The organism is Micromonospora sp. PRAS1 (assembly GCF_059553435.1).
Map to the genome: position 1 here is coordinate 1 of NZ_JCANNB010000040.1, position 57,671 is coordinate 57,671.

A 57,671-nucleotide genomic window follows, 5' to 3' on the forward strand; every position below is an offset into this window, starting at 1 on the left:
AGGTGATGCCGGCGGTGGTCCAGCGGGGGCCGTGGCCGGCCAGTCGGGCGCGGAACGCATCCCAGTCATGTGTCCTCGGCGCGGACCAGCCCAGCTCGGCGATGGCCGGCAGCCGGGGGAACAGCATGAACTCGATCTCGGCGAGAGTGGTCACCGATTCGGTCCAGAGCGGCGCCTCGACACCGAGCACCGCGTCGGCCGGTACCCCGGTCAGGTGCGTACCCGGGTCCCAGTCGTACGCCCGGTGCACGTTGATCAGGCCGGCCCAGTCGTGCCCGAGCGGAGTGTCCGGGGCGTACTTCATGTCCAGGTAGGCGTGGTTGCCGGGGGAGAGGATCAGCTTGGCACCCCGGCGTACCGCCTCGGCGGTGACCGGGTCGTCGCCGTTGGTGCCCCACCACTGGAGGACGCGCCCGTCGGCGTGGGTGGCCGGGGCGATCTGGTGCCAGCCGATCATGCGTCGGCCCAGCCCGGCGACGATCCGCTGCACCCGCTCGACGAAGCGGACGTACTCCTCGGCGGGCACCTTGAACGCCTCGTCGCCGCCGATGTGCAGCCACCGGCCGGGAGTGAGGGCGGCGATTTCGCCGAGCACGTCGGCGACGAAGTCGTACGTCCGCTCGCTGGCCGGGTCGACGTAGCTGAACCCGACCTCGGTGCCGGTGTACGGCGGCGGTGCCACCCGGTCCGGCGCCAGCTCCGGGTACGCGACAAGCGCGGCGTTTGTGTGGCCGGGCAGGTCGATCTCGGGCACCACGGTGATGTGCCGGGCCGCCGCGTACGCCACGATCCGCTGGTAGTCGGCCCGGGTGTAGTGCCCGCCGGGGCCACCGCCGACCGCACCGGCCCCGCCGACCGTGGCCAGCCTCGGCCAGGAGTTGACCGCGATCCGCCAGCCCTGGTCGTCGGTGAGGTGCAGGTGCAGGTGGTTGAGCTTGTACCGGGCCAGGTGGTCGATGACCCGGAGCACCTCGGGTACGCCGAAGAAGTGCCGGGCGACGTCGAGCATCGCGCCCCGGTACGGGTAGCGCGGCCGGTCGACGATCGACCCGCCGGGCAGCACCCAGCGCGCAGCGACCGGGTTCGGGTTCTCGATCGCGGCCGGCAGGAGTTGCCGCAGCGTCTGCACCCCGTGGTGCAGGCCGGCGGCGGTGGCGGCGCGGATGCGTACCCCGTCGGTGGCGATGTCGAGCCGGTAGCCCTCGGCCCCGAGTTCGTCGTCGCCGGCCAGGTCGAGGGCGATGCCGCCGGCCGGCGTCGGCATCGCGGTGTCGGTGACCGGCAGCGGGTAGCCGGTGGCCGGGCGTAGCAGTGCGGCGAGCTGCTCGCCGACGGCAAGCGCGGCCGGGTCGGCGCTGACCCGGATCACCGTGTCGGCGCGGAGCAGGTGGTCGGCGGTGGGATCCGGGCTGACCCGCTCGGGGGCGGGCAGCACGTCGCCGAGCCGGACCGGGGCCGGCGGGGCGAGCCGCGCCGCCGCCTCCCGCTCCGCCGCCCCGGCCAGCTCGCCGGCGGTACGCCCCGGCGCCGCCAGCGCGGTCTCCGACCCCGGCGCCGCCAGCGCGGTCTCCGACCCCGGCGCCGCCAGCGCGGTCTCCGACGCCGGTGCCGCCGTGCTGGCGGCGGAGCCCGGTGCCACCAGCGCGGCGGCGGACTCCTGGGCCGCCGGGTCGGCGTCGGCGGGGCGGGACGGGTGACGCGGCTCCGGGACGGTGCTGGACGGCGAGGACACGGCGGCGGCTCCGAGGGGGTGTATTCGCGGCGGTAATGGCAAAAGCGCGTCGGTGACGCTGCGTGTCGTCAAGGGTACGGGAGGTCGCGGATTGCGTATTCGTGCGCGTGGAAACGTTCCCAGGAAATGTCATGAACGTCGATCCTCGGGATTGCTGTGCCTATTGTCACCGAATGGTCCCGGGTCGAGCGGAGTTCGCTTAACCTTCGCCCACCGATCTGCATCGCCCCCCGGATTGTCGGACGTCGGCTTCGGGGTATCAAAAAACTGAACCCTCGTTAAGTGTCAATCCGGGCGCGTGGGAGGCTCTGGTGACAGCGCACAGGACGGTCGAACACAAGTACGTCTACGACTTCGCCGAGGGCAACAAGGACCTCAAGGACCTCCTCGGCGGCAAGGGGGCGAACCTGGCCGAGATGACCAATCTCGGCCTGCCGGTCCCGCCCGGCTTCACGATCACCACCGAGGCGTGCAAGGCGTACCTGGCCACCGGCGAGGAGCCGGCAGGGCTGGCCGACCAGATCGCCGCGCACCTGGCGGCGCTGGAGCAGGAGATGGGTCGACGCCTGGGCGACCCAGACGACCCGCTGCTGGTCTCCGTGCGTTCCGGGGCGAAGTTCTCCATGCCCGGCATGATGGAGACCGTCCTGAACGTGGGACTCAACGACCGCAGCGTGGCCGGACTCGCCCGACAGGCCAGCGGCGACGCCGGCTCCGGCGGGGCGGACCGGTTCGCCTGGGACTCGTACCGGCGGCTGATCCAGATGTTCGGCAAGACCGTCTGCGACGTGCCGGGCGAGGAGTTCGAGCACGCCATCGACGAGGCCAAGCGGGTCAAGGGCACCACCAGCGACCTCGACCTGGACGCGGACGACCTGCGCGGGCTGGTCGACACGTACAAGAAGATCTTCAGCAAGCACACCGGGCGGGAGTTCCCGCAGGAGCCGCGCGAGCAGCTCGACCTGGCCATCCGCGCGGTCTTCGAGTCGTGGAACGCCGAGCGGGCGGTGATCTACCGCCGGCAGGAGCGGATCCCGGCCGACCTCGGCACCGCCGTGAACGTGGTGGCGATGGTCTTCGGCAACCTCGGCCCGGACTCCGGCACCGGGGTCGCCTTCACCCGCGACCCGGCCAGCGGCGCGCAGGGCATCTACGGCGACTACCTGGCCAACGCCCAGGGCGAGGACGTGGTCGCCGGCATCCGCAACACGGTGCCGTTGCAGGAGCTGGAGCGGATCGACAAGACCTCCTACGACGAACTGCTCAGCTACATGGCCCGCCTGGAGCAGCACTACCGGGACCTCTGCGACATCGAGTTCACAATCGAGCGCGGCAAGCTGTGGATGTTGCAGACGCGGGTCGGCAAGCGCACGGCCGCCGCCGCGTTCGTCATCGCCGGCCAGCTCGTCGACGAGGGGCTGATCGACCTCGACGAGGCCCTGCACCGGGTCAACGGCGCCCAGCTCGCCCAGCTGATGTTTCCCCGGTTCGCGCTCGACCACGACTTCCAGCCGGTCGCCACCGGCATCGGCGCCTCGCCCGGTGCGGCGGTCGGCAAGGTGGTGTTCACCTCGGCCCGCGCGGTCGAGCTGGCCGGCCAGGGCGAGGACGTCATCCTGGTCCGCCGGGAGACCAACCCGGACGACCTGAACGGCATGATCGCCGCCCGGGGCATCCTCACCTCGCGGGGCGGCAAGACCAGCCACGCCGCGGTGGTGGCCCGGGGGATGGGCAAGACCTGCGTCTCCGGCGCCGACGAGCTGGACATCGCCGTACCGCAGCGCAGGTTCAGCGTCGACGGGCGGACCGTCAACGAGGGCGACGTGGTCTCCATCGACGGCACCACGGGCAAGGTCTACCTCGGCGAGGTGCCGGTCATGCCGTCGGAGGTGGTGCGCTACTTCGAGGGCGAACTCGACCCCGAGACGATCGACGACCCGCTGGTACGGTCCGTACACCGGATCATGACGCACGCCGACGCCACCCGGCGGCTGGCGGTCCGGACCAACGCCGACACCGGCGCGGACGCGGCGCGGGCCCGGCGCTTCGGTGCCGAGGGCATCGGGCTGTGCCGCACCGAGCACATGTTCCTCGGCGACCGGCGTGAGCTGGTCGAGCGGCTGATCCTGGCCCGTGACCCGGCCGAACGGGAGAACGCCCTGGCCGCGCTGCTGCCGTTGCAGCGGGCGGACTTCATGGAGATCTTCCGGGAGATGGACGGGCAACCGGTCACCGTCCGGCTGATCGACCCGCCGCTGCACGAGTTCCTGCCGCCGCTGGAGCAGCTCGCCGTCGACGTCGCCGTGGCGCAGGAACGCGGCGAGGACGTGGCCAAGGAGGAGGCGCTGCTCGCCGCGGTCCGCCGGATGCACGAGGAGAACCCGATGCTGGGGCTGCGCGGCGTACGCCTCGGCCTGGTCATCCCCGGCCTCTTCGCGATGCAGGTCCGCGCGATCACCCAGGCCGCGGTGGAGTGCACCCGGCAGGGCGTACGCGCCTGCCCGGAGATCATGGTCCCGCTGGTCGGTGCCGTGCAGGAGCTGGAGACGGTACGCGCCGAGGCCGAGAAGATCATCGCCGAGGTGGTCGGCGGCAGCGAGGTCGAGGTGCTGATCGGCACCATGATCGAGGTGCCCCGGGCGGCGCTGACCGCCGGCCAGATCGCCGAGGCGGCGGAGTTCTTCTCCTTCGGCACCAACGACCTGACCCAGATGGGCTGGGGCTTCTCCCGCGACGACGTGGAGGGTGCCTTCTTCTGGCGCTACCTGGAACTGGGCATCTTCGGCATCTCACCGTTCGAGTCCATCGACGCCGACGGGATCGGCCGGCTGGTGCGCATCGCGACGGAGGAGGGGCGGGCGGCCCGTCCCGGGCTGAAGCTCGGCGTCTGTGGTGAGCACGGTGGTGATCCGGACTCGGTGCACTTCTTCCACTCGGTCGGGCTGGACTACGTCTCCTGCTCGCCGTTCCGGGTGCCGGTGGCCCGACTGGAGGCGGGGCGAGCCGCGGTGGTGACGGCCGGCTCGGACAGCCGCTGAGTGGGCGGGCCGGCGAACACCTCGTTCGTCGGCCCGGCTCAGATCGGGGGCCGTCGCCAAGTGATGTGCGGGTCCCGGCGTGGGCGTTGGACCGGCAGGGTGGACATCGGCGTGCGCACGGCCAGCGGGGCGTGCGGGTCCGGCGGGCGCAGTGCCGACGCGGGATGGCGTCGGGCGGCGAGCATCGGGCCAGCCCGGTCGGCCACCGCCCGTGCCTCCTCCCGCAACGCGGCGAGATCGGCCCCGGGGGTGGCGATCAGGGTCAGCAGGGCGTCCTGCCCGGCCGGATAGGTGACCACGCAACCGGCCGCGGTGTGCACCACCGACTCGTGGAACTCGCCCTGCCGGATGGTGGCCGCCATCCGGTGGCCGAGGCCGAAGCTGGCCGCCGCCAGCGCGGCCAGGTGGGCGGCGTCCGTGGCGGGCAGGTCGGTGGAGATCAGCAGACCGTCCGTGCCGGCGAGGAGCGTGCCGGCGACCTCGGGCCGCCGTTGGCGTAGCCCTCGCAACTCGGTGCCCATCATCGTTTCCGCGTCCACGTGCGTGTCTCTCCCCGCCGGTCGTGACTCCGTCTCAACAGGTGACTTTCCGCGATGGAAACGTTACCTGTCGGCGACAATCCGCGCGATCCCGTGACTGTCGGCAATCGGTCGACAACTCTCGACTGATCGGGGGATGCCGCCCCTCGGGGCGCACTTCGTCGTCGCGCCGTCCGGCCCGGCCGGGCGTAGCCTGATCTCGCCCGAGGACCGTCTTCACGAAGGGGTGGCCGGATGAGAGCGCGTACCGAGCTGTCGAAGCAGACTCCCGCCGTTGTCCGGACGGCGGTGCCGGCATGACCAGCGTCTGGCAGAGCCTGACCATCGACGCCCGGGACCCCGCCCGGTTGGCGCGCTGGTGGGCCGAGGCGCTGGGCTACCAGGTGGTCACCGAACGGCCGGACGAGGTGGAGATCCGGCAGTCCGCCGACCGGCTGCCCGGCATCGTCTTCGTGCCGGTGGACGGTGCTAAGGAGGGCAAGAACCGGCTCCATCTCGACCTGCGCCCGGCCGACCGGGAGGCGGAGGTGGAACGGCTTGTCGACATGGGTGCCCGGCACGTCGACGTGGGCCAGGACGGTGACGACTGGACTGTGCTCGCCGACCCGGAGGGCAACGAGTTCTGCGTACTGCGGCAGCGTGCGGATTGACCGCTGACGCGGCACGGCGGGTGGCCGAGCCGGTCAAGGACGCCGGCCACGGTCGTTCGCCGTACCAGCGGGACCGGGCCCGGGTGCTGCACTCGGCGGCCTTCCGCCGGCTCGCCGCGAAGACCCAGGTGCACACGGCGGGCACTGACGACTTCCTGCGTACCCGGCTCACCCACTCGCTTGAGGTGGCCCAGATCGCCCGGGAGATGGGCGCGCGGCTGGGCTGTGACCCCGACGTGGTGGACACCGCCGGGCTGGCGCACGACCTCGGGCACCCGCCGTTCGGGCACAACGGCGAAACCGCCCTGGACGCGGCCGCGGCGGCCTGCGGCGGGTTCGAGGGCAACGCGCAGACGCTGCGCGTACTGACCCGCCTGGAGGCCAAGGTGTACGGCCCGGACGGCGAATCCGCCGGGCTGAACCTCACCCGTGCCTCGCTCGACGCGGTCGCCAAGTATCCGTGGCCCCGCCGGCCGGACCGGCGCAAGTTCGGGGTGTACGCCGACGACCTGCCCGTCTTCGCCTGGTTGCGGTCCGGCTCCCCGGCCGGCGACAGGTGCTGCCTGGAGGCGCAGGTAATGGACTGGGCCGACGACGTGGCGTACTCGGTGCACGACGTGGAGGACGCCATCCACGGCGGATACCTGACGCTGGAGCCGCTGCTCGCCGACGCCGACGAACGGGCCGGTCTCTGCGCCGACGTCGCCGCCGTCTACTCGATCGAGTCGCCCGACTACCTCGACGAGGTGCTTGTCGACCTGCTCGCCGATCCGGTGCTCGCCCCGCTGGCCCGCTACGACGGCAGCCACCGCGCCCAGGCCGCGCTCAAGGCCACCACGAGCGTGCTGACCGGACGTTTCGTGGCGACCGCGGTCGCCGCCACCACCGACCGGTTCGGTACCGGACCGCATCGGCGCTACGCCGCCGACCTCGTCGTACCCCGGCCGTTGCGCGCCCGGTGCGCGCTGCTCAAGGGCATTGCCCTGCGGTACGTGATGCGCCGCGCCGACGCCCAGGGCCGCTACGAACGGCAGCGGGAGATCCTCACCGACCTGATCCGGGTGCTGACCGAGCGGGCGCCGGAGGTGCTCGATCCGGTCTTCGCCCCGTTGTGGCGCGCCGCCCCGGACGACGCGGCCCGGCTGCGGGTGGTGGTCGACCAGGTGGCCTCGCTGACCGACCCGGCCGCGACGGCCTGGCACGCCCGCCTGCTGCCCTGATGGTTAGCCTGGGCTGATGACGGAGCGCCCGAAGACAGTCACCTCCGCCCGCGTGCTGCGCACCGAGCGGCCCACGCCGCACGTCGTCCGGTTGGTGCTCGGTGGCGAGGAACTGGCAGGTCTGCCGGTCGGTGAGTACACCGACCACTACATCAAGATCGTGTTTCCGGTCGCCGGGGTGAACTATCCGCGCCCGATGGACTATGCCGCGATCCGCCGCGAGTTGCCGCGCGAGCAGTGGCCGCGGTTGCGGGCGTACACGGTGCGGGGTTGGGACGCGGCGGCCGGCGAGATGACGGTCGACGTGGTGCACCACGGTGACGAGGGGCTGGCCGGCCCGTGGGCCGCCGGGTTGCGACCCGGCGACGAGGTCCTCTTCACCGGGCCCGGCGGGGCGTACGCGCCGAGCCCGGAGGCGGACTGGCACCTGCTGGTCGGCGACGAGAGCGCGCTGCCGGCGATCGCCGCCGCCCTGGCCCGGCTGCCGGTCGACGCGCCCGCGCACGTCTTCGTCGAGGTCGACGGTCCGGCCGACGAGCAGCCCCTGCCCAGTCCCGGCGTGGTCCGCCTGACCTGGCTGCACCGCGCCGGACGCCCGGTCGGCGAGGCGCTGGTGGCGGCGGTACGCGGGCTCGACTTCCCACCCGGCGCGGTGCACGCCTTCGTGCACGGCGAGGCGGGCTTCGTCCGCCAGTTGCGCCGGCTGCTGCGGGTGGAGCGGGGTGTGCCGCGCGAGTGGCTGTCGATCTCCGGCTACTGGCGCCTGGGCGTGGACGACGAGGGCTGGCGGGCCAGCAAGCCGGACTGGAACCGCCAGGTCGAGGCCGACGAACAGGGCAAGGTCTCCGCCCCGCTCCCTTGACGTCACCGCCCGGTTTCCTTGACGTCTCCGTCCGGTTTCCCTTGACCTGGCAGCCGATAACCGGCAACGTGGCACCCCATTACGTCCGACAGCCGCCGGAAGCGGCTGGTCGGGCGTGATTTGCCGGAACTTCGGGTCACGCGGGCACCGGGACAGGAGGATGGTCAGGGGTGACCATGAGCGAGCAGGTCGACGAGGAGCGGACCGCCGGCGCGAGCGAGAGATTCGACGGGGTGGTGCTCGGGCTGAGCGTCGGCGGGGTGCTCGCCGTGGTGGTCTGGGGGGTGCTGGCGCGCGAGTCGTTGGCCAGCGTCGGCGAGTCCGGACTGGCCTGGGTGATCGACACCTTCGGCTGGTTCTTCGTGGTGGCGGCGAACGCCTTCCTGGTGCTGGCGGTGGTGCTGGCGCTGTCCCGGTTCGGCCGGATCCGGCTCGGCCGGGACGACGACGAGCCGGAGTTCACCACGCTGGCCTGGATCGCCATGATGTTCAGCGCCGGCATGGGCATCGGGCTGGTCTTCTTCGCCGTCGCCGAGCCCATCCAGCACTACGCCACGCCGCCGCCGGCGACCGGCGTCGAGGCGCAGACCGGCCCGGCCGCCGCAGCGGCCATGCAGTACACGCTCTTCCACTGGACCCTGCACCCGTGGGCGATCTACGCGGTGGTGGCGCTGGCCCTGGCGTACTCGACGTTCCGCCGGGGCCGGCAGAACCGGATCTCCGCAGCGTTCCGGCCGGTGCTGGGCGACCACGCCGACGGCGCCGCCGGCCGGGTGATCGACCTGCTGGCCGTCTTCGCCACCGTCTTCGGGACGGCCACCAGCCTCGGTCTCGGTGCCCTCCAGGTGGCGGCCGGGCTGGACCTGGTCGCCGGCATACCGGACACCACCACCGTGGAGGTGGTGGTGATCGGTGCCCTCACCCTGGCCTTCGTGATCTCCGCCTTCTCCGGGCTGCACCGGGGCATCAAGTGGCTCTCCACCACAAACGTGGTGCTGGCCGTCGCGCTGATGTTCTTCGTCTTCGTGGTCGGCCCGACCATCTACACGCTTGAGGTGCTGCCCGCCTCGATCGGCGACTACCTGAGCAACCTGGTCTTCATGTCCACCCGCACCGGGGCGTTCTCGGACCACGCCTGGCTCGGCGGCTGGACGATCTTCTACTGGGCCTGGTGGATCTCCTGGGCGCCCTTCGTCGGCACCTTCATCGCCCGCATCTCCCGGGGCCGCACCGTCCGGCAGTTCCTGATCGGGGTGCTGCTGGTGCCCAGCGGCGCCAGCGCCGTGTGGTTCGCGATCATGGGCGGCAGCGCGCTGCGGGTGCAGGCCACCGGGGCCCGTGACCTGGTCGCGGACGCCGCGGCCGGCAGCGAGCAGGCGCTGTTCGGGCTGCTCAACGCCCTGCCGCTGGCGGCGCTGACAAGCGTGCTGGCCATGGTGCTCGTCGCGCTCTACTTCGTCACCAGCGCCGACTCCGCGTCGCTGGTGCTCGGCTCGCTGACCTCCCGAGGCGCGCTGCGACCGCACCGGGTGCTTGTGGTCCTCTGGGGCATCCTGATCGGTGCCGTCGCCGCGGTGCTGCTGCTCGCCGGTGGGCTCGACGCCCTCCAGCAGGCCACCATCATGATCGCGTTGCCGTTCGTGCTGGTGATGCTCGGTCTGGCCGCCGCGCTGGTCAAGGACATGGCCGAGGATCCGCTGCTCGCCGTGCCGGCGCGTACCCGCCGGCACGGTCTGGCCGAGGCGGTGCGCACCGCCCGGTCGTACGAGGAGGAGGACCCACCCCCGGTCCGGCGCTACCTGCGTCGCCGACCGCGCAGCTGACCGCGCAGCTGACCGCGCAGCTGGCCGCGCAGCTGGCCGCGCCCAAGTGTAAGGAAGGTGCCCTTCTTAACGCCTCGTGTATAGGAAGGGCCCCTTCTTAACATCAGTCGGTCGACGCGGCCTCAGAGGTACGTGACGCCGGTGAGCCGCGGCCCGGGCAACGTACTGATCGACATGTTCATCCATGCCGAGGCGCCGGACCGTTGTCCCGGTTGGCGCGAGACGGTGCTGAGCTACCTGGGCTTCCTGCGGGCTGCGGTCCCCGCCGATCCGGAGCACCCGCGCGCCCAGGAGATCGTCGGCACGCTCAGCCCCGCAGTGAGCAGTTCCGGCAGCTCTGGGCCCGCCACGACGTACGCGAGTCGGTCCACGGCAGCAAGGCGTTCACGCATCCACAGGTCGGCGAGCTGCGCCTGGACTGGGACGCCTGTACGCCGCCGGGACGTACCGGACCGATCCTGATCGCCTACACCGCCGCACCGGGCAGCGCCGACGCCGAGCGACTGGCCCTGCTCGCCTCGCGAGCGCGCCCGCTGACGGTGGGCGTTGTTGATCGGCTTTGTTAAGAAGGGGCCCTTCCTCTACCGGAGGCGTTAACAGGGGGCCCTTCCTTACCCGCGGGAGCGGGCAGGGCAGGATGTATGCGAGGGGGTGGCGGCATGGCGGGGCGGATCCGGGACGAGGACATCGCGCTGGTCCGGGAGCGTACCTCCATCGCCGAGGTCATCTCCGACACGGTGACGCTCAAGTCGGCCGGCGCCGGCAACCTCAAGGGGCTCTGCCCGTTCCACGACGAGAAGAGTCCCTCGTTCAACGTCTCGCCGGCCCGTAACGTCTGGTACTGCTTCGGCTGCGGGGCCGGCGGCGACGCCATCAAGTTCCTGATGGACGCCGAGCATCTCAGCTTCGTGGAGGCGGTGGAGCGGCTCGCCGACCGGGCCGGGTTGCAGCTGCGCTACGTCGAGGACGACAAGTCCGCGCCGCGCGGTAACCGGCCGCAGCAGGGGCAGCGGCAGCGGCTGGTCGCCGCGCACGCCGCCGCGGTGGAGTTCTACACCGCCCAGTTGACCACGGCCGGGGCGCGTACCGCCCGGGAGTTCCTCGCCCAGCGGGGCTTCGACCGGGCCGCCGCCGAGCGGTACGGCTGCGGGTTCGCCCCCGAGGGCTGGGATCCGCTCACCCGGCACCTGCGCCAGCGCGGCTTCAGCCACGACGAACTGGTCACCGCCGGGCTGTCCCGGCCGGCGCGCTCCGGCAGCCTGATCGACCGGTTCCGGCGCCGGCTGCTCTGGCCGATCCGCGACCTGACCGGCGACGTGATCGGCTTCGGCGCCCGGAAGCTCTTCGACGACGATGACGGCCCGAAGTACCTGAACACCCCCGAGACGCCGATCTACAAGAAGTCGCACGTGCTCTACGGCATCGACCAGGCCAAGCGGGAGATCGCCAAGCAGGGCCGGGTGGTGGTGGTCGAGGGCTACACCGACGTGATGGCCTGTCACCTGGCCGGCGTACCGACCGCCGTGGCGACCTGCGGCACCGCCTTCGGCGCCGACCACATCGGCGTATTGCGGCGGCTGCTGCTGGACACCGACGCGGTCGCGGGCGAGATCATCTTCACCTTCGACGGGGACGCCGCGGGGCAGAAGGCCGCGCTGCGCGCCTTCGAGGACGACCAGCGCTTCGTCGGGCGTACCTTCATCGCGGTCAGCCCGGACAACATGGACCCGTGCGAGCTGCGCCTGGCAAAGGGCGACCTGGCCGTCCGCGACCTGGTCGCCCGCCGCGAGCCGCTTGTCGACTTCGCGCTGCGGCACGTGATCAGCCGGTTCGACCTGGACACCGTCGACGGCCGGGTCGAGGCGATGCGCCGCGCCGCGCCGCTGGTGGCCAAGCTCAAGGACCAGGAGAAGCGCCCCGAGTACGTCCGCAAGCTCGCCGGTGACCTCGGGATGGAGATCGAGCCGGTGCAGCGGGCGGTGCTGGCCGCCGCCTCGGGCCGACCGGCGGACGGGCCGGCGCGGCCCGCCCGGGCCGAACCGACAGTGGACAGCCCGCAGTCGATGGTCGAGCGGGAGGCGCTCAAGCTGGCCCTCCAGGAACCGGTGCTGGCCGGGCCGATGTTCGACGCCGTCGAGGCGACCGACTACCGGCACCCGGTGCACGTGGTCGTCCGGGCCGCGATCACGGCGGCCGGTGGGGCGGCGGCGGCCACCGGTGGCGCGGTGTGGATCGAGGCGGTCCGCGACGCCTGCGCCGACCTCGCGGCCCAGGCCCTGGTCGGCGAGCTGGCGGTGGAGCCGCTGCGGATCGACGGCGACCCGGATCCCCGGTACGTCTCGGTCACCATGGCCCGGTTGCAGTGGGGCTCGGTGACCGCCCGGATCCGCGAGCTGAAGTCGCGGATCCAGCGGATCAATCCGGTCAACAACAAGGACGAGTACTTCGCCACCTTCGGCGAGTTGCTCTCGCTGGAGCAGCACGCCCGAGCCCTGCGCGAGCAGGCAGCGGGAGGATTGTAGAAACATGGGACTGTTCCGCCGCCGGCCCAAGCTGCCCTCGGCCGCCCGCCCCCCGCTGGACCGCGACGAGCGGGTGCTGGCCTGGGCCGCCGCCGGCAACGGCGAGGGCGACGGGGTGGTGGTCGCCAGCAACCTCGGGCTCTGGCTGCCCGGCCGGGGCCACCGGCTCGGCTGGCACGAGATCGTCAAGGCCGTCTGGTCCGGCCGGGAGTTGCGCGTCACCCCGGGTGAACGGGTGACCGAGCGCGACGGCTACCTGGTGATCGCCGACCGCCCGGCCGAGAGCTACCTGCTGCTCGATCCGGGCGAACTGCCGCACCAGGTACGCACCCGGGTCACCAGGTCCGTCGCGTACACCCAGCATCATGCCCTGCCTGGCGGGTCCGGCCGGATCGTCGGTCGGCGGGTGCCCGGCGCGGACGGTCTCACCTGGATGGTCCACTACGACCCCGGCACCCCCGGCGACGACGAGGACGTGGTTAACGAAACGGGCCGCCTGGTGGCGGCGGCCCGCACCGCGACGACGCCCTCGGACCTGTGACCCGCCGCTCGCCGCGGTAGCCCCGGGCCGCCCGGCGGACCGGAAACTCGGTGGGAAGTGTCGGACCGGCTGTCTAGGGTCCGGGGGTGACCATGGCACAACCACTCATCCAGGCGCGGGGGCTGGTCAAGCGGTTCGGCGACTTCACCGCCGTCGACGGCATCGACGTGGCGGTCAGTCCCGGTGAGGCGTTCGGCTTCCTCGGCCCCAACGGCGCCGGCAAGTCGTCCACCATGCGGATGATCGGCTGCATCTCGCCGCCCAGCTCCGGGGAGCTGCGCATCCTCGGCATGGATCCGGTGCGTGACGGCCCCGGCATCCGGGCCCGCCTCGGCGTCTGCCCCCAGCTCGACAACCTCGATCCCGAGCTGACCGTCCGGGAGAACCTCACCACGTACGCCCGCTACTTCGGCATCCCCCGCCGGGTGGCCCGGGCACGGGCCGCCGAGCTGCTGGATTTCGTGCAGCTCAGCGAGCGGGCGGAGAGCAAGGTCGAGCCCCTCTCCGGCGGCATGAAGCGCCGGCTCACCATCGCCCGCGCGCTGGTGAACGAGCCGGACATCGTGCTCCTCGACGAGCCGACCACCGGCCTCGACCCGCAGGCCCGGCACCTGGTCTGGGAACGGTTGTTCCGGCTCAAGCGGCAAGGCGTCACGCTGGTGCTCACCACGCACTACATGGACGAGGCCGAGCAGCTCTGCGACCGCCTGGTTGTGATGGACGGCGGGCGGATCGTCGCCGAGGGGTCACCGCGCGCGCTCATCGAGCGGCACGCCACCCGCGAGGTGGTCGAGCTGCGCTTCGCCGGCGACTCGCAGGAGGCGTTCGCCGGCAAGCTGGACGCCCTTGCGGAACGGGTCGAGGTGCTGCCCGACCGGATTCTGGTCTACGTGCCCGACGGTGACGCGGCGGTGGCCGAGGTGGCCGCGCTCGGCCTGCGCCCGGCCAACGTGCTGGTCCGGCGCAGCAGCCTGGAGGACGTCTTCCTGCACCTCACCGGCCGCACCCTCGTCGACTGACCCAGGACTGGAAAGGGTGCTGCCATGGCACAGCTGACCCGGGACCGACCCACCCTGCCGCGGGTGCCGGCCCTGACGGTGCTCGAATACCACCTGGTGGGTTACCGGCGCACCTGGCGGTCCGGTGTCTTCTCGTCTTTCCTGCTGCCCACGCTTACCGTGCTCGGGTTCGGCGTCGGCGTCGGCTCCTACATCGACCAGGGCGTCGGTGGCGTCTCCTACCTGGAATGGATCGTCGGTGGGCTGCTCGCGTCGACGGCGTTGCAGGTGGCGGTCGCGGAGTCGACGTGGCCGGTGTTCGGTAACCTCCAGTGGCAGAAGATCTACTACGGGCAGCGTTCGTCGCCGCTGCGAGTGGGCGACATCCTCGCCGGTCACCTGTCGTTCGTACTGTTCCGGGTGCTGACCTCGATCACCGCGTTCCTGCTGGTGACCGGCGCGCTGGGGGCGCTGCGGTCGCCGTGGGCGGTGCTGGCCGTGCCGGTGGTGGCGCTGCTCGCGCTTGCCGTCGCCGCACCCACCTTCGCGTACGCCGCGTCGGTCGACTCGGACAGTTGGCTGGCGATGCTGTTCCGCTTCGCGGTGATCCCGATGACCCTCTTCGCCGGGGTGTTCTTCCCGGTCGAGTCGCTGCCGCTGGTGCTGCGCTGGCTCGCGTACGCCACGCCGCTCTGGCACGCCGTGGATCTGTGCCGGGCGGCGGTGCTCGGCGTGGCCCCGCACTGGTCGGTCGCCGGCCACCTGGGCTACCTCACCGCCTGGACGGTCGTGGGCTGGCTGCTCGCCCGGCGCGCCTTCGCCCGCAAGCTCGTCGTCTAGGAGGGGTTCATGGTCAACCTGGTGCTGCCCCGGCTGGTCGACGTCGCCGCCGCGTCGCGGCGATCCGCGTCGGTGACCGGGCGCAATGTCGCGGCCCTGCGGTCCGTCTACTGGCTGCTGCTCATCTCCGGCTTCGTCGAGCCGCTGCTCTACCTGCTGTCGATCGGCGTCGGGGTGGGTGCGCTGATCGGCGACCTGACGTTGCCCGGCGGTGCGGTCGTCACGTACGCGGCCTTCGTCGCCCCGGCCATGCTCGCCTCGTCGGCGATGACCGGTGCGCTCGCGGAGACCACATTCAACTTCTTCGGAAAAATGAAGTACATGAAGCTGTACGACGGGGTGATCGCCACCCCGGTACGGCCGTTCGAGATCGCCCTCGGCGAGTTGGCCTGGGCGATGCTGCGGGGCAGCGCGTACTCTGCCGCGTTCCTGGTGGTGATGGTGGTGATGGACCTGACCACGCCCGCCCGCGCGCTCGCCGCGTTTCCGGCGGCGGTGCTTGTCGGCTTCGCGTTCGGCGCGCTCGGCATGGCGATCTCCACATTCATGCGCAGCTGGCAGGAATTCGACCTGATCAACTCGGCCCAGTTCGCGCTCTTCCTCTTCTCCGGCACCTTCGTACCCGCCGAGGCGTACCCGGCCCTGCTGCGCTGGCTGGTCGAGGTGACCCCGCTCTACCGGGCGGTGCACCTGATCCGCGGGCTGACCGTCGGCACGGCCGACCGGGGAATGCTGCTCGACGTGGCCTACCTGCTCCTGATGCTGGCGGTCGGCCTACTGATCGCCTCACGCCGAATGACCCGCCTCCTCTACCGCTAGCCCCCCCACCACCCCACCCCACCGCGTTGATCATGAGGTTAGCGGCACTTTGAAGATCAACTGCTGCCGCTAACCTCATGGTCAACCGGGTTGGGGAGGGGTCAGCTGCCCTGGTAGTAGCGGGCGGCGCCGGGGTGCAGGGGAATCGGGTCGGTGGAGGAGGCACTCTGGCGGTCGAAGTTGCGGGCCTCGGGGTGGGCCGCCGCCAGGTCGGCCTGGTAGGTGAAGAGCAGCCGGGTCAGGTCGTACGCCAGCTGGTCGGGCATGTCCGCGCTGACCAGGATCACGTTGGCCACGGTCACGGTCGGGGTGGCGGCGGCCGTGTCGTAGGTTTTCCGGGGCAGCTCGGCGGTGGTGTAGACGGATCCGTGGGTGGCGCTGAGCGGCTCGATCAGGTTGGCGACCGGCAGCAGGGCGAACCGGTTCCGGGCACCATTGAGCAGGTCGGCGATGCCCGGCGTGGGCAGCCCGCCGGAGAAGAACATCGCGTCCAGGGTGCCGGCCCGCATCCGGGTCACCGTCTCCGGCAGCGACAACCGGGTCCGGCGTACGTCCCGCTCCGGATCGAGTCCGGCGGCGGTGAGCAGCCGGCCCGCGATGACGTCCGTACCGGACTTGGGTGAACCGGTGGAGACCCGCTTGCCGCGCAGCGCCGCCAGGTCGGTGATTCCGGCGTCGACCCGGACGATCACGTGGGTGTAGTTGCTGTAGACCCGGGCCAGGGCCCGGACCGGCTGGGGTCGACCGGCGAAGGCCCCGCGTCCGGCGGTGGCGTCCGCAGCCGTGTCGGCCAGGCTGAAGGCGATCTCCATGTCGCCCTCGACCAGCCGGGTGATGTTCTCCCCGGAGGCACCTGTCGGTTCGGCGCGCGCCTCGTAGCCGGGCAGGTGGCGGCTGATGACGTCGGCGTATCCGCCGCCGAGCTGGTAGTAGACGCCTGTGGTGTTGCCGGTGGCCAGGAAGATCCGACCGTCGTGCCACGGGCTCGGCTGCGGAGTCTCCTCGGTGCTGCCGCAACCGGCGGTCAGCCCGACCAGCAACCCGACCGTGAGCAGTGCCGCCCCCAGCCGCCGTCGCCCGCTTATGCCGGCCCTCCGTCGGCGCTGCGGGCCGCCATGAGGCAGCATCCGACTGCGGTCCGCGCTCATGCCCGGACCGCCGGTTCCAGGGCCTCGGCGACCCGCTGGACCAGGGTGGCCGTCTCGTAGCCGATCTGGCCCAGGTCGCAGCCGGAGGCGGCCAGCACCCCGAGCAGGGCCCGGTCGCCGACCGCCATCACCAGCAGCACACCGCCGTCCATGTCGACGATCTGCTGCCGGACCCGGCCGGCGGACATCAGTCGTGCGGCGCCGACGGTCAGGCTGGCCAGGCCGCTGATCACGGCGGCGAGCTGGTCCGCTTGGTCGGTGGAGAGGTGGGGTGAGGCAGCCAGCCGCAGTCCGTCTCCGGAAACGGCGAGGGCGTGCGACACGTCCGGGACCTGCTCGGCGAAGTTCGCCAGGAGCCAGTCGAGTCCGGGGCTGACGTTGGTCATCATTCGGGCCTCCCGGTCGGTTTCGTCTGGTTACGTCGCATCGCGGAGGCGACCCCGGCGGAGAGGGCGGACAGCCGGGCCCGCACCACCTCGGGGTCGAGCAGGTCGCTGGCGGCCTGCTGGGTCGGCAGGTCCTGCAGTTCGGCCTGCAAGCCATCGCCGCGGATCCGTCGGGGCAGGCCGGTGGTGGTCGTCCCGGGCGGCCGGGCACCGGGTGCCCACGCCGGCTGACCGGCCGCACCGTTCGCCGCCGTCGGCCCGTTTCCGGTGACTGGCCCGTTTCCGGTGACTGGCCCGTTCCCGGTGACCGGCCCGTTCCCGGCCGTCGGCCCATGGCCGGTGACCGGCCGGTTCCCCGGCCCGTTGGCGGTAACTGGTCCGTTCGCCGGCCCGTTGGCGGTAGCTGGCCCGTTGGCGGTGGCTGGTCCGTTTCCCGGCCCGTTGGCCGTCGAGGTCCAGGTGCCGGGCCCGTTGGCCGTCGCGGCTCCGTTGGCCGTCCAGGCCGGCGGCCGGTCCGGTGCCGGACCGGACCAGCTGGCCCCGGCGGTGCTGTTGCGTACCACCGGGAGGGTCATCGTCGGGGCCTGGTGCACGCTGAACCGGTCCGGCGCGGTGGTCACCAGGTCCGCTCTGGGCGGTGTCGGCACGGGCTCGCCGGCCCGCGGCCGGAACCAGGCACCGGCGGTCGACGGGGCGGACCGGGGACCGATGGTGGGTCGGCCGTTGATCTCCTCGGCCCGGGTGAGCAACGCCTCCGGCACGTCCACCTGGGCCACCATGCCGCCACCGGTGCTGTGCAGCCGTACCTGGATGCTGTGCCGGGCGGCCAGGTGCGCCACCACGTGCAGCCCCATGCTGCCGGCCGCCGCGCTGGAGAGCATGGCGGGTGCCCGCAGCCGTTCGTTGATCTCGGCGAGCCGGTTGTTGCCGACGCCGATGCCCTGGTCGTGCACGCGTACGGTGAGCCCGTCGACGGTACGTCGGCCGTCCACGTGCACAGGTGCCTGGGGCGGTGAGTACGCGGTCGCGTTCTCCAGCAGCTCGGCAAGCAGGTGGACCAGGTTGCCCACCGCCGACCCGTGCACCGCGACGGTGGGTACGTCGATCTCGACCCGGGCGTACTCCTCGATCTCGGAGGCGGCACCGCGTACGACGTCGGCCAGCAGGTGCGGCCCCTCGTGTGAGCGGCCCAGTTCACCACCGGCGAGGACCAGCAGGTTCTCCCCGTTACGCCGCATCCGGGCGGCGAGATGGTCGAGCGCGAAGAGCCGGTCGAGCGCGTCCGGGTCGGTCTCCTCCCGCTCGAACTCATCGAGCAGCCGCAGCTGCCGGGTGATCAGCGTCCGGATGCGGCGGGCCAGCGCCTCGACCATCCGGGTCACGTCCATCCGCAGTTCGGCCTGCTCACCGGCGAGCCGCAGCGCGGCCCGGTTCACGGTGTCGAACGCCTCGGCCACCTGGGCGATCTCGTCCCGCCCGCGACTGATCCCCGCGGTGAGCTGCGACGCTGGTCCCTCCGCCCGGCTGCTGTCGCCGGCCGAGATCGCGGTGATCCGTTCGGGCAGCTCCCGGTGTGCCATGGCGAGCGCGGCCACCCGTAGCCGGCGCAGCCGGCGGCTGGTGCGTACCGCCAGCAGGGCGGCGGCGGCCAGCGAGACCAGCGCGAGGGTGCCGGCGGAGCCGCCGGTGACCAGGGCCCGTTGCCGGGCCTCGGCAGCCAGCGTGACGGCGCGGCGGTCGAGTTCGGCGGAGAGTTCCCGGCCCAGCAGGTTGAGCCGGCGAATGGCGCCGCTCTGCGCCACGTACCAGGCGTCGCCGTCGGTGGCGAGCGCGGCCGGCTCGGCCTCGGCGTTCAACGCGCTGTCCCGCATCCGCCGGGCGGTGGAGACATCGGTGCCGGCGAGCAGGCGGGTGAGCGCAGCCGTGGCGGGTTCCCCGGCGATCCGGGAGAACTCGGCCTGCCGCTGCTCCTGCGCGCCGCGTAGCCGGCCGAGCCTGGCCAGCTCGCCCTCGGCCAGGCTGCCCCGGACGAAGATGGTCCGGAGCAGGTCACGTTCCAGCGAGGCCAGGTGCTCCTGGGCGGCGACCGCGGCCACCTCGCGGGCGCGGTTGGCCAGCTCGGGGTCGCGCAACTGGGCGGGGAGCGCGTCGGCGACGACAAGCAGCGACTCAGCCAGGGCCACGTAGACGCCGTCGGCGGTGTCGGCGCGCAGCGCGGCGACCCGTGCCTCGTCGAGTTGGTTGAGGTGTTCGGTCACGCCGTCCAGGGCCCGACCCAGCCCGGGCGCGGCGGTACGGGCGTCCGAGCTGGCGGAGCGGTAGCGTTCGGCGGCCGCGTCCACCCGGCGCCGCTGGGCGTCGACCAGCGGCCGGCCGGACGTCCCGCCGCGCTGCCGCAGCGCGGCCGTCTCACCGAGTTCCCGCTCCAGCTCGTGGACCAGGGAGACGGTGGCGGTGGCGGTGCCGGCCAGGGTACGGGCGCGCTGCGCGTCGGCGGAGGCGGAGAGCGCGTCGCTGGTCTGGATCGCGCCCAGCACGACCAGACCGGCGGTGGCGACCAGGATCGGTGCGAGTAGCTGGGTACGGACCGACCAGAGCCGGTCGGTGTGCCCGGTCGGACGGTTGTGCCGGCGTACGCGGGCCAGGGTGGACAGCGGCACGGGCTTCTCCCGGAGTCGGGGCGACCGGGCCGGGCGTCAGCACCCGGCCCGGTCACCTTTGGTCAGCTCGCGCCGAGGTCCTGTAGTGCCTTGACCGCGCCCCGGTGCAGGCCGACCGGGTCGGTCTTGCGGGCGCTGTCCAGGGCGATGCCGTTGGCCGCGGGATTCGCCTGGGCCAGCGCGTCCTTGCGCTGGAACACGGTCCGGGTGATGGCGCAGGCCACGTTGGCGTCGAGGTCCTTGCGGACGAGCAACACGTTCGGGACCACGATGGTCGGGGTGTCCCCGGCGGTGGTGTAGATGTCCTTGCCGATCGTGCCGGCCTGGTATGCGGGGTTCAGCTCGCTCATCTTGGGCAGCAGCGGCGTGATGTCGATGAACTTCACCTTGTCGCCGGCGGTGGTGAACAGGTCCGTGATTCCGCCGGTGGGCAGGCCGCCGGACCAGAAGAAGCCGTCCACGGTGCCGTCCTTGACGCCCTCGACGGTTTTGGTCAGGTCGAGCCGCTGGGCCTGGATGTCGGCGGCCGGGTCGAGGCCGGCGGCCTCCAGCAGCCGGTTGGCGATGACCTCGGTACCGGACTTGGGGGAGCCGGTGGAGATCTTCTTGCCCTTCATGTCGGCCACCGAGTTGATCCCCGCGTCGGCCCGGACGACCACCTGGGTGTAGTTGTCGTAGATCCGGGCCAGGGCCTCGACCGGCTGTGGTGCGGTGAAGCTGCCCTTGCCCTGCACCGCGTTGACCGCCGTGTCGAACAGGGAGAACGCCACGTCGTACTGGCCGCCGACGAGCTGTTCGATGTTCTGGACCGAGGCACCGGTCTCGGCCGCGGTGCCGGTCAGCCGGCCGCCGGTGCTGTCCGCGAGCTGACCGGCCAGTGCGTTGCCGACCACGTAGTAGACCCCTGTGGCGTTGCCGGTGGCGATGCCGACCCGGGTGTTCTCGGCCACCTCACAGGTGACGGCGCTCGCGGTGTCGTCCGTGGCCGCGGAGCCCTGACGGCCGCCGCAGCCAGCGGCTCCGGTCGCGACCAGGGTGAGTGCCCCCAGCCCCGCCGCGAACCGCACGTTGATCCGTCTCACTGTCGCTCCTTCCTGAGTCATGCCGGTGATCCGGCTCGCGTCCCGCCGGTGGGCCCGGCGGATCCGCGTCGTACGAGCACGCCCACCGCCATGACGCCGGCCAGCACGGCGCCGATCGCGACGGGCACGGGTTGCAGCCAGAGCAGCGCCAGCCCGGCGACCGCGCCGAGGATGCGTTCCGGCACCCCCGCCGGGCCGACGCCGGGCAGCCAGCCGCCGGCGGCGACGGCCAGCACCGCCACGCCGAGGGCGGTGACCGTGGTGGCGACCACGATCCGCTGGGGTCCGCCGATGCCGAGCAGGCCGAGTCCGGTCGGGGTGACCACGAAGGCGAGCGGGATCAGGTACGCCGGCAGCGCGTACCGCAGGGTGTGCCACATGGTCGGCACCACCCGCCCACCGGTCACCGCGGCGGCGGCTACCGCGGCCAGCGCGGTCGGCGGCGACACCTCGGACAGGACCGCGAAGTAGAAGACGAACATCGCTGCGGCCGGGGCGCTGACGCCGAGTCCGAGCAGGGCCGGCCCGATGATCACCCAACCGATCACGAAGGACGCGGTGACCGGTACGGCCAGGCCGAGCAGGGTGAGCGCGACGGCGGCGAGCAGGGCGGTTAGCGCGAGCACCACGGCCGGCTCGGAGCTGATCACGCCGGCCGCGTTGACAAGCAGCGCGGCGGCCTGCGGGCCGAGGCCGGTCTTCGTGGTGGTGGCGGTGATGATGCCCGCCGCCGCGCAGACCACGGTGACCGCGAGCACGCCGCGTACGCCGCCGGAGAGCGCGGTGAGCAGTCGGGCCGGGGTGAGGCGGTGCCGCCGGTCCAAGAAGGACAGAGCGACGGCGAGCAGGGTGGCCAGCACCACCGCGCGGGTGGCCGACACCCCGACGGCGAGCAGCCCGACGATGGCGAAGAGCGAGGCGAAGTGGTACCCGGAACGTGCCAGCAGCCGCCAGGCGGAACCGGCCGCGAGGGCCGCCGGCCGGACCCCGGAGCGCCGCGCGTCGATCTCCACCGAGAGCACGATGCCCAGGTAGTAGAGCACGGTCGGCACCATCGCCCAGCCGAGCACCCGCAGGTAGGACACGCCGAGGTACTCGGCGATGATGAAGGCCGCCGCGCCGAGCGTCGGCGGGGAGAGGATCGCGCCCACGCCGGCCGCGGCGAGCATCCCACCGGCCCGCTCCGCCGGGTAGCCGGCGCGGCGCAGGATCGGCCAGGTGACCGCGCCGATGCTCACCGTCGTCGCCGCCCCCGAGCCGGAGACGGTGCCGAGCAGGAAGCCGGAGGCCACAGCCGTACGGCCGGCAGCGGTGCGGGACCGCCGGAACGCCGCGGCGGAGAGGTCCACGAAGAACCGGCCCGCGCCGGAGAGGTCGAGCACCGCCCCGTAGATGGTGAAGAGCACGATGTACGTGGCCGCCACGTCCAGCGGGGTGCCGTAGAACCCGCTGTCGGAGTTGTAGAAGGCGTCCACGAGCTGCCCGAAGTCCAGCCCGGCGTGGGCCACCGCCCAGTGCTGCGGCAGCAGGCCACCGTAGTAGCCGTAGCCGAGGAAGACCAGGCAGACGGCGGGCAGGATCCAGCCGGTGGTGCGGCGGCACCCCTCCAGCAGCAGGAGCAGCAGGACGGTGCCCATCGCCACGTCCATGCCGACGAGCAGCCCCTGCCGGTCGAGGAAGGCGTCGTAGCCGCCACCCCCGCCGAACAGGTCGACCGGCAGCACCGGGTAGAGGCAGCAGGTCAGGGCGGTGGCGGCCAGGGTCCAGTCGACCCGGCTCGGTTCGGTCGGGCCCGGTGCGGTCACCTGCGCGTCGTCGGTGCCGGGCCGACGCAGGCGGGGCAGCCGCAGGTCGGCCGGGTAGGCGAGGAAGACAAGCGGGAGTACGCCGGCCAGGAAGTAGATCAGGTAGTACTTGCTGCCCTGGGCGAGTGGCTGGAACACCTGCCAGAGCGCGAGCAGGGCGATCGTCAGTGTCGCGGCGGTCAGGACGACGGCTACCGGGCCGGAGAGGGGCCGACCGGGCTTCTCCTCCTCGAACCGGGCCGCCAGTTCGCGGGGATCGACAGCCGTTTCCGGCGGCCGGTCGGCAGCGGCGTCCCGAACCGCCGGGCGGTCGCGGCGCGGGGGCGTCGTCGCGGTGTCCCGGTCGATCTCCGCCACGCCGGCGTGGGGGCGGTTCGCCTCGGGTCCGGAATCTTCGGTGAATCGGATAGCCGACACGATGGGGGACGATACGCGAATTGACTCCGCGTTGGGAACATTGTCGATCATCGTTTCCCTGAGTGACTTTCATTTTGTTTCAGTCACTCGCCGAGATGAATGATTCGGAATCCCTTTCGCGATTGGGGTGGACGTGCCGATCGGTCCCGCGCGGGCTGCGCGTGGCGCGCTGGCGGACCGTCCGTTTTTAGGGCTTTGATGGCGATCCGGTGGCCATTTTCGGCAAGGTAAAAAGTTGTTCTCATGGTTACTCTGTGTGCAACTGACCACGCAGAGTGTCGTGATGGTGGAGGCTCGGTCACGGGCCGGCGGGCCCGGAAGCCACGCCGGGAGGCCGGGGAAGGGGTGCCTCCGCGCATTCCCCGGCCTCGCCGGAATCGGCGGAACTCGGTCCGGCTGGGAACGCCGACCGACGCATTTCCCGCCGAATTCAGGCTGCTGCGCCGTCCGGGGGTTACCCGCGGCCGGTGTCCGGGCATGTGAACGGGCGATGGCAGCGAGCTTGAGGAGGGGCGATGGTCGCCGAGTCTTCCCGTCCGGACGGACGCGACCCCCAGCGGCGACCCGCCGACGGCGGGCCGGAGCGGGGCGAGCGGCCGGACTCCGGCCGCGCTGCGCCCACCCGCCCGACTCGACTGTCCGGGCATGAGTGGGTGGCGGCGCTGCGTCGAACGGTCCGGGAGTTCGGCGACGACGGGCTGACCGACTGGGCCGCGGCGCTCACCTACTACGGCGTGCTCTCGATCTTCCCCGGCCTGCTGGTCCTGGTCTCGTTGCTCGGCCTGCTCGGTCCCGGAGCCACCCAGGGCGTCCGGGACACGGTCGACCAGGCGGTGCCGGAGCAGAACATCCGCCAGATCCTCGGCGCCGCCCTCGACCAGGCCCAGCAGAACGGCGGGCTGGCCGGGATCGCCGCGATCGTCGGCCTGCTGGCCGCCTTCTGGTCGGCCTCCGGCTACGTGGCGGCCTTCATGCGCGCCGCCAACGTCATCTACGACGTCCCCGAGGGGCGGCCGATCTGGAAGACCCTGCCGATCCGGGTCGGGGTGACCGCGGTCATCGGCCTGCTGCTGCTGGCGAGTGCGGTGATCGTGGTCTTCACCGGCCGGTTCGCCGAGCACGTCGGCTCCGCCCTGGGGGTCGGCCGGACGGCGGTGACGGTCTGGGACGTCGCCAAGTGGCCCGTGCTGCTGCTCCTGGTCAGCCTGATGTTCGCGATCCTCTACTGGGCGTCGCCGAACGCGCGGCAGGGCTGCTTCCGTTGGGTGAGCCCGGGTGGCGTACTTGCGGTGCTGCTCTGGTTGCTGGTCTCCGGCGGCTTCGCGCTCTACGTGGCGAACTTCGGCTCGTACAACAAGACCTACGGCGCGCTCGCCGGCGTGATCATCTTCCTGGTCTGGCTCTGGTTGAGCAACGTGGCGATTCTGCTCGGCGCGGAACTCGACGCCGAACTGGCCCGTGGCCGGGCGCTCGCGGGCGGGCTGCGGCCGGCCGACCGCGAGCCCTACGTCGAGCTGCGTGATGATCGCAAATTGCGTTCGGACGATGACCCTGGGCAGCCGGGCTGACCTGCGGATCTGGCTACGGACGTCCCGCCGATAGCTTTTGCTAGATCCAACAAAAGTTGGGTCTGATTCGCTCTAAGGTCTGGACACCGTACGTCGGCGGCTCCTACTGTGTCGGACACCACTCATCGACATTGCGTCGATGTAAACGAGTCCGGTGAGAGGTGAGCCGTGCACACCGCCGATGCCCTGCACGTCCGGCTGCTGCGGCTGCTGCGCGACGAGGGCGCGCTGTCCCGGGCCGAGCTCGCCGACCGGCTCCAGATGCCCCGCCCCCGGTTGCTCGCCGAGCTGGAGCGGCTGGTCGCCCTCGGCTACGTCGCCGAGGCGGGCAAGGCGGCGTCCCGGGGTGGGCGCCGCTCCACCCTGGTCGAGCTGCGGCCGCAGCTGCGCTTCGCCGCCGTCGACCTGGGTGCCAGCTCCATCGACGTCGAGGTGGTCAACGGGCGGCTGGAGCCGATCGCCGCGTACGCGGAGGCGGCCGACATCAGGTCCGGTCCCAAGGCCATTCTCCACCGGGTCAACGAGTTGCTGCACAAGGCCCGGACCGACGGGGTCTACGAGCGGCTCGACGCGGTCGGCATCGGGGTGCCCGGTCCGGTCAGCTTCCGCGACGGCGTGCCGGTCTCCCCGCCGATCATGCCGGGCTGGGACCGCTTTCCCGTCCGGGAGCTGCTCACCCGGGAGCACGGCTGCCCGGCGGTGGTCGACAACGACGTGAACATCATGGCCATCGGCGAGCGGCACGGCGGGGTGGCGCACTCGGTGGACGACTTCCTGTTCGTCAAGATCGGCACCGGCATCGGCTGCGGCATCTACCTCAGCGGCGAGGTCTACCGGGGCACCGACGGTTGCGCCGGGGACGTCGGCCACATCCAGGTCGACCCGCACGGGCCGATCTGCTCGTGCGGCAACGCCGGTTGCCTGGAGGCGCTGTTCAGCGGCGCGGCGCTGGCCAAGGACGCGACCGCTGCGGCGCGGGCCGGTTCCTCTCCGGCGCTTGCCGAACGGCTGGCCATGCAGGGTACGGTCACCGCCCTCGACGTGGCCGCCGGCGCCAGCGAGGGGGACGTGACCTGCATCCAGCTGATCCGCGAGGGCGGGCGCCGGGTCGGCAGCGTCCTGGCCGGGCTGGTCAGCTTCACCAACCCGTCGATGATCGTGATCGGCGGCGGGCTCGCCCAGCTCGGGCACATCCTGCTCGCCGAGATTCGCAGCGTGGTCTACCGCCGCTCACTGCCGCTGGCCACCGGCAACCTGCCGGTCGTGCTCTCCGAGCTCGGACCGCGGGCCGGCGTGGCCGGCGCCGCCGTGCTCGCAAGCGACCTGGCCTTCGGCGAGGCGGCATGAACGAGTGGAGTGGAGGATCGTCATGAGCGAGCAGTCCGGCCCCGGTGCTCCACTGGTCGAGGCACCTACCGACACCGTCGCGGGCGAGGTTGTCCTGCGCCTGACCGACGTTGTGAAGACCTTTCCCGGCGTACGCGCCCTGGACGGTGTGCAGCTTGAGGTACGCGCGGGCGAGGTGCACTGCCTGCTCGGGCAGAACGGTGCCGGCAAGTCCACGCTGATCAAGGTGCTCGCCGGGGTGCACCGGCCCGACTCGGGGCTGGTGGAGTGGCGCGGTGAGCCGGTCAACTTCGCCAACCCGCAGGCCGCGATGCGCGCCGGGATCGCCACCATCTACCAGGAACTCGACCTGGTCGAGGACCTCTCGGTGGCGGAGAACGCCTTCCTCGGCCATGAGCCACGCAGCTTCGGTTTCCTCCGCCGGGGGCAGATGGCCCGCCACACCCGGCAGATCCTCGGCCGGCTCGGGCACGCCGAGATCCCGCCCGGCCGGATGGTCCGGGCGCTGCCCGCGGCCGGCAAGCAGGTGGTCAGCATGGCCCGTGCGCTCTCCCACGAGGCGCGGCTGATCATCATGGACGAACCGAGCGCGGTGCTCGCCCACGACGAGGTGGAGAACCTTTTCCGGATCATCCGTGAACTGACCGCGCAGGGCATCGCGGTCATCTACATCTCCCACCGGTTGGAGGAGATCCGCGAGATCGGCGACCGGGTGACCGTACTCAAGGACGGCCGGACCACCGCATCGAACCTGCCGGCCCGCGACACCCCGACCCGGGAGCTGGTCTCCCGGATGACCGGCCGGACCATCGAGTACGTCTTCCCGGACCGCCCGGCCGGCGGCGAGATCGGCGAGGACCTGCTCCAGGTCGAGGGGCTGACCCGGTCCGGCGAGTTCGCCGACGTGTCGCTCACCGTCCGGGCCGGCGAGATCGTCGGGATCGCCGGGCTGGTCGGCTCCGGCCGGTCCGAGCTGATGGAAACCATCTACGGCGCCCGTCGGGCCGAATCGGGCACCGTACGGATGGCCGGCAAGGCGCTCCGGCCGGGCAGCGTCGGCGCGGCGGTGCGGGCGGGTCTGGGCATGGCGCCCGAGGAGCGCAAGAGCCAGGCGCTGCTGCTCGGCGAGCCGATCTACCGCAACGTGACGCTTGCGACCTTCAGCCGCTACGCCCGCTTCGGGTTCATCGACGCGGGGCGGGAACAGGCCGAGGCGGACCGGATCGCGGAGAGCCTGGAGATGCGACCGCGCGACGTGCGGCGGGCGGTACGCACCCTCTCCGGCGGCAACCAGCAGAAGGTGGTGGTCGGACGCTGGCTGCTCGGCGGCACCCGGCTGCTGCTGCTCGACGAACCCACCCGGGGCGTGGACGTGGGTGCCCGGGCCGAGCTCTATCAGGTGATCCGGCAGCTCGCCGCCGAGGGCGTCGGGGTGCTGCTGGTCTCCAGCGAGGTGCCCGAGGTGCTCGGCCTGGCCGACCGGGTGCTGGTGATGCGGGAAGGGCGGGTCGTCCGGACGGCCCCGGCCGGCGAACTCGACGAAAACACCGTCCTCGACCTCGTGATGGCGGGGTCCCTGATGGAAGGCGCACCGGCATGACCGATAGTCCTCCCACCACGACCCAGTTGCCGGCACAGTCACCGCCGGTGGACCCGGCCGAGACCGAGGCCGCCAGCGCGCACGGGACGCCGGAGCCCTCGGCACCCACCAGCAGGCTCTCCTGGTGGCACGGGGACGGCGGCGAGGGCGCGCGCCGTAACCTCGCCCTGATCGGGGTGCTGCTGGCGCTCTTCGTCATCGGCGCGGCCACCCGCTCCGACCTCTACTCCAATCCGGACTGGGTCTGGGCCAACATGCTCAGCATCCTCAAGCTCGCCTCGGTGGTCGGCGTGGTCACCGTCGGGATGACCTTCGTGATCATCGGCGGCGGCATCGACCTCTCGGTCGGCGCGATAGTCGCGCTGGCCGGCGTCTGGTGCACCACTGTCGCCACCCAGAGCTTCGGGGCCGGCGGCATGATCTTCACCGCCATCGTGGTCGGGGTGGCGGTCGGCCTGGTCAACGGGACCCTCATCGCGTACGGGCGGCTGGTGCCGTTCATCGCCACGCTGGCCATGCTGGTGGCCGCCCGGGGTCTGGCCGCCGAGATCTCCGACAAGCAGACCCAGATCTCGCAGAACGGCACCATCAACGGCATCGCCAGCAACAACCTGCTCGGCATCCCGCTGCTTGTCTACATCCTGGCCGCGGTCGTCGTCGCCGGCTGGGTGCTGCTCAACCGCACCACCTTCGGCCGGCGTACGGTCGCCGTCGGCGGCAACCCGGAGGCCGCCCGGCTGGCCGGCATCAACGTCAAGCGGCACACCCTGCTGCTCTACGCGCTCTCCGGGCTGTGCTGCGGCATCGCCGCCATCATGCTCACCGCCCAGGCCACCTCGGCCCAGGCGGCGATGGCGAACCTCTACGAGCTGGACGCGATCGCCGCCGTGATCATCGGTGGCACGCTGCTCAGCGGCGGGCGGGGCACCATCATCGGCTCCCTGCTCGGTGTGATCATCTTCGCCACCATCACCAACCTCTTCGCGATCAACGGCCTCTCCACCGAGGCGCAGAACATGGTCAAGGGCGGCATCATCGTCGCGGCCGTCCTGATCCAGCAGGTCCAGTTCGGCACCCTCTCCCAGTTCTTCCGCCGTAACCGGCTGACCACCAGCTGAACCCCATTCTCCAACCAGGCCACCGAGGCACGACGGTGGCCGGGCCCCGCACACCCGAAAACCCTCTCCACCACCTGAACCCAGGAGGTCGTCATGACCCAGCACAGTCGCCGCCGGCTGCTCTTCGGCGGGGCGGCCGTCGGCGCCGGCGTACTGCTCTCGGCCTGCACCAGCAACGAGAGCAGCACGCCGACCGAGGCACAGACCAAGGCGGCCGACGGCGGCGGTAACGCCGAGCCCGGCAAGCAGGTGACGATCGGCTTCTCCGCGCCGGCCGCCGACCACGGCTGGATCGCGGCGATCACCAACAACGCCAAGGCACAGGCCGGCGCGTACTCCGACGTGGAGTTCAAGACGGTCGAGGCCGGCGCGGACGCGGCGGCCCAGCGGGCGGCGCTCTCCACGCTGATCTCGCAGAAGCCCGACGTGATCGTGCTGTTGCCGCACGACGGCAAGGAGCTCAACTCCTTCGGCCTGGAGGCGATGGCGGCCGGCATCCCGGTGGTCAACCTGGACCGGGCCTTCCCGGACGCCAAGGCCTACCGGTTGCAGATCAAGGGCGACAACTACGGCATGGGCGTCTCGGCGGCCAACTTCATCTTCGAGCAGCTCAAGGCCAAGGGCGTCAGCAACCCGGTGATCGCCGAAATCGCCGGCATGGACGAGCTGGAGCTGACCCAGGAGCGCACGAAGGGCTTCAACGACACCCTGGCCCAGCACGGCCTGAAGGTGGCCAACCGGCGGGCGGCCCGCTTCACCGTGGACTCCGGTCAGCAGGAGGCGAGCCAGCTGCTCCAGGCGCTGCCGAAGATCGACGCGATCTGGAACCACGACGACGACCAGGGCATCGGCGTGATGGCCGCGATCAGCCAGGCCAACCGCAACGAGTTCTTCATGGTCGGCGGCGCCGGTTCGAAGAAGGCGATGGAGGACATCCAGGCCGACAACACGGTGCTCAAGGCCACCGTGACCTACAGCCCGTCGATGGCCTCCTCGGCCATCTCCCTGGCCCGGCTGATCGGCCAGGGCCGGGGCATGTCCGACCTGGTGGAACTCCAGGTGCCCAAGGAGATCGTCCTCGCCTCGGAAACGATCACGAAGGAGAACGCGAGCGACTACCTGAAGCTCGGGTTCTGACACAACGGGGGGAGACCCACCTTGTCCACGAACGACAACCAACTGCGGGTCGGCATGGTCGGCTACGCGTTCATGGGTGCCGCGCACTCGCAGGCGTGGCGCACCGTGAACCGGGTGTACGACCTGCCGGCGCGGGCCCGGATGGTGGCCGTCTGCGGCCGGGATCCCGGGAAGGTGGCCGAGGCCGCCGACCGGCTCGGCTGGGAGGAACACACCACCGACTGGCGGGAACTGGTGGCCCGGCCGGACATCGACGTGGTCGACATCTGCACACCGGGTGACAGCCACGCCGAGATCGCCCTGGCCGCGTTGGCCGCCGGCAAGCATGTGCTGTGCGAGAAGCCGCTGGCCAACACGGTCGCCGAGGCCCGGGAGATGGCCGCCGCGGCGGCCAACGCCCGCGCCGGCGGGGCGCGGTCGATGTGCGGATTCAACTACCGGCGGGTGCCCGCGGTGGCGTTGATGCGGCAGCTGGTCGCCGAGGGACGACTCGGCGAGATCCGGCACGTTCGGGCCACCTACCTTCAGGACTGGATCGTGGACCCGCAGTTCCCCCTGGTCTGGCGGCTCCGTAAGGAGGTGTCGGGCTCCGGCGCGCTGGGTGACATCGGCGCGCACATCATCGACCTGACCCAGTACGTCACCGGCCAGCGGATCAGCGGGGTCAGCGCGGTGACCGAGACGTTCGTCAAGGAGCGGCCGCTGCCGGCCGAGTCGAGCGGGTTGGCGGCGCAGGCCGACGGGGGCAGCGCCGCCACCGGCCCGGTCACCGTCGACGACGCGGCCATCTTCGTGGCCCGACTGGACGGCGGATCGCTTGCCACCTACGAGGCGACCCGGTTCGCCACCGGGCGCAAGAACGCCCTCCGTGTCGAGGTCAACGGGTCGCTGGGCAGCGTCGCCTTCGACCTGGAACGGCTGAACGAGCTGGAGTTCTACGACGCGACGCGGCCCGCCGCGGAGCAGGGCTTCAGCCGGATCCTGGTGACCGAGGCCGAACACCCGTACCTGTCGGCCTGGTGGCCGCCGGGCCACATCATCGGGTACGAGCACTCCTTCACCCATCAGATGCGCGACTTCATCGAGGCGGTGGCGACCGGCGCGGATCCGACGCCGTCCTTCGCCGAGGCGTTGCAGGTGCAGCTGGTGCTGGACGCGGTGGTCCGCTCGGCCGAACTGGGGTCCTCCTGGACCGAGGTGGAGCCGGCGTTGGCGGGGGCCGTCGCCTGAGCCACCTCCGGTGCCGACCGGCGAGGGTCGGCCGCGGTTGCGCCCCGCGGCCGGTACGGGTCGGTGTCGGAGGGTGTGCCCGCAGGCCGTGACGCCGGTGGGCACGAGCAGCGCGGTTCCTCCGGTGTGGCCGGACCGGGATTCCCCGGCCACACCGGAGGGCCGCACCACGGCCCTCGGGCTGGAGAGACCTCAACCGCATCGAGGCGGTCCGTCTTCGACAAGTCGTCCGGCCGGACGCGCCAAGTTCGCGCCCGGCCGGATGCGGAGCAGGCGGGGGCGCGACGCCGACCGCCCCTGCCTGCCAGCCCCGTCCGTCGGGCCCGCTCCGGGTCGCCGGTGCGGCGGCGTCGCCGCCGACCTCGCCGCCGGGCCGGCGAGCCTTCACCCTGGGCGGCCGGGCGGACGGGGCACATCCGCACAAAGGGTATCTTTCTTAATAAATCTGTGATATTCATGTAATCCAATGGCCGGATTCCCCGACCGGGAAGGAGCGCCATGCGTACGGGTGTCTGGCTGGTGGGAGCGCGCGGCTCGGTCGCGACCACCAGCGTCGTGGGGGCGCTCGCCCTGCGGGCCGGGTTGACCGGGCCGACCGGGTGTGTCACCGAGTTGCCCGCGCTGAACGGCCCGGCCCTGCCGGCCTTCGCCGACCTGGTCTTCGGCGGGCACGACGTGGTCGCCACCCCACTGGCCAAACGCGCCGAGGCGCTGGCCGCCGCCGGGGTGCTGCCCGCCCGCCTGGTCGCCGCGCTGCCCGAGGAACTGGCCGCCGTCGAGCGGGAGTTGCGCCCGGCACCCAGCGGAGGCAGCCAGGCCGACCGGGCCGCCACGCTGGTCCGCGACCTCACCGAGTTCCGCGACCGGCACCGGCTGGCAAGCGTGGTGGTGGTAAACGTCGCGGCCACCGAGCCGGCGTGCCGCCCGCACCCCGCGCACGCCGAGCCGGACGCGCTGCACGCCGCCCTCGCCGGCCCCGACGAGGTGCTACCGCCCAGCTCGCTCTACGCGTACGCGGCGGTGACGGCCGGCTGCGCGTACGTCGACTTCACCCCCTCCACCGGCCTGCGGCTGCCGGCCCTGACCGCGCTTGCCGACACCCACCGGGTGCCGTACGCCGGGCACGACGGCAAGACCGGTGAGACCCTGCTCAAGTCGGTGCTCGCGCCGATGTTCGCGATGCGCAACCTCGCCGTGCGGTCCTGGTCCGGGCTCAACCTGCTCGGCGGGGGCGACGGTGCCACGCTGGCCGACCCGGCGGCCAACGCCGCCAAGGTCCGCAGCAAGCAGCGGGTGCTCGGCGAGACGCTCGGCTACCTGCCGCAGGGGGAGACCCGCATCGACTACGTCGAGGACCTGGGCGACTTCAAGACCGCCTGGGACCTGATCACCTTCGCCGGCTTCCTCGGCACCGGGATGCGCCTGGAGTTCACCTGGCACGGCTGCGACTCGGCGCTGGCCGCCCCGCTCGTGCTCGACCTGGCCCGGCTCACCGCCGCCGCGCACGCCGCCGGCCAGACCGGGGCGCTGGCCGACCTCGCCTTCTTCTTCAAGGACCCGCTCGGCACCGGCAGCGGATCGCTCGCCGAGCAGTGGACCCGACTCTGCGCCTTCGCCCAGCGGCTGCACACCGGAGGTGCCGATGACCCGCGTGGCTGACCTCGCCGAGCTGGTCCGGGCACCGGCCGCGCTCTCGGTGCCGGGCGACGTGATCGCCGGTGCCGCCGCGGCGGGCACGCTCGGCCCGCGTACGCCCGCCCTGGCCGCCGCGTCGGTCCTGCTCTACTGGGCCGGCATGGCCGCCAACGACTGGGCCGACCGGCGGCTCGACGCCGTCGAACGCCCGGAGCGGCCGATCCCCAGCGGACGGGTCCGCCCCGGCGTCGCGGTCGGCCTGGCCGCCGGCCTCACCGCCGCGGGCGTCGGGCTCGCCGCCGCGGCCGGTGGACGCCGTTCGGTCGCCGTTGCGCTGCCGCTGGCCGCCGCCGTCTGGGGGTACGACCTGGTGGCCAAGAACACCGCCGCCGGACCGGCCGTGATGGCCACCTGTCGGGGCCTGGACGTGCTGCTCGGCGCCAGCGCCCGGCCGGTGCGGGCGTTGCCGGCGGTAGCCACCGTGGCCGCGCACACCTGGACCGTCACCGCCCTGTCCCGCCGCGAGGTGCACGGCGCCGACGCCCTGCTGCCGCTGGGCACCCTCGCCGGCACCGCCCTGGTCGCCGCCAGCGCCGCCCGCCCACCCGGACCGCTCCGGCCCGGGGCCGGCCGGCGAGCCGCCGAACCTTCCGGCGAACGCGTTGGCCTGGCTGCCGTCGCGGCGGCGCTGCCCGCCGTCCTCGCCGGCTGGTACGCCACCCGCTACGGCGGCGCGCAGGCCCGAGTGGTCGCCCGGCCCACCGCCGACCGGGTCCGCGCGGCGGTCGGCGCCGGCATCACCAGCCTGCCCGCCTTGCAGGGCGCGTTGACCGCGCGCGCCGGTGCCGGCCTGCTCGGGCTGGCGGTGGCGGCGGCCGCGCCGCTGGGCCGGCGACTGGCCCGGAAGATCTCCCCGACATGACCGCCGCCGCCAACCCCACAGCCCCCGGTGCGGGGGCCGGCGGCCTGCGCTTCGGGTACGGCACCAACGGCTTCGCCAACCACCGCCTCGACGACGCGCTTGCCGTCATCGCCGAGCTTGGCTACGCCGGTGTCGCGCTGACGCTGGATCACGACCACCTCGACCCGTTCGCGCCGGGGCTGGCCCGCCGGGTCGCCGCCGTGGGCCGCCGGCTGGCCGCGCTCGACCTGGCGGTGGTGGTCGAGACCGGGGCCCGGTACCTGCTCGACCCCTGGCACAAGCACGCGCCGACGCTGCTGCACGACGATCCCGCCCGCCGGGTGGAGTTCCTGCGTCGCGCGGTGGCGATCGGCGCCGACCTCGGTGCCGAGGCGGTCTCCTACTGGGCCGGGATCCGGCCCGAGGAGGTCCAGCCCGCCGTCGCCTGGGACCGTCTGGTGGCCGGCTGCGCCACAGTGGTGGCGGCGGCCGACGCCGCCGGTGTGCGGCTGGGCTTCGAGCCCGAGCCGGGGATGCTTGTCGAGGACATCGCGGGCTGGCACCGGCTGCACGCGGCCCTGGGGCGGCCGGCGACGCTCGGCATCACCCTCGACATCGGGCACTGCCGCTGCCTGGAGCCTGCGCCGGTGCCCGACTGCGTCCGCGAGGTCGGCGCGCACCTGGTCAACGTGCAGATCGACGACATGCGGCGGGGCGTACACGAGCACCTGGAGTTCGGCACGGGCGAGATCGACTTTCCGCCGGTGCTGGCCGCGCTGCGCGAGGTCGGCTACCGGGGTCTGGTCGCGGTCGAGCTGCCCCGGCACTCGCACGCCGCCCCGGCCGTGGCCGCCCGCTCGCTGGACTTCCTCCGGGCCGCGTCCGCCGGCGGCGCACCACTGACAGCAGCACAGGAAGGGCGGAGACGGTGATGACACCGAACGAGCTGCGGACGGCCCTGCGGGGCGTACCCGATCCGGACTGGCTGGCGGCGGCGCTGCGCGGCGTCGCGGTGCAGCCGGCGGCGATCGGCCGGTTCTTTCCGGCGGTCGGTCGGTGCTGCGGGCGGGCCGACCTGCCCGACCTGCCCGGCTGGACCGCCGACGAGGCGGCCCGCGCGCTGCTGCTGGCCACCCTGCCGAGCGGGCACGCGGAATGGGTCGAGACGCTCTACCGCACCGGGGACGCGGCCGAGAAGCGGGCCGTGCTCAAGGCGCTGCCGCTGCTGCCGGTCGGCGCGGCCGGGTTGCCGCTGCTGCACGACGCGCTGCGCACCAACGACACCCGGCTGGTCGCCGCCGCCCTCGGCCCGTACGCGGAGCACCTCGACGCACCGGCCTGGCGGCAGGCCGTGCTCAAGTGCGTCTTCACCGGCGTACCGCTGGCCGTGGTGGCCGACCTCGACGCCCGCGCCGACGGGGAGCTGGCGACGATGCTCGCCGCGCTCGCCGCCGAGCGGCGGGCCGCCGGCCGGAGCATGCCCGCCGACGCCACCGAGTTGCTGGACCGGTTGACCACCACCGATCCGCCGGGCCGGTTGATCGCCACCGGCCAACCGCACCACAGGGAGGCGTGATGCGCATCTTCGACCCGCACATCCACATGACGTCCCGGACCACCGACGACTACGAGCGGATGGCCGCTGCGGGCGTGCGGGCGGTGGTGGAACCGGCATTCTGGCTCGGTCAGCCGCGCACCAGCGTCGGATCGTTCACCGACTACTTCGACTCCCTGGTGGGCTGGGAGCCGTTCCGGGCCGGCCAGTTCGGGGTGCGCCACCACGCCACGGTTGCGCTCAACCCGAAGGAGGCCAACGACCCGCGCTGCCGGCCGGTGCTCGACGTGCTGCCCCGCTACCTGGACAAGGACGGCGTGGTCGCGGTCGGCGAGATCGGGTACGACTCGATGACACCCGAGGAGGACGCCGCCTTCGCCGCCCAGCTCGCCCTGGCCGTGGCGCACGACCTGCCGGCGCTTGTGCACACCCCGCACCGGGACAAGGCCCGCGGCGTCGAGCGCAGCCTCGCCGTGGTCGCCGAGTCCGGCATCGCACCGGGCCGGGTGGTGCTCGACCACCTCAACGAGGTGACCGTGAAACTGGTCCGGGACACCGGCTGTTGGCTCGGCTTCTCGATCTACCCGGACACCAAGATGTCGCCGCCCCGGATGGTCGAGGTGCTCAAGGCGTACGGGACCGAACGGATCCTGGTCAACTCGGCCGCCGACTGGGGCCGCTCGGATCCGCTGCTCACCCGGGCCACCGGCGAGGCGATGCTGCTCGCCGGCTTCTCCGAGGACGACGTCGACCGGGTGCTCTGGCGCAACCCGGTCGAGTTCTACGGGCAGTCCGGCCGGCTGGACCTGAGCGACGTCGAGGCACCGGAGGCGACCTTCGCCGGCAACTCCATCCTGCGCGGCGGCAGCTGATGCGGCTGCGGCACGCCGGCGGGCGCACCGTCCACCTCGGCTACTGCACAAACGTGCACCCGGCCGAGGAGCTGGCCGGCATCCTCGACCAGCTCGACCGGTACGCGGTGCCGGTCCGCGCGGCGCTCGGCAGCGACCTGCTCGGCCTGGGGCTGTGGCTGGCCGCCCCGGTCGCCGCCGAGCTGGCCGCCGATCCGCACGCCCGCCGCCGGCTGCGCACCGAGTTGTCGGTACGCGGCCTGGAGGTGGTCACGCTCAACGGCTTCCCGTACGCGTCCTTCCAGGCCCCGGTGGTCAAGGGCGCGGTTTACCACCCGGACTGGACCACCGACGACCGGCTCCGGTACACCCTGGACCTGGCCCGGGTGCTCGCCGACCTGCTGCCCGACGACGCCGCCCGGGGCTCGGTCTCCACCCTGCCGCTGGCCTGGCGCACACCCTGGGACGCGACCCGGGCCGACGCCGCCCGACGCCGCCTCGACCAGCTCGCCGCCGGGCTCGCCGACGTCGAGCGGGAGACCGGCCGGCCGGTGCGGGTCGGCTTCGAGCCGGAGCCCGGCTGCGTCGTGGAGAGCAGCGCGCAGGCGGCGACCATGCTGTCCGGAGTGGACACCGAGCGGCTCGGTGTCTGCCTGGACCTGGCCCACCTCGCCTGCGCCTGGGAGGAACCGGCCGCCGCCCTGGACCGGCTGGCGGCGGCCGGCCTGCCGGTGGTGAAGGTGCAGGTCTCCGCCGCGCTGGAGGCGGCCGACCCGACCGGTGACGCCGCCGCGCTGCGCCGCTGGGTCGAGCCGCGGTTCCTGCACCAGACCCGCACCGCCAGCTGCGCCGCCGCGACCGGCTCGCCCAGCGCGACCACGGTGACCGGTTCGACCGGCGCTGGCCTCGCCGCGACCGGCGGTGGCTTCAGTCCGGCGGATCCGGCGGACCCGGCCTGGGCGGCCGACGACCTGGACGCGGCGCTCGACGCGGCGCTGCCGGGCCCGTGGCGGGTGCACTATCACGTGCCGCTGCACGCCCCACCCGAGCCGCCGCTTGGCTCGACCCTGCCGGTGCTGCGCGCCGCGCTGGCCGCGCTCCTCGCCGGCCCGGACGCGGACTGTGATCACCTCGACGTGGAGACGTACACCTGGGGGGTGCTGCCGGCCGCGCGGCGCCCGCACACCGACGCGGAGCTGGCCGCCGGGATCGCCGCGGAGCTGGCCTTCGCCCGAGACGAGCTGGTCGCCCTCGGGCTGACCCTTCATCGAAGTGAGGTGGCGGCCTGATGGGTCGACAGCTGGTGGTGCTGGACGTGGTGGGACTGACCCCGCGCCTGCTGGCGCACATGCCCCGGCTGCGCGCGGTGGCCGACACCGGGTTCCGCGCCGAACTGGGCACGGTGCTGCCGGCGGTGACCTGCTCGGTGCAGTCCACCTTCCTCACCGGGAGCCGCCCGGCCGACCACGGGATCGTCGGCAACGGGTGGTACTTCCGCGACCTCGGCGAGGTGCTGCTCTGGCGGCAGCACAACGCGCTGGTCGGCGGGGAGAAGCTGTGGCAGGCGGCGCGCCGGGTCCGGCCGGACTACACGGTGGCGAACGTCTGCTGGTGGTACGCGATGGGCGCGGACGTGGACTGGACCGTCACCCCACGCCCGGTGTACCACGCCGACGGGCGCAAGGACCCGGACTGCTACACCGATCCGCCGCAGCTGCACGACTCGCTCACCACGGCGTTGGGCACCTTCCCGCTCTTCAACTACTGGGGGCCGGGGGCCGGGCTGGCGTCGTCCCGGTGGATCTGCCAGGCGGCTCAGCGGATCCTCGCCGAGCAGTCACCCGACCTGACCCTGGTCTACGTCCCGCACCTGGACTACGACCTGCAACGCTTCGGTGCATCCGCGCCGCAGGCCGCCGCCGCAGCGGCCGAGTTGGACGGCGTGCTCGCCCCGCTGCTGGACGCCGCGCGGGAGCGGGACGCGACGGTGGTGGTGCTCTCGGAGTACGGCATCACCGACGTCTCCCGGCCGGTCGACGTGAACCGGCTGCTGCGCGCCGAAGGGTTGCTGCGGGTGCACACCCAGGCTGGCATGGAGTACCTCGACCCGTGGACCTCCCGGGCGTTCGCGGTCGCCGACCACCAGATCGCCCACGTCTACGTGCGCGATCCGGCGGACGTACCGGCGGTGGCGAAGCTCTGCGCGGCGCTGCCCGGGGTGGCCGAGGTGCTCGACGCCGCCGGCAAGGTGAGCTACGGGCTGGACCACCCGCGCGCCGGTGAGCTGGTGCTGGTCGCGGAGCCGGACGCCTGGTTCACGTACTACTACTGGTTGGACGATGCCCGGGCGCCCGACTTCGCCCGGCTGGTCGAGATCCACCGCAAACCCGGGTACGACCCGGCGGAGCTCTTCTTCGACCCGGCGGCTCCCGGTGCGGCGAAGCGGCGCGCCGCCGTCGCGCTGGCGCGCAAGAAGCTCGGCATGCGATACCTGATGAGCGTGGTCGGGCTGGACGCCGGGGCGCGGGCGGTGCGGGGGTCGCACGGGCGGCTGCCGGCCGACCCCGCCGACGGGCCGGTGCTGCTCTGCTCCGACGCGTCGGCGGCCCGGGACCGGATAGCCGCCACGGAGGTGAAGGGGCTGCTGCTGGAGCTGGCCGGGTTGGCGGCATCGTGACCGTCACGGCGGTGCCGACCGACGCGGGCGAGCTGCGGAACCGGTTCGACGCCGAGCTGACCGCCTTCCTCGGCCGGCAGGACCCGGACTGGCCGGACGGCGCGCCGCGCGGCGTCTTCACCACCCTGCACCGGTTCGTGCTCACCGGCGGCAAGCGGCTGCGTCCGCTCTTCTGCTACTGGGGCTGGCGGGGCGCGGGTGGCCCGGACGGCACCCCGATCGTGACCGCTGCCGCCGCGCTTGAGCTGTTCCACGCCTTCGCGCTGATCCACGACGACATCCTGGACGGCAGTGACCGTCGCCGGGGGGAGCCCTCGGTGCACCGGATCTTCGCCGATCTGCACGCCCGCTCGTCCTGGCGGGGCGACCCCGAGGCGTACGGGCGCAACACCGCCCTGCTCTGCGGCGATCTCTGTGCCGCCTGGGCGGACCAGATGTTCCACGAGTGCGGACTGAGCACCGAGGCGGTGCATCGCGGGTACGGCGTCTTCGCGCTGATGCGCACCGAGGTGATCGCGGGGGAGTATCTCGACCTGGTCTCCGGGGTGGGGGACGGCTCGGTCGCCAGCGCGCTCACCGTGATCCGGATGAAGGGGGCGCGGTACACGGTCACCCGGCCGTTGCAGATCGGCGCCGCGCTGGCCGGGGCGCCCTCCGAGCTGATTGCCGCGCTGGCCGAGTTCGGTGACCCGCTCGGGGACGCCTTCCAGCTCCGCGACGACGTCCTGGGGGTTTTCGGCGACCCGGCGGTCACCGGCAAGTCCGTCCTGGACGACCTGCGCGAGGGCAAGCCGACGGTGATGATGGCGCTGGCCCGCGATGCCGCCGACCGGAGCCAGAGCGCGCGGCTGCGGGAGCTGTTCGGCAATCCCGACCTGGACGCGGCGGGCGCCGCCGAACTGCGGAAGATCATCGAGGACACCGGGGCGCGGGCGAAGATCGAGCAGATGATCGAGGTCCGGGCCGCCGCGGCGCTGGCCGTGCTGGGGCGTACCGAACTTGTCGAGGAGAGCCGGACGGCGCTGGCCGGGTTGGCCGCCCAGGCGATCGACCGGCAACGCTGAGCCGCTCCGCCTGCGCGTTGCGCCGCCTTCACTTTTGATCAAACCGACGAAAGTCCTGCCTGGTTACCCGGAAGGTATGGACACATCGACATATCTAATTTAGTGTCGTCGGCAACACCGAAAATGTTTTGTCGAGGTGAACCGGCGTTGGGAAAGCGACATGCGCAAACTCCTCAGACCCGCCCTCGGCCTGGCCACCGCCGCCTTCGCCGTCCTGGCCTGCACCGCACCGGCCACCCCGGCCAGCGCCGCCGACGCCCCGTACGACGTGCTGGTCTTCTCCAAGACGGCGGGCTTCCGGCACGACTCCATCGCCGTCGGCACCCAGGCCATCCGTGACCTGGGCGCGGCGAACAACTTCACAGTCACCGCCACCGAGGACGCCAGCCGCTTCACCACCGGCAACCTCGCCCAGTACGAGGCGGTGATCTTCCTCAACACCACAGGCGACGTGCTCAACGCCAGCCAGCAGACCGCCTTCGAGTCGTACATCGCCGCGGGTGGCGGCTACGTCGGCGTGCACTCCGCCGCCGACACCGAGTACGGCTGGTCCTTCTACGGCAACCTGGTCGGGGCGTACTTCCGTTCGCACCCGGCCATCCAGCAGGCCCAGGTCCGGGTGGAGAACCGGGCCCACGCGGCCACCGCCCACCTGCCGCAGACCTGGACCCGCACCGACGAGTGGTACGACTACCAGGCCAGCGCCCGCCCCGGCGCCATGATCCTGGCCAATCTCAACGAGTCGTCGTACTCCGGCGGCGTGATGGGCGCCGACCACCCGATCGCCTGGTGCAAGACGTACGCGGGCGGCCGGTCCTTCTACACGGGCGGCGGCCACACCCAGGCCTCGTACGCCGAGCCGGCCTTCCGGGCGCACCTGCTCGGCGGCATCCGGTACGCGGCCGGCCGTACCAAGGCCGACTGCCGCCCGGAGACCGGCTACACCGCCCTCTACAACGGCTCGACCACCGGCTGGTCCCAGGCCGGGCCGGGCAGCTTCACCAACTCCGACGCCACCCTGACCTCGGTCGGCGGCATGGGCCTGTTCTGGTACAGCGCCAAGCAGTTCACCAACTACTCGCTGAAGCTCGACTGGCGAGTGGCCGGGGACGACAACTCGGGCGTCTTCATCGGCTTCCCGCCGTCCAGCGACCCGAACTCGGCGATCAACAACGGTTACGAGGTGCAGATCGACCCCACCGACACGGCGGACAAGACCACCGGTGCGATCTACGGCTTCAAGGCCGCCGACATCGCCGCCCGGGACGCCGCGCTGAACCCGGCGGGGGAGTGGAACACCTACGAACTGCTGGTGGAGGGGGAGCGGCTCCAGGTCTTCCTGAACGGCGTGAAGATCAACGATTTCACCAACACCGACCCGGTACGCTCGCTCGCCGGCCACATCGGCATCCAGAACCACGGCACCGGCGACGACGTGTCGTTCCGCAACATCCGGATCAAGGAACTGGGCGGCACCAACCCGCCGCCGAGCGGCGACCGCACGGGTCGGATCACCGGCCTGGCCGGCAAATGTCTGGACGTGCGCAATGGTTCGTCGGCGGATGGTACGCAGATCCAGATCTGGACGTGTAACGGTGGTGCGGCGCAGACCTGGACGGTGACGCCGAATTCGACGATCCGGGCGTTGGGTAAGTGTCTGGATGTCAATGGTGCTGGTTCGGCGGATGGTACGAAGATCCAGTTGTGGACGTGTAGCGGTGGCGGCGCGCAGGTCTGGTCGGCGCAGTCGAACGGCACGTTGCGCAATCCGAACTCGGGCAAGTGTCTGGATGTGTCAAACAACAGTTCCGCCGACGGTCAGGCCGTGCACCTCTGGACCTGCCACACCAACGCCAACCAGCGCTGGGTGCTGCCGTAGGTGAAAGGAGGGGCCCCCTGCTAACGCCTGGCGTTGTAGCGGGGCCCCTTTTTAACCGCGCGCCCGCCGCCTAGAGTGGACGTGGCGACCGCGAGGTGGCCGGTGAACCGACGGGAGGCGCAACCCGTCGGTCCCAGGCGCGACAAGCGCCCACCGGGCATCGTCGGGGCCGCCGCATCCGGCCATCCCTCGCCCCGGTCCCGCAGGTACGGAATCCCCAACACGACAGGGGAAAAGGACACATGGCGCGACCGATCACGTTGTTCACCGGCCAGTGGGCCGACCTTCCGTTCGACGAGGTGTGCCGGCTCGCCGCCGAGTGGGGCTACGACGGGCTGGAGATCGCCTGCTGGGGTGACCACTTCGAGGTCGACAAGGCCCTGGCCGACGACGCGTACGTCGACCGCAAACGGGAGACGCTCGCCAAGCACAACCTCCAGGTCTTCACGATCTCCAACCACCTGGTCGGCCAGGCGGTCTGCGACCACCCCATCGACGAGCGCCACCAGGGCATCCTGCCGGCCCGGATCTGGGGAGACGGCGAGCCCGAGGGGGTACGCCAGCGGGCCGCCGAGGAGATCAAGGACACCGCCCGCGCGGCGGCGAAGCTCGGGGTGAACACCGTCGTCGGCTTCACCGGCTCGTCGATCTGGCACACCCTGGCGATGTTCCCGCCGGTACCGCCCTCGATGATCGAACGCGGCTACCAGGACTTCGCCGACCGGTGGAACCCGATCCTGGACGTCTTCGACGAGGTCGGGGTGCGCTTCGCACACGAGGTGCACCCGAGCGAGATCGCCTACGACTACTGGACCACCAAGCGGACCCTGGAGGCGATCGGGCACCGGCCCGCGTTCGGGCTGAACTGGGACCCGTCGCACTTCGTCTGGCAGGAACTCGACCCGGTCAACTTCATCTTCGACTTCGCCGACCGGATCTACCACGTCGACTGCAAGGACGCCAAGGTGCGTACCGGCGACGGTCGGCGCGGCCGGCTCGCCTCCCACCTGCCCTGGGCGGATCTGCGACGCGGCTGGGACTTCGTCTCCACCGGGCACGGTGACGTGCCCTGGGAGGACTGCTTCCGGGCACTGAACGCGATCGGCTACGACGGCCCGATCTCGATCGAGTGGGAGGACGCCGGAATGGACCGGCTGGTCGGCGCCCCGGAGGCGCTCCAGTTCGTCCGCCGGCTCGCCTTCGACGCGCCCGCCGCCGCCTTCGACGCGGCGTTCAGCAGCAAGGACTGAAGCTGGCCGACCCCGGGGGCGCGGTAGCCGCCGTACTCCCGGGGTCCCGGCTCAGCCGGCACTGACTCCGCCCCCCGGGCCGTGGCTCAGCCTGCGCTGAAGACGTGCTCGCTGACCAGGCGGGCCGCGCCCACCAGCCCGGCCCGGTCCGCCAGGTCGGAGAGGACGATCGGCATGGTGCCGGTCGCCAGCGGCGCCGACCGCCGGTAGACCACGCCCCGGATCTCGGCGAGCAGGACGTGCCCGAGCCCCTCGGGCGCGCCGCCGATCACGACGATGCCGGGATTGACGAAGCTGACCAGACCGACGAGCGCCTGACCGAGCCGACGGGCGGCGTCGCGGACCAGGGCCTGGGTGGCCGGGTCGCCAGCGGTCGCGGCCGCGGCGATGTCCGGCACGGTGAGCGTGCCCGCCTCGGCCAGCCGGGCCGCGAGCGCGGCGGAGCGGCCCGAACGGGCGGTCGCCAGCGCCGCCCGGACCAGCCCGGCATCGCCGCAGTACGCCTCGAGGCAGCCGACCTCCCCACAGCCGCAGACCGGCCCGTCCTCGTCGAGGGGCAGGTGCGCGACGTCGCCCGCGCTGCGGGTCGCGCCCCGGTGCAGCGAGCCGCCGAGGACCAGCCCGCAGCCGATCGCCGGGCCGAGCTTCAGGAAGAGAAAGTCCTCGAAGGTACGGCCGATCCCGGCGTGCTGCTCGCCGAGGGCGAACACGTTGGCGTCGTTGTCGACGAGCGTCGGACAGCCCAGCTCGGTGGCGAAGGCGTCGCGGACGGGGAAGCGCTGCCATCCGGGCAGCACGGCCGGCGCGACCGACACGCTGCCGTCCACCGGCCCGGGCAGGGCGACGCCGACCCCGGTGAACTCGGCGATGCCCAGGTCGGCGCGAAGCTTCTCGACCAGCTCGACGGCGCGGGCGATCACCGGCTCCGGCCCGCCTCGGACGTCGACCGGTGCGCCCGCCTCGGCCAGCGGACGCAACTCACCGTCGGTCACCGCCACACCGATCCGATCCGCCGCGACGACCACGCTTGCGAAGCGCACCCCGCCGGCGAGGCGCAGCATCGACGACCGGCGCCCGCCGCGGGAAGCCGCAGGTCCGGCGGTCTCGACCAGCCCACGCGCGACGAGTCGGTCCAGCTCGGCGGTGAGCGTCGACCGGGACAGGCCCAGGGCGTCGCCCAACTCCACCCGGGACCGGGGACCGTCGTCGCGCAGCAACCGGACCAGCCGTGCCTGCTGCGGATTCTCCGGCCGGAGCAGCACCACCGCCACCACCTCCCGCCCGGAGTCTTCCACGCCGGTGTTTCGGGTCTGTGGCCGGCAGGGGCCGCGTCCATTGACGGACGCGGCCCCCGGGTACATGTCTCGGGTCCGTCAGCTCCGCGGGCCCGAGGACGACCTCAGCCCCGCAGACCCGACATGTGCCGGTAGCTCACTTCGGCGTACCGCAGCGAGCGGCCCGGGTCGGCGGCGCCGCCGGGTGCGTTGTCCTGCTCCCACATCGGGTTGTGGTAGCCCTTCGCGCCCATGTTGGCGAAGAAGTTTCCGTAGTCGATGTCCCCCTCGCCGCACGGACAACGAACGGGCCCGGCCGCCAGCATGGCGGCCGGGCCCGTTCGGGTGTGACTCAGATGCTGCTGCCGTTGGTGCCGGAGCTCGACGGCTTGCTGCGGGGGGTAGCCGACGTCGAGCTGGTGGTCGAGCTCGACGAGATCGAGCCCGACTTGCTGCCGGCCGTGGCAGGGGTGCCGGCGAAGGTGTCGTCGGCCGGGGTGAGCCCCTGCTTGCCGTTCGGGCTCAGCTTCTCGCCCAGCTTCGAGTGACCGAGCTTGTCCTTGCCCTCGTGGTAGAGCCGGCTCGCCTGGGCCTGCGCGACCCCGGCCGCCTCCTGGACGGTCGGGTGGTCGAGCACCTTGCGGCCCTGAACCACCAGCTCCTCGTACTTCTCCCGGCCGGCACGGGCGCCCAGGACGAACCCTGCAGCCAGCCCGCCAAGGAACATGATCTTTCCGCGCATGGCGGCTCCTCTCGTACCTGACGCGCCGTCGTCCCGCCCTCGTCTCCGTGGCGGGACCGACCCGTTCGCGCCTGCGTCCTGTCGTCGGCAGCTAACTACCCATCCTGCTCTCCGCTCATACCTCCTTGTGCTGGGATGACGATTTGTCCCACTAATCCGATTCTCAAGGTTGCCCCGCAGGAGGTAACCCCCTGGACCAAGACCCCCTGTGATCCTGTAGTCTTGTCCCCGTCGCTCGGCGCGGAGAGATCCCACCGGGCGATGATGCAGTCCCCCGTAGCTCAATTGGCAGAGCAGCCGGCTGTTAACCGGCAGGTTTTTGGTTCGAGTCCAAACGGGGGAGCTTTTCCTCACCACGACGCCCACCGGCCAGCCGGTGGGCGTTCCTCGTTGACGACCGTCCGCCCTGCCGCCCGTCATCACCCTGCCGCCCGCAGCACACCGGAGCAGAATCGCGGACCATACGCCCCACAACCTCGCCACGCCCCCAACGGCACGGCCAGCCGGCGGCTCGTTGCTATCCTCGCGTTGCCCATCGCGCTGCTGGTGCGGGGGAGACGCCGGCGAGTAGAGACCGTGACGCTGGCCGTTGATCGACCGGGCGGGATAAGATCCGCCCTGTTGCCGGGGCGGTAGCTCAGCCGGTTAGAGCAGGGGACTCATAATCCCTCGGTCGCGGGTTCGAGCCCCGCCCGCCCCACCAGTGTCATGACCGGCAATTCCTTCAGGGCTGATCGACCATTAGGCGAACCGGCGGTGGGTGCCGTGCCAGGTCAGCGCCAGGTCGACAGTGCGGGGCTCGTTGCTCGTGTGCCCCCGGGTAACGATGACGAGGGTTCGTCGTTGCGGCCGGCACTGGTCGACCGAACGGCGGCCGGGTGGCCGCGAGGGTGGGCGGCACGGGCCGGGCGATGACCCTACGGCGAGTTGCATGACGATCGGACGCGGACCGCAGCAGGGTGGTGTCCCCCGGTGAACGGTAGTGGCCGGCTTACCTCATTCGTAGTGGTAGCGGCACTGCGCGATCTGCACTGTGTCGTCTACGATCCGGCATACGAGACGGTGATCCTAGTCGATGCGTCTCGACCAGAATCCCGCCCAGTTGCCGCGGAGCTGCTCCGGTTTGCCGATGCCTTGGTGGCCGTTGCGTCGGATGTCCTCGATCAACGCGTTCACTCGTTTGAGCATCTGACGATCTCGTTGCCAGGTCAGATAGTCTTCCCAGCCTCGGCCGGCAAACTGGACCTTCACGCTGCCGACGCCTCGCCTGAACTGGCGTCGGGATCGATCAGATCGTGCATCTCCCCACCCCCGTTGCGCAGCTCTTCGACGGCTTCATTCAGGCGGCGCGCGTTGGCGGGGCTGGCCATCAGGTAGGCCGTCTCCTTCAACGACTCGTACTCGCGCAGCGAGATGATGACCGCGGCCTCCCGGCCGGAGCGGGTGACCACCACTTCCTCGGCGTCGTCCACGACATGGTCGAGCATCTTGGCCAGGTTCTGTCGGACTTCAGAGTAGGGAACGGTGCGCATACTGCCCCAACGTTACGTACAACAATTTGTACAAGCTCGCGGGGCGTGTCAGATGGCCCAACGTCTGGCCTTTAGTGTCGATCAAGCCCAGGAGCGGCGCGGGCGTAGCGGAGCGGCTCGCCGGCGATGGTCGCCGACTGGTTCGCGGTGGCACCTTCTCCACTTCCGTTTCTTACCGATCGCGGGTGTGCCCTGGCGTGGCCTGTATCGCGAGTTGGCAGCGAACGGCCTGGGCACGGAGTGCCTCGACGAGTTCGGGTGGGCCGCTGGTGAGGGTGAAGTCGACGTCCACCGACGTGATCATCCAGACCAGTGCCGAGGGGGTGTCGGCACCGACATGCATCAGGCAACGCTCGTCGTCGACCGCCTCGACGACCCCCATGCCGGGCCAGATCCGGTCGGCGAGCGCTTCGGCGGAGTCGTGCAAGGTCACGGTTGCCCGGTAGGGCCAGGTCCGGGAGGACAGCTGGTGGGACAGGTAGGTCGCGATGTCGCCGTCGGGTGGTTGGCGCGGGGTGAACGACGGGCCGTTGGGCGTACGCGGTGTCAATCGGTCCGCCCGGAAGGTTCGCCAGTCGTCGCGGTCGAGGTCCCAGGCGACGAGATACCAGTGCCGGCCGAAGTTGGCCAGGGTGTGCGGTTCGACCGAGCGGAGCGTGTCGCCGCCGCGAGGGCTGGCGTAGTCGAAGCGTAGCCCTTCGTGTCGTCGACACGCGTCGGCGATGGTCATCAGGATGTCCGGGCTGACCGTCGGCCCGCTGCCGCCAACTCGGACGGTCGCCTTCTGCAAGGTGTTCATCCGGTGCCGGAGCCGGGGCGGTAACACCTGCTCGAGTTTGGTGAGGGCCCGCAACGAGGTCTCCTCGATTCCGGTGACCGTGCCGCCTGCGGCGGTGCGCAGGCCGATCGCCACCGCGACCGCCTCGTCGTCATCGAGTAGCAGGGGCGGCAGTGACGCGCCCGCACCGAGCCGGTAACCGGCGGCACCCTGGGTGGCATGCACCGGGTAGCCGAGCTCACGCAGTCGTTCGATGTCCCGACGCACGGTACGGGTGGTGACACCGAGGCGTTCAGCCAGGTCGCTGCCGGACCAGTCACGGTGGGTCTGCAGGAGCGACAGCAATCTGAGCAGCCGCGCCGAGGTTTCGAGCATGGGATCAAGCTTCTCGCATTTTTAGGACCGGAGCTGTCCTAAGCGATCTCTAGCGTGGCTGTCATGACGGAGAAGGCACCGGAGGTTCGACCCTTCCGGATCGAGATCCCACAGGCGCAACTCGATGACCTGAACGCCCGGTTGTCGAACACCCGTTGGCCGGCGGAGTTGCCGGGCGTGGGCTGGAGCAGAGGTGTGCCGGTCGGCTACCTGAAGGATCTGGCTGAGTACTGGCGTACCGGCTACGACTGGCGGGTGCACGAGGCGGCGCTCAACGAGCACCCGCAGTACCTCACCACGATCGACGGGCAGAACGTCCACTTTCTGCACGTGCCTTCGCCCGAGCCGGACGCGATGCCATTGCTGCTGCTGCACGGCTGGCCGGGTGGCGTCGTGGACTTCCTCGACGTCGTCGGACCGCTGTCGGATCCAGGCAGGTACGGTGGTGACCCGGCCGACGCGTTCCACCTGGTCATACCGTCGTTGCCGGGATTCGGATTCTCCACGCCCCTGGCCGGGCCCGGCATGAATCCCGCCAGGATGGCCGGAGTGTTGGCGCAGTTGATGTCCCTGCTCGGCTACGAACGCTATGGCGTCCAGGGTTATGACACGGGCTCATGGGTGGCTCCCGAGTTGGCAAAGCGAGATCCGAGCCGCGTCGTCGGCGTCCATGTCAACGCCATGATCACCTTCCCGATCGGCGTCGACGGCGAGATGGATGGTCTCAACGACATCGAGCAGCGCCGCTGGCAGGCGATGCAGGACTTCAACGACGGCTACCTGCAGTGCAACTCCAAGCGGCCCCAGACGGTGAGCTATGGGCTGCACGATTCACCGGTGGGCCAGCTCGCCTGGATCGTGGAGAAGTTCAAGGAGCTCACCGATCCGGAGGACGGCCTGCCAGAGGAGAGCATCAGCCGTGATCGCATCCTGACCGATGTCTCGCTGTACTGGCTGACCGGCACGGCCGGGTCGGCAGCGCAGGTCTACTACGAGGCGATCTCCGCGACCGACTGGAGCGGGGCCGGCGGCGAGTGGGACGACGGTTCGGGCGACAGCACCGCGAGCAGTACTGGCTGGGGTGCAGAGGACTGGGCCGGCAGCCAGCGCGGGACGGTACCAACCGGTGTGCTCGTCTCCGTTCATGACGTGACGATCCGCCGTTGGGCGGAGCGGGATCACAACATCGTGCACTGGACGGAACTGGACCGGGGCGGCCACTTCCTCTCGATGGAAGCACCGGACCTGTTGATCGACGATCTTCGCGAGTTCTTTCGGAAGCTCCGTTGACGTGAGCGCCCGCTGACCGCGCCGCCGCGGCCTTTCGCGCGTGCTGCGGGCCGGAGTCGCGGCTATCCCGGCTGGGCGGCGGCGACGCGGACCGGCACCTCCAGCACTGTGGCGCGGTCGCCGTCGGCGTCGGTGAGGTGCTCCTCGACCGTGGGGCCGGCGACGGCCGAGGACGACGAGGTCTGGCCGGCGGCCTGGTTCACCGCCAGACTGATACACGCCCTCGGCGAGACACCGCACCGCGCGCTGTTCTATCCGGACTCGGGCCACCGGGTCGGCACCTTCCCGTACCTGCCGACGACGACGGTGTACCGGACGCCCACCGGTGACCTGTCCCTCGGCGGCACCCGGCCGGGCGACGCCGCAGCCCGGCGCGACGGCTGGCCCCAGGTTCTCGATTTCCTGGCCAGCTCCTGATCGCGCCGGGCTCGGCCGTCGCGCCGGGCTCGGCCGTCGCGCCGGGCTCGGCCGTCGCGCCGGGCTCGGCCGTCGCGCCGGGCTCGGCCGCCGCGCCGGGCTCGGTTGCTTGGGTCGGTCAGCGCGGCGGGCGGGTCTTCGGCAGGTCGAACTGGTCGGCGCGGCGGCAGTCGCGCTGGTTGCCGATGGCGTCGGGGCCCAACCGGTCGAGCACCGCCCGGGCCCGGTCGCGGCCCAGGTTCCAGGCGTACCAGGGGTCCGACTCGGCCAGGTCGTCGGCGATCCAGCTCAGCGTGCAGCGGCGTACCGGATCGGGCAGGGCGGCCAGGGCGGGCGTGGCGTCGGCGGAGAGCGCCCGTAGGTACCAGGCGTCGATCCGGCCGGTCTGCTCGTACCGGGCGACGTTGCGGCGCGCCGCGTAGTCCTCAGGATTGAGCACCGCCAGCCCGAGCAGCATCGCCACCCCGAGCGCCACCGCCAGGCGCGGGATCCAACCGCCGCGCCAGCGGATGCCGGCCACCAGGATCATCAGGAAGACGGCACCGAGCAGCAGCTCGAACGCCATCACGAAGATCCGCTCACCGGTGAAGCTGTACACCTTCTGGTACGTGTACATCCGGGACAGTGCCGACACCACGATGACCACGGTCAGCGCGCTGAGCAGGCCGAGCAGGACCCGCAGCAGCACCCGGTCCAGGGGCCGGTCCCGGCGGGCCCACCGGGTCACCACGCCGAGCACCGCCAGGGTCAGCATGGTGACGACGACCAGTTGCCAGAAGCCGCTGCGGGCGTACTCGGCGTAGCTGAGGCCGGTGGTCTTCAGCACGTGCCGTTGCCCGCCGAAGAGCACGGTGAACTGCACCGCGACGAAGCCGGCGAACAGGGCCGTCAGGGTGGCGATCGGCGGCGCCCACTCGACCAGGCCGACCCGGCGGTTGGTGGGCCGGTCCACGGCGGTCAGATCGGGCGGTGCGGCGATCGTGTAGACGGCCGCCACCGCGATCAGGCCACCCATCGCTGCGAGGAACAGCCACCGGAACACGCCACCGACGCTGATCTCCGGGGTGACGGCACCGAGCACCTGGGAGAAGGCGGCGTCGGCGGAGGCGAGCAGCGGGCCGAAGACCAGCAGCACGACCACGGTGGCGACCACCGACCCGACGACGCGGCGCCCGGCGCCGGGACTGCCGGGGGCCCGGATGTGGGTACGCACCCAGGGCAGGCCGCGGATCGCGGCTATCGGCGCGGCGGCCAGGCTGAACAGGATGGATCTGAGTCGCCGACCGCCGACGATCGCCAGGGCCGCACAGCCCAGCGCCCCGAGCACGCAGAACGTCACAAGCCACCAGGCGTTGCGGAAGCCGAGCACCGCGAGCAACGCCAGCGCGGCACCCGCCCAACCGGCCCGGACCCAACGCTCGGCACGGGGCAACCGGGCGGTGTGCCGCCACACCGCCATGATGACGCCGGCGGTGAGCACCAGCCAGCCGAGGAACCAGCCGATGCCGGTACGACCGAGCGGCACGAGCGCCGCCACTCCCAGTGCGCCGGCCAGCACGGCCAGGACCGTGGACCGGTCGTCGGCCGGCGCGGGCCCGGGCCAAGCTCGCTCCATAAAGGACGGCGGCAGGGGTTGCCGCCGGAAGTCGTACGGCGAGTTGGCCATCGGGTAGGCGAACGGCGCCGGCTGCGGGCCACGGCCGCCCACCGCCGGCACGGACCCGAACCCGCCAACCGCCGCCGGTGCCGCTTCCTCCGCCGGTGCCGCCGGTGGTGCGGCTCCCGCAGCCGTCGCCGCTTCCGTCGCCGGTGGTGCGGCTTCCGTCGCCGGTGCCGTCGCCGCTTCCGTCGCCGGTGCGGCTTCTTCCCTCGTCCTCGGCGCCTCGGCTACTTCCACCTCGGCCGACGCTGCCGCCGTACCCGTGCCGGCCGGTGTTGCCGCCGTGCCTTGTCCGGCCGGCGCTGCATCGACCGGCGCTACCGCGGCTGGTGCTGTCGCCGCGCCGGTGCCGGCTGCCGCTGGGGTTTCCTTGCCGGCCGGCGTCGCCGGTTCCGTGCCGGCTTCACCCGGGGTCGGCTCGTCGGCTGCCGCCACCAGGGGAAGGAAGATGGCGTAACCCCTGGTGCCCGGCGGGACGGTCACCGGAATGGCCCAGGCGGGCTGGTCGGCGGGGCCGGGCCAGACGATGGGCGACAGCCCGGCGGTGGGCGGCACGACCAGCAGCTGGGGTGCCGTCCCCACCGGATCCGCCGCGCCGGCAGCGCTGGGGACGGGCACTTCGTGGGCTTCTTCGCTGCTCGAGGAATGCCCGACGGGTGGCGGCTCGGACACCGCGCCCTCCTAGATCGAAAGTTGCCGTCACTCTAGGGCCGGCCGCCCGATCGCGTTGTCCCGTACCGGTGCCGGCGGCTGCACCGCGCCTCGAGAGAAGTGTTAAGAAGGGGCCCTTCCTCTACACGAGGCGTTAATAGGGGGCCCTTCCTTACCGTCCACGGGTGTCGAGGGTGAGGGGAGCGCGGCCGGTCACCGCGTACCGGATATGGGTGACCTTGGGGTCGGGCACCACGCGGGTGGGCGTCAGTTCGATCGCCTCGAACTCGTCGAGGCCGAGGTCGGCGTCGAGCAGGCGCATTCCGGTGCCCAACACGACCGGCACCACGTGCAGTTCCAGCTCGTCGAGCAGGCCGGCGCGCAGCACCTGCCGGACCAGGCTGCCGCCGCCGGCCACCGCCACGTCCTTGCCGCCCGCCGCGGCCCGGGCCTGCGCCACCGCGCTCGCCACCCCGTCGGTGACGTAGGTGAAGCTGGTGCCGCCCTGGCGTACCAGCCGCTCGCGGGGCCGGTGGGTCACCACGAAGACCGGGGCGCGGAACGGCGGCTCGTCGCCCCAGGGCACCTCACCGCCGTCGGCCATCCGGCGGCCCATCACGTACGCGCCAGCGGCGCCGAACGACTCCGCGATGATCTCGGAGTTGACGTCCTGCTGGCCGCCGGCGATGCCCTGCCGCTCCCGCCAGGCCATCGCCTCGGTGGCCCAGCGGGTCACCCGGAAGAAGCCGTGGCTTTCCGCCGAGGTCAGCCAGTCGCCGTCGCCGTCGTGTCGTGGGCCGGCGTAGAACCCGTCAAGCGACACCGACAGCTGCGCGGTCACCTTGGTCACGTTCGTTCCTCTCGGTTCGGCGGCACCCGTCTCGGGGCCGGCTCACCTGTGGATCGGAGGCGCGACCGCCACTTCTACCGATCCTCGACGTGATCCAGGTCACCCGATCCGGTGGCCCGGCCGAGCAGGTACCGCCGTTCGGGCTCGCTGCCGGCGAGCCGGGCCGCCTGCCGCCACGCCGCGGCGGCGGCAGCCCGGTCACCGGCCAGCTCCAGCAGGTGGGCCCGGACGGCGTACCGCCGGTGATGTCCGGCGAGCAACCCCGACTCCAACTCCGCCAACAGGTCCAGCCCGGCGGCGGGGCCGTGCACCATGCCGACCGCCACCGCCCGGTTCAGGGTGGCCACCGGATTGGGCGCCAGCCGCTCCAGCAGCTCGTAGAGGGCGAGCACCTGCGGCCAGTCGGTCGCCTCCGTGCTCGGCGCCTCGGCGTGCACCGCCGCGATGGCGGCCTGGATCTGGTACGGCCCCGGCGGCGAGGTCGACAGGCTCCGGGTCACCAGAGCACAGCCTTCGGCGATGGCCGCCTCGTCCCACCGCCGACGGTCCTGCTCGGCCAGCGGCACCAACTCGCCGTCCGGGCCGACCCGGGTGGCGGCCCGCGCCTCGGTCAGCAGCATCAGCGCCAGCAGTCCCGCCGTCTCGCCGTCGTCGGGCAGCCGCTCGTGCAGCCGGCGAGCCAGCCGCAGCGACTGCCGGGCCAGGTCGGGCCGGCGCAGTGCCGGGCCGCTGCTCGCGGTGTAGCCCTCGTTGAACATCAGGTACAGCACCTGGCGGACCACGGCCAGCCGTGGCCCCTGCTCCGCAACCGTTGGCGGACCGAACCGGGCGCCCGCCTCCCGGAGCCGCTGCTTGGCCCGGGAGATCCGCTGCCCCATGGTCTTCTCCGGCACCAGGAAGGCCGCCGCGATCTCGGCGGTGGTCAGCCCGCCCACCGCGCGCAGGGTGAGGGCCAGTTGCGCGGGCGCGGGCAACGCCGGATGGCAGCAGAGCAGGAACAGCTCCAGCAGGTCGTCGCGGGGCGCCTCGACGTCGGGTGGCGGCGCGACAAGCGCGTCCCGTGGGGTGGCGTCGAGCACCGTACGCTCCCGGCGGGTCCGGGCGGCCTCGGCGCGTACCTGGTCGACGTAGCGGCGGCTGGCCACGGTGTGCAGCCAGCCGGCGGGATGCTCCGGTACGCCCACACTTGGCCACTGCTCGACGGCGGCGACGAGGGCGTCCTGCACCGCGTCCTCGGCCCGGGCGAAGTCGCCGTGCCGGCGCACCAGGGCACCGAGCACCTGTGGGGCGAGCCGGCGCAGCAGGTCGACGTCGGCCTCGTCGAGGCTCAGTGCTCGTCCCGGGTCATCAGGGGCCAGACCTCCAGACCGCCACCCGCCCCGGCGGCGAACCGCAGCCCCGGGTACGACCGGGCGATCTCCATCGCCCGCTGTTCACTTGCCACGTCGACCACGAAGTACGAGCCGACGTACTCCTTGGCCTCCAGGTACGGCCCGTCGGTGACCACGGGCGCGCCCTCGACGATGCGCACCGCCCGGGGCCGGGTCTGCAACCCCTGCGCGTCCAGCAACTCGCCGGAGGCGCGCAGCGCCTCGTTGAAGGCGTTCACCTCACCGATCAGCGTGGCCAGCTCACCCTCGGGCAGGCTGCTCCAGACCGCTTCGTTTCCGTAGATCAACATCAGGTACTTCATCCGACACCTTCAGCTCGGTTTCCCGGACAGGTTGCCAGGCACTCTTCCTGACGCCCTGTTGTAGCAGGCAGAGCGGCTGAAAGTCGGGTGGCGGCGCGCTCGGCCCGCCGCCGCAGCCCTGGCCGGCGCACAGACCGATCGTCGGCGTCGGGATCGCGGTGGCGCTGCTCCTCCTGCTCCTGACCGGGTTCCTCGGGTTCAGCCTGGCCGGGATCGTCGGCTGATCGGAGCGACCGGTAACCGACAGATTTTCGCTAGATCGTCCTAACAGGATTCTTATCTCTTCTCCGGAGAATGTTCGTAGTTCTCGATCCTTCGATGGGGAGGTCTTTGGTGAGGAGACACAGACGGGTCGGGGCGGCCGGACTGGCCGCCGTTCTCGTCCTGGGGCTGGGGCAACCCGGCTGGGCCGCGCCCGGCGGGGGCAGCGAACCGGGTCGGGGCAGCGAACCGGGTCGGGGCGGTGCACCGGGTCGGGGCGCTGTGCCGGCGGCGGTGGGCGTCGACCAACCAGCCACGGTCACGCTGATCACCGGTGACCGGGTCACGGTCGACCGGACCGACCGGGTGACGATCCGCCCGGCGAAGGACCGCGCGAACATCCGGTTCACCACCCACGAGATCGACGGTGAGCTGCACGTCGTACCCACGGACGCGATACCGCTGATCGGCTCCGGCGTGCTGGACCGCCGGCTGTTCAACGTAAGCAAGCTGATCGAGTACGGCTACCACGACGCGGCGCGCGAACGACTGCCGATGATCGTGGCGTACCCGGACGGGTCGGCCGCCCGGCGGGGTGGCTCGCCGCTGCCCGGTGCCGAGGTCCGCGTCGACCGGGACCTTCCGGCAATCGAGGGCGCGGCGGTGAGCGCGGCAAAGGACGACCTGGCCGAGGTCTGGACGGGCCTGACCGCCGATCGGGCGGTCGACGCCGGTGGCGTCGCCGGGATCGAGCGGATCTGGCTCGACGGCAAGCGTCGGCCGGCGGTGGACCGGGGCGTGCAGCAGATCGGGGCGCCGGCGGCGTACGAGGCCGGGTTCACCGGCGCCGGGGTGACCGTGGCGGTCATCGACAGTGGCGTCGACCTGACCCATCCCGACCTGGCCGACGTGGTGACCGAGGCGGTCAGCTTCCTGCCGGACACCGACGCGGTGGACCGGTTCGGGCACGGCACGCACGTGGCGTCGACCATCGCCGGCAGCGGTGCCGCCTCGGACGGGAGGTACCGGGGGGTCGCCCCGGACGCCAAGTTGGTATCGGCAAAGGTCTGCGACTACTGGTGCGACGACTCGGCGATCATCGAGGCGATGCACTGGGCCGCCGTGGAGAAGCAGGCCGAGGTCATCAACATGAGCCTCGGCGGCTCTGACGGGCCGGAGATCGACCCGTTCGAGGAAGCGGTGAACACGCTCACCGCACAGACCGGGGCGCTCTTCGTGATCTCCGCCGGCAACGCCGGACCGGCCGAGCGTACGGTCGGCTCGCCGGGCAGCGCGGACGCCGCGCTGACCGTCGGTGCGGTCGACCGGGACGGTTCCCTCGCCGACTTCTCCAGCCGGGGCGCGCGGACCGGTGACGACGCGGTGAAGCCGGACATCACCGCCCCCGGGGTCGGGATCGTCGCGGCGAAGGCGGCCGAGGGCGTGATGGGCATCCCGGTCGGCGAACACTACGTCGCCGAGTCCGGCACCTCGATGGCCGCCCCGCACGTCGCGGGCGCGGCGGCGCTGCTCGCCCAGCAGCACCCCGAGTGGGACGCGACCCGGCTCAAGGCCACCCTGATGGGCTCGGCCAACCCACGGCCGGGTGACACCGCGTACCAGCAGGGGGCGGGCCTGGTCGACGTGGCGCGGGCCATCGGCCAGCCGGTGACCGCCGATCCGCCGAGCGTGTCGTACGGCCGCACGCTCTGGCCGCACCATGACGACGACCCGATCACCCGGACCGTGACGTACCGCAACGACGGGACCGTGGCGCTCACCCTCGACCTGACCTGGCAGGTCACCGGCCCGGACGGCAAGCCGGCGCCGGAGGGCATGTTCCGCACCGGCGCGCCCCAGGTCACCGTGCCGGCGGGCGGCACCACCGAGGTGGCGGCCACCGTGGACACCAGCGTCGACGGGGTGGACGGCTACTACAGCGGGCATCTGGTCGCCACCGCCGGTGAGTTCCGCACTGTCGTTCCGGTCGGGGTGCACCGCGAGGTGGAGAGCTACAACCTGACGGTCAACCACCTCGACTCCACCGGTGGGCCGGCCGACGCCTTCTTCACCCTGGTCAGCGGCATTGACGGGCCGGAGTTGAAGGCCATCTTCGAAGCGGTCGAGGGCCGCGCCACCCTCCGGGTCCCCGCCGGCCGGTACGCCGTGACAAGCGTCATCGACGAACTCGGCGACCAGGTGCGCAGCAGCCTGCTGGCCCGGCCCGAGATCAACCTGACCCGGGACGCGACGGTCGACCTGGACGCCCGGAAGGCCAGACCGATCGCGGTGACCGTGCCGGACCGTGCCGCCCGTCCGGTGCTGCTCCAGACCGGTGTGTCGGTGGAGATGTTCGAGGGGTACGGGCGGGTCGGCGTCGCGGCCGAAGACTTCGCCAGCGTCCACTCGGCCCAACTCGGTAGCCGGAAGACCGCCGACCACATCAGCAGTTTCGTCGCGCACCAGTGGCTGAGGCCCGGCGGGTCCGCCAGCGGCCCGTACCTCTATCACCTGGGTGAGGGATTCCCGGGCCGGCTGCCCACCGGGTACCGGAAGGACGTCCGGCGATCGGAACTGGCCACGGTGCGGCACGAGTTGCGCGGCGAACGGGTCGGCAACCACGTCGATCGGGAGATGTCCGGCGAGTTCGACGGCGTGTACGGGTCGACCTTCGGCATGCCGGTGCCGGTGGGCGACAGGTGGACCGAGTACCACAGCACCAAGGGCGTCGCCTGGTACGGCAGCCTCTACTTCGAGCAGCGACCCGAGGACGAGGAGTACGGGGAGTTCCGGAAGGTGCTCTTCGACGAGGCCAAGCGGTACCGGGCCGGCCGGTCCTACCAGGACGTCTGGAACGTCGCGCCGATCGGGCCGGCCCTGCCGCGGACCGAAAGCCCGAGCGGCAGCGCGGGCCGGATCGAGGACCTGATCCTGGTCGACATCCCGCTGCACGGTGACGCGGCCGGGCACGGCGGCATCTCTGCCGCGGACGCCGAGCGGACCGCGCTCTACCGGGGCGACGAACTGATCGACGAATGGACCGGCGCACAGGAGGCCGGCTTCGGCATCTTCGAGGTGCCGGCGGAACCGGCGGCGTACCGACTGGAGGCCTCGGCCCGGCGTAGCATCACCGAACTCTCCACCGAGGTCGCGCTGACCTGGCGGTTCCGCTCCGCCCGGCCGGCCGGCGAGGACTGGGCGCTGCTCCCGGTGATGGTGGTGCGGTACGACCCGAAGCTCGACCGCGACGCCGCGGCACCCGCCGGCCAGCGCTTCGACATCCCGCTGCGGGTGGTCGGCAACGGAGGGACCTC

Annotated in this window: 45 protein-coding genes, 2 tRNA genes and 2 pseudogenes (1 of these 49 running past the window's edge); 32 read left to right on the forward strand and 17 right to left on the reverse strand. The window is 72.0% G+C overall.

Annotation, left to right across the window (positions count from 1 at the left end):
• On the reverse strand, nt 1-1,561 hold a 1,561-nt coding region (locus tag AC507J_RS27140), incomplete at its 3' end, for a beta-N-acetylhexosaminidase (protein ID WP_496292514.1).
• A 482-nt stretch (nt 1,562-2,043) separates the two neighbouring features.
• Here AC507J_RS27140 and ppdK point away from each other — a divergent pair.
• Complete coding sequence (gene ppdK / locus AC507J_RS27145) at nt 2,044-4,770, forward strand: pyruvate, phosphate dikinase (protein WP_496292425.1); 2,727 nt, start codon at nt 2,044-2,046, stop codon at nt 4,768-4,770.
• A 38-nt stretch (nt 4,771-4,808) separates the two neighbouring features.
• Here ppdK and AC507J_RS27150 read toward each other — a convergent pair whose 3' ends face one another.
• Entirely contained in the window at nt 4,809-5,309 is a 501-nt protein-coding gene (locus AC507J_RS27150; RefSeq protein ID WP_496292427.1) for a roadblock/LC7 domain-containing protein, read from the reverse strand.
• 296 nt (nt 5,310-5,605) lie between these two features.
• Between AC507J_RS27150 and AC507J_RS27155 the strand changes: the two genes are divergently transcribed.
• From AC507J_RS27155 to AC507J_RS27200, 10 genes and pseudogenes are all read left to right on the forward strand, one after another.
• Nucleotides 5,606-5,959, forward strand: a complete 354-nt coding sequence (locus AC507J_RS27155) for a VOC family protein (protein WP_496292429.1) — start codon at nt 5,606-5,608, stop codon at nt 5,957-5,959.
• Nucleotides 5,956-7,179 carry a deoxyguanosinetriphosphate triphosphohydrolase gene (locus AC507J_RS27160; RefSeq protein WP_496292431.1) on the forward strand — a complete coding sequence of 408 codons (1,224 nt, stop codon included), beginning with the start codon at nt 5,956-5,958 and terminating at the stop codon, nt 7,177-7,179. The genes AC507J_RS27155 and AC507J_RS27160 overlap by 4 nt, the downstream gene beginning before the upstream one ends.
• Nucleotides 7,180-7,195: 16 nt before the next feature.
• On the forward strand, nt 7,196-8,041 hold the full coding sequence (locus tag AC507J_RS27165; protein WP_496292433.1) for a siderophore-interacting protein: 846 nt from the start codon (nt 7,196-7,198) through the stop codon (nt 8,039-8,041).
• A 176-nt stretch (nt 8,042-8,217) separates the two neighbouring features.
• On the forward strand, nt 8,218-9,864 hold the full coding sequence (locus AC507J_RS27170) for a BCCT family transporter (RefSeq protein ID WP_496292435.1): 1,647 nt from the start codon (nt 8,218-8,220) through the stop codon (nt 9,862-9,864).
• A gap of 174 nt (nt 9,865-10,038) precedes the next feature.
• Nucleotides 10,039-10,430 (forward strand): annotated as a pseudogene (locus AC507J_RS27175) (MmyB family transcriptional regulator).
• Between the two features lie 75 nt (nt 10,431-10,505).
• On the forward strand, nt 10,506-12,386 hold the full coding sequence (gene dnaG, locus AC507J_RS27180) for a DNA primase (RefSeq protein WP_496292437.1): 1,881 nt from the start codon (nt 10,506-10,508) through the stop codon (nt 12,384-12,386).
• Between the two features lie 4 nt (nt 12,387-12,390).
• Complete coding sequence (locus AC507J_RS27185) at nt 12,391-12,927, forward strand: hypothetical protein (RefSeq protein ID WP_496292439.1); 537 nt, start codon at nt 12,391-12,393, stop codon at nt 12,925-12,927.
• Between the two features lie 86 nt (nt 12,928-13,013).
• Nucleotides 13,014-13,946, forward strand: coding sequence for an ABC transporter ATP-binding protein (locus tag AC507J_RS27190; RefSeq protein ID WP_496292441.1), 933 nt, complete (start codon nt 13,014-13,016; stop codon nt 13,944-13,946).
• A gap of 24 nt (nt 13,947-13,970) precedes the next feature.
• Nucleotides 13,971-14,765 (forward strand): ABC transporter permease, encoded by a 795-nt coding sequence (locus AC507J_RS27195; protein ID WP_496292443.1) that lies wholly within the window; start codon nt 13,971-13,973, stop codon nt 14,763-14,765.
• A gap of 9 nt (nt 14,766-14,774) precedes the next feature.
• On the forward strand, nt 14,775-15,584 hold the full coding sequence (locus AC507J_RS27200) for an ABC transporter permease (protein ID WP_496292445.1): 810 nt from the start codon (nt 14,775-14,777) through the stop codon (nt 15,582-15,584).
• 101 nt (nt 15,585-15,685) lie between these two features.
• Here AC507J_RS27200 and AC507J_RS27205 read toward each other — a convergent pair whose 3' ends face one another.
• From AC507J_RS27205 to AC507J_RS27225, 5 genes are all read right to left on the reverse strand, one after another.
• Nucleotides 15,686-16,732, reverse strand: coding sequence for a TAXI family TRAP transporter solute-binding subunit (locus tag AC507J_RS27205; RefSeq protein WP_496292447.1), 1,047 nt, complete (start codon nt 16,730-16,732; stop codon nt 15,686-15,688).
• Complete coding sequence (locus AC507J_RS27210; protein ID WP_496292449.1) at nt 16,729-17,121, reverse strand: roadblock/LC7 domain-containing protein; 393 nt, start codon at nt 17,119-17,121, stop codon at nt 16,729-16,731. The genes AC507J_RS27205 and AC507J_RS27210 overlap by 4 nt, the downstream gene beginning before the upstream one ends.
• Nucleotides 17,118-19,778, reverse strand: a complete 2,661-nt coding sequence (locus AC507J_RS27215) for a sensor histidine kinase (protein WP_496292451.1) — start codon at nt 19,776-19,778, stop codon at nt 17,118-17,120. Before AC507J_RS27215 ends, AC507J_RS27210 begins: the two co-directional genes overlap by 4 nt.
• A gap of 62 nt (nt 19,779-19,840) precedes the next feature.
• Nucleotides 19,841-20,860 (reverse strand): TAXI family TRAP transporter solute-binding subunit, encoded by a 1,020-nt coding sequence (locus AC507J_RS27220; RefSeq protein WP_496292453.1) that lies wholly within the window; start codon nt 20,858-20,860, stop codon nt 19,841-19,843.
• 17 nt (nt 20,861-20,877) lie between these two features.
• Nucleotides 20,878-23,082: a TRAP transporter permease gene (locus AC507J_RS27225; RefSeq protein ID WP_496292455.1), complete on the reverse strand. Its 2,205-nt coding sequence runs from the start codon at nt 23,080-23,082 to the stop codon at nt 20,878-20,880.
• Nucleotides 23,083-23,597: 515 nt separating this feature from the next.
• Here AC507J_RS27225 and AC507J_RS27230 point away from each other — a divergent pair.
• The 16 genes from AC507J_RS27230 (at nt 23,598) to AC507J_RS27305 (ending at nt 42,894) form a co-directional block, all read left to right on the forward strand.
• Nucleotides 23,598-24,650, forward strand: a complete 1,053-nt coding sequence (locus AC507J_RS27230) for a YihY/virulence factor BrkB family protein (protein WP_496292457.1) — start codon at nt 23,598-23,600, stop codon at nt 24,648-24,650.
• Nucleotides 24,651-24,818: 168 nt separating this feature from the next.
• Entirely contained in the window at nt 24,819-25,997 is a 1,179-nt protein-coding gene (locus tag AC507J_RS27235; RefSeq protein ID WP_496292459.1) for an ROK family protein, read from the forward strand.
• A gap of 22 nt (nt 25,998-26,019) precedes the next feature.
• On the forward strand, nt 26,020-27,597 hold the full coding sequence (locus tag AC507J_RS27240; protein WP_496292461.1) for a sugar ABC transporter ATP-binding protein: 1,578 nt from the start codon (nt 26,020-26,022) through the stop codon (nt 27,595-27,597).
• Nucleotides 27,594-28,715 carry an ABC transporter permease gene (locus AC507J_RS27245; RefSeq protein ID WP_496292463.1) on the forward strand — a complete coding sequence of 374 codons (1,122 nt, stop codon included), beginning with the start codon at nt 27,594-27,596 and terminating at the stop codon, nt 28,713-28,715. Before AC507J_RS27240 ends, AC507J_RS27245 begins: the two co-directional genes overlap by 4 nt.
• A 93-nt stretch (nt 28,716-28,808) precedes the next feature.
• Nucleotides 28,809-29,852: a substrate-binding domain-containing protein gene (locus AC507J_RS27250; RefSeq protein WP_496292465.1), complete on the forward strand. Its 1,044-nt coding sequence runs from the start codon at nt 28,809-28,811 to the stop codon at nt 29,850-29,852.
• 54 nt (nt 29,853-29,906) lie between these two features.
• Complete coding sequence (locus AC507J_RS27255; RefSeq protein ID WP_496292516.1) at nt 29,907-31,082, forward strand: Gfo/Idh/MocA family protein; 1,176 nt, start codon at nt 29,907-29,909, stop codon at nt 31,080-31,082.
• Nucleotides 31,083-31,580: 498 nt separating this feature from the next.
• Nucleotides 31,581-32,741 (forward strand): inositol-3-phosphate synthase, encoded by a 1,161-nt coding sequence (locus AC507J_RS27260; RefSeq protein ID WP_496292467.1) that lies wholly within the window; start codon nt 31,581-31,583, stop codon nt 32,739-32,741.
• The gene (locus tag AC507J_RS27265; RefSeq protein WP_496292469.1) at nt 32,725-33,639 is read left to right on the forward strand and encodes an SCO3242 family prenyltransferase; all 915 of its coding nucleotides are present in this window, start codon (nt 32,725-32,727) and stop codon (nt 33,637-33,639) included. The genes AC507J_RS27260 and AC507J_RS27265 overlap by 17 nt, the downstream gene beginning before the upstream one ends.
• Nucleotides 33,636-34,550 (forward strand): sugar phosphate isomerase/epimerase family protein, encoded by a 915-nt coding sequence (locus AC507J_RS27270; protein WP_496292471.1) that lies wholly within the window; start codon nt 33,636-33,638, stop codon nt 34,548-34,550. Before AC507J_RS27265 ends, AC507J_RS27270 begins: the two co-directional genes overlap by 4 nt.
• Nucleotides 34,550-35,194, forward strand: a complete 645-nt coding sequence (locus AC507J_RS27275) for an EboA domain-containing protein (RefSeq protein ID WP_496292473.1) — start codon at nt 34,550-34,552, stop codon at nt 35,192-35,194. Before AC507J_RS27270 ends, AC507J_RS27275 begins: the two co-directional genes overlap by 1 nt.
• Nucleotides 35,194-36,045: a TatD family hydrolase gene (locus AC507J_RS27280; RefSeq protein WP_496292475.1), complete on the forward strand. Its 852-nt coding sequence runs from the start codon at nt 35,194-35,196 to the stop codon at nt 36,043-36,045. The genes AC507J_RS27275 and AC507J_RS27280 overlap by 1 nt, the downstream gene beginning before the upstream one ends.
• A complete protein-coding gene (gene eboE / locus AC507J_RS27285) occupies nt 36,045-37,313 on the forward strand; it encodes a metabolite traffic protein EboE (protein WP_496292477.1) in 1,269 nt (422 codons plus the stop codon). Before AC507J_RS27280 ends, eboE begins: the two co-directional genes overlap by 1 nt.
• Entirely contained in the window at nt 37,313-38,701 is a 1,389-nt protein-coding gene (locus AC507J_RS27290) for an alkaline phosphatase family protein (protein WP_496292479.1), read from the forward strand. The genes eboE and AC507J_RS27290 overlap by 1 nt, the downstream gene beginning before the upstream one ends.
• The gene (locus AC507J_RS27295) at nt 38,698-39,765 is read left to right on the forward strand and encodes a polyprenyl synthetase family protein (RefSeq protein WP_496292481.1); all 1,068 of its coding nucleotides are present in this window, start codon (nt 38,698-38,700) and stop codon (nt 39,763-39,765) included. The genes AC507J_RS27290 and AC507J_RS27295 overlap by 4 nt, the downstream gene beginning before the upstream one ends.
• Before the next feature lie 160 nt (nt 39,766-39,925).
• Nucleotides 39,926-41,644 carry a ThuA domain-containing protein gene (locus tag AC507J_RS27300; RefSeq protein WP_496292483.1) on the forward strand — a complete coding sequence of 573 codons (1,719 nt, stop codon included), beginning with the start codon at nt 39,926-39,928 and terminating at the stop codon, nt 41,642-41,644.
• 242 nt (nt 41,645-41,886) lie between these two features.
• Complete coding sequence (locus AC507J_RS27305; protein ID WP_496292485.1) at nt 41,887-42,894, forward strand: sugar phosphate isomerase/epimerase family protein; 1,008 nt, start codon at nt 41,887-41,889, stop codon at nt 42,892-42,894.
• A gap of 86 nt (nt 42,895-42,980) precedes the next feature.
• Here AC507J_RS27305 and AC507J_RS27310 read toward each other — a convergent pair whose 3' ends face one another.
• From AC507J_RS27310 to AC507J_RS27320, 3 genes are all read right to left on the reverse strand, one after another.
• Nucleotides 42,981-44,189, reverse strand: a complete 1,209-nt coding sequence (locus AC507J_RS27310) for an ROK family transcriptional regulator (protein ID WP_496292487.1) — start codon at nt 44,187-44,189, stop codon at nt 42,981-42,983.
• Between the two features lie 104 nt (nt 44,190-44,293).
• Nucleotides 44,294-44,494, reverse strand: coding sequence for a hypothetical protein (locus AC507J_RS27315; RefSeq protein ID WP_496292489.1), 201 nt, complete (start codon nt 44,492-44,494; stop codon nt 44,294-44,296).
• A gap of 26 nt (nt 44,495-44,520) precedes the next feature.
• Nucleotides 44,521-44,910: a hypothetical protein gene (locus AC507J_RS27320; RefSeq protein ID WP_496292491.1), complete on the reverse strand. Its 390-nt coding sequence runs from the start codon at nt 44,908-44,910 to the stop codon at nt 44,521-44,523.
• 270 nt (nt 44,911-45,180) lie between these two features.
• Between AC507J_RS27320 and AC507J_RS27325 the strand changes: the two genes are divergently transcribed.
• Nucleotides 45,181-45,253: transfer RNA gene (locus AC507J_RS27325), tRNA-Asn, on the forward strand.
• A gap of 283 nt (nt 45,254-45,536) precedes the next feature.
• Nucleotides 45,537-45,613, forward strand: a tRNA-Ile gene (locus AC507J_RS27330).
• Nucleotides 45,614-45,906: 293 nt separating this feature from the next.
• Here the strand turns inward: AC507J_RS27330 and AC507J_RS27335 are convergent.
• The 3 genes and pseudogenes from AC507J_RS27335 to AC507J_RS27345 all read right to left on the reverse strand — a co-directional run bounded on the left by AC507J_RS27335 (nt 45,907) and on the right by AC507J_RS27345 (nt 47,595).
• Nucleotides 45,907-46,161 (reverse strand): annotated as a pseudogene (locus AC507J_RS27335) (Txe/YoeB family addiction module toxin).
• Nucleotides 46,158-46,442 carry a type II toxin-antitoxin system Phd/YefM family antitoxin gene (locus tag AC507J_RS27340; RefSeq protein WP_018787151.1) on the reverse strand — a complete coding sequence of 95 codons (285 nt, stop codon included), beginning with the start codon at nt 46,440-46,442 and terminating at the stop codon, nt 46,158-46,160. The pseudogene AC507J_RS27335 and the gene AC507J_RS27340 overlap by 4 nt, the downstream one beginning before the upstream one ends.
• 172 nt (nt 46,443-46,614) lie before the next feature.
• The gene (locus tag AC507J_RS27345; protein ID WP_496292494.1) at nt 46,615-47,595 is read right to left on the reverse strand and encodes a helix-turn-helix transcriptional regulator; all 981 of its coding nucleotides are present in this window, start codon (nt 47,593-47,595) and stop codon (nt 46,615-46,617) included.
• A gap of 63 nt (nt 47,596-47,658) precedes the next feature.
• On the opposite strand from AC507J_RS27345, the gene AC507J_RS27350 reads away from it, so the two are divergent.
• Entirely contained in the window at nt 47,659-48,885 is a 1,227-nt protein-coding gene (locus AC507J_RS27350) for an epoxide hydrolase family protein (RefSeq protein ID WP_496292496.1), read from the forward strand.
• Between the two features lie 150 nt (nt 48,886-49,035).
• Nucleotides 49,036-49,302, forward strand: a complete 267-nt coding sequence (locus tag AC507J_RS27355) for an acyl-CoA thioester hydrolase/BAAT C-terminal domain-containing protein (RefSeq protein ID WP_496292498.1) — start codon at nt 49,036-49,038, stop codon at nt 49,300-49,302.
• 118 nt (nt 49,303-49,420) lie between these two features.
• On the opposite strand, the gene AC507J_RS27360 is transcribed toward AC507J_RS27355, so the two are convergent.
• The 4 genes from AC507J_RS27360 to AC507J_RS27375 form a co-directional block, all read right to left on the reverse strand.
• On the reverse strand, nt 49,421-51,580 hold the full coding sequence (locus tag AC507J_RS27360; RefSeq protein WP_496292500.1) for a DUF4153 domain-containing protein: 2,160 nt from the start codon (nt 51,578-51,580) through the stop codon (nt 49,421-49,423).
• 205 nt (nt 51,581-51,785) lie between these two features.
• Nucleotides 51,786-52,463, reverse strand: a complete 678-nt coding sequence (locus AC507J_RS27365; protein WP_496292502.1) for a dihydrofolate reductase family protein — start codon at nt 52,461-52,463, stop codon at nt 51,786-51,788.
• Nucleotides 52,464-52,537: 74 nt separating this feature from the next.
• Nucleotides 52,538-53,794 (reverse strand): RNA polymerase sigma factor, encoded by a 1,257-nt coding sequence (locus AC507J_RS27370; RefSeq protein WP_496292518.1) that lies wholly within the window; start codon nt 53,792-53,794, stop codon nt 52,538-52,540.
• On the reverse strand, nt 53,791-54,156 hold the full coding sequence (locus AC507J_RS27375; protein ID WP_496292504.1) for a YciI family protein: 366 nt from the start codon (nt 54,154-54,156) through the stop codon (nt 53,791-53,793). Before AC507J_RS27375 ends, AC507J_RS27370 begins: the two co-directional genes overlap by 4 nt.
• A gap of 333 nt (nt 54,157-54,489) precedes the next feature.
• On the opposite strand from AC507J_RS27375, the gene AC507J_RS27380 reads away from it, so the two are divergent.
• Nucleotides 54,490-57,671, forward strand: the 5' portion of a protein-coding gene (locus tag AC507J_RS27380) for a S8 family serine peptidase (RefSeq protein WP_496292506.1). 223 nt of this gene lie beyond the right edge of the window; the window shows 3,182 of its 3,405 coding nt (coding positions 1-3,182); its start codon is at nt 54,490-54,492; its stop codon lies off the right edge, out of view.

What these genes read in the sequence shown, in the direction of transcription:
- AC507J_RS27200 (WP_496292445.1), top strand. Translation starts at nt 14,775, where the DNA reads ATGGTCAACCTGGTGCTGCCCCGGCTGGTCGACGTCGCCGCCGCGTCG.
- AC507J_RS27320 (WP_496292491.1), bottom strand. Translation starts at nt 44,910, where the DNA reads ATGCGCGGAAAGATCATGTTCCTTGGCGGGCTGGCTGCAGGGTTCGTC.
- AC507J_RS27315 (WP_496292489.1), bottom strand. Translation starts at nt 44,494, where the DNA reads ATGCTGGCGGCCGGGCCCGTTCGTTGTCCGTGCGGCGAGGGGGACATC.
- eboE (WP_496292477.1), top strand. Translation starts at nt 36,045, where the DNA reads ATGCGGCTGCGGCACGCCGGCGGGCGCACCGTCCACCTCGGCTACTGC.
- AC507J_RS27240 (WP_496292461.1), top strand. Translation starts at nt 26,020, where the DNA reads ATGAGCGAGCAGTCCGGCCCCGGTGCTCCACTGGTCGAGGCACCTACC.
- AC507J_RS27270 (WP_496292471.1), top strand. Translation starts at nt 33,636, where the DNA reads ATGACCGCCGCCGCCAACCCCACAGCCCCCGGTGCGGGGGCCGGCGGC.
- AC507J_RS27250 (WP_496292465.1), top strand. Translation starts at nt 28,809, where the DNA reads ATGACCCAGCACAGTCGCCGCCGGCTGCTCTTCGGCGGGGCGGCCGTC.
- AC507J_RS27195 (WP_496292443.1), top strand. Translation starts at nt 13,971, where the DNA reads ATGGCACAGCTGACCCGGGACCGACCCACCCTGCCGCGGGTGCCGGCC.
- AC507J_RS27275 (WP_496292473.1), top strand. Translation starts at nt 34,550, where the DNA reads ATGACACCGAACGAGCTGCGGACGGCCCTGCGGGGCGTACCCGATCCG.
- AC507J_RS27260 (WP_496292467.1), top strand. Translation starts at nt 31,581, where the DNA reads ATGCGTACGGGTGTCTGGCTGGTGGGAGCGCGCGGCTCGGTCGCGACC.
- AC507J_RS27255 (WP_496292516.1), top strand. Translation starts at nt 29,907, where the DNA reads ATGGTCGGCTACGCGTTCATGGGTGCCGCGCACTCGCAGGCGTGGCGC.
- AC507J_RS27170 (WP_496292435.1), top strand. Translation starts at nt 8,218, where the DNA reads ATGAGCGAGCAGGTCGACGAGGAGCGGACCGCCGGCGCGAGCGAGAGA.
- AC507J_RS27345 (WP_496292494.1), bottom strand. Translation starts at nt 47,595, where the DNA reads ATGCTCGAAACCTCGGCGCGGCTGCTCAGATTGCTGTCGCTCCTGCAG.
- AC507J_RS27350 (WP_496292496.1), top strand. Translation starts at nt 47,659, where the DNA reads ATGACGGAGAAGGCACCGGAGGTTCGACCCTTCCGGATCGAGATCCCA.
- AC507J_RS27375 (WP_496292504.1), bottom strand. Translation starts at nt 54,156, where the DNA reads ATGAAGTACCTGATGTTGATCTACGGAAACGAAGCGGTCTGGAGCAGC.
- AC507J_RS27185 (WP_496292439.1), top strand. Translation starts at nt 12,391, where the DNA reads ATGGGACTGTTCCGCCGCCGGCCCAAGCTGCCCTCGGCCGCCCGCCCC.
- AC507J_RS27265 (WP_496292469.1), top strand. Translation starts at nt 32,725, where the DNA reads ATGACCCGCGTGGCTGACCTCGCCGAGCTGGTCCGGGCACCGGCCGCG.
- AC507J_RS27245 (WP_496292463.1), top strand. Translation starts at nt 27,594, where the DNA reads ATGACCGATAGTCCTCCCACCACGACCCAGTTGCCGGCACAGTCACCG.
- AC507J_RS27290 (WP_496292479.1), top strand. Translation starts at nt 37,313, where the DNA reads ATGGGTCGACAGCTGGTGGTGCTGGACGTGGTGGGACTGACCCCGCGC.
- AC507J_RS27165 (WP_496292433.1), top strand. Translation starts at nt 7,196, where the DNA reads ATGACGGAGCGCCCGAAGACAGTCACCTCCGCCCGCGTGCTGCGCACC.
- AC507J_RS27340 (WP_018787151.1), bottom strand. Translation starts at nt 46,442, where the DNA reads ATGCGCACCGTTCCCTACTCTGAAGTCCGACAGAACCTGGCCAAGATG.
- AC507J_RS27205 (WP_496292447.1), bottom strand. Translation starts at nt 16,732, where the DNA reads ATGAGCGCGGACCGCAGTCGGATGCTGCCTCATGGCGGCCCGCAGCGC.
- AC507J_RS27155 (WP_496292429.1), top strand. Translation starts at nt 5,606, where the DNA reads ATGACCAGCGTCTGGCAGAGCCTGACCATCGACGCCCGGGACCCCGCC.
- AC507J_RS27210 (WP_496292449.1), bottom strand. Translation starts at nt 17,121, where the DNA reads ATGATGACCAACGTCAGCCCCGGACTCGACTGGCTCCTGGCGAACTTC.
- AC507J_RS27230 (WP_496292457.1), top strand. Translation starts at nt 23,598, where the DNA reads ATGGTCGCCGAGTCTTCCCGTCCGGACGGACGCGACCCCCAGCGGCGA.
- AC507J_RS27305 (WP_496292485.1), top strand. Translation starts at nt 41,887, where the DNA reads ATGGCGCGACCGATCACGTTGTTCACCGGCCAGTGGGCCGACCTTCCG.
- AC507J_RS27280 (WP_496292475.1), top strand. Translation starts at nt 35,194, where the DNA reads ATGCGCATCTTCGACCCGCACATCCACATGACGTCCCGGACCACCGAC.
- dnaG (WP_496292437.1), top strand. Translation starts at nt 10,506, where the DNA reads ATGCGAGGGGGTGGCGGCATGGCGGGGCGGATCCGGGACGAGGACATC.
- AC507J_RS27300 (WP_496292483.1), top strand. Translation starts at nt 39,926, where the DNA reads ATGCGCAAACTCCTCAGACCCGCCCTCGGCCTGGCCACCGCCGCCTTC.